Source organism: Sphingomonas sp. PvP018 (genome assembly GCF_017876865.1).
Lineage (GTDB): Bacteria > Pseudomonadota > Alphaproteobacteria > Sphingomonadales > Sphingomonadaceae > Sphingomonas > Sphingomonas aerolata.
On the sequence record NZ_JAGIOU010000001.1, the window covers coordinates 2,619,742 to 2,674,641 of the forward strand.

Consider the following 54,900-nt stretch of genomic DNA (forward strand, 5'->3'; position numbering starts at 1 on the left):
TCGATCACCAAGAACCCGATCGCCTGCCCGGTCATCGCCTGCGCATGCCCCATCACCAGCCCGGCGATCATCCAGGCACGGATGCGCGGATCGGTATAGCCGACCTGTTCGACATGCGACTGGGTCGCGGCGGTGACCGACGCCCCGCTCGGCGCGCCGCCGATCGACGGATAGGCCAAACTCGCCCCGTGCGTATCGTCATGCGGCGCGACGATCCGGTCGTCGGGCAGCATCCGCCGCACCGTGATCCACACCGCCACGCCGAACAGCGCGAACAGGAAGGCGGGGCCCGCCAGCCCCACCTCGAGTCCGCCGACCGACCCGAGAATCAGATAGGGCGCAATCGCCGGCCCCAGGATCGTGCCGAGCCCGAAGGCGGAAGCGAGCAGGGTCAGCGCGCGGGTCCGTTCCGCGCGCGTCGTCTCGCCCGCGACCAGCGCCTGCACCGCGGGCGGGGCGGCGGCCCCGAACGCGCCATAGATCAGCCGCCCGGCGATGAAGCAGCCGAACGCCGCGGTCCCGCCGATCCAGTGGTTGATCCCAGCCATCAGGAACAGCCCGCACAATGTCAGCGACATGCTGAACCCGCCGATGCCGAGCAGGATCATTGCGCGGCGGCCATGCCGGTCGGACCGGTTCGCCCAGAACGGCGCGGCGATCACCCACAGCAGCGCGGACACCGAAAACGCGCCGGCCACCGCGCTGTCGGCGACGCCCAGCGACCGGCCGAGCGCGGGCAGCACCGATTGCAGCGCGGTATTGCCCGCCGCGATCGTCAGCATGACGAGGAACATCAGCGCGAAGCGACGATCGATCCGCGCATCGTCGCGATCGATGCCGGTCATGGCCGCGCCCAGTCATAGTCGCGCTCGACCCGTGCGACGGTGACGCGGTAGCGGTCATACCAGAGCGCCCGCCCGCGCTCGCGAATCGCGCTATGGTCGGGATCGTCGCGCCACGCGATCGCCGCGGCATCGTCCGCCCAATAGCTGATCGTGATCCCCAGCCCGGCTTCGTCGCGCACGCTGTCGATCCCGCGATAGCCGGGCTGCGTCGCGGCCAGCGCCTCCATTGCGGCGGCGGCCGCGGCATAGCCGGCGGGGTCGGTGCCGTTACGGTTCGACATGAAAATGACCGCCGTTTGGCCCGTCCGATCGTCGTGCATGCCCAATGCTTAAGCCAAGCCCGGGGGTTGGCAAGCGCGGGTTGCGGCACCGGGCACTGGTCGCGTTCGGCGCGGTTCGTCGCGTGATGCAACCCGCAGGCCTTGAAACACGTTTGGAATCCGTGCGACGGGGGGCTCAAAGCCTCGCGTGCGCGCGGGATCCCTGATCGTAAGGAACACGATGCCCAGTCCGACCACAGCCGCCCGGCGCGCGCGCACCCGCCCCGCCGGCGTGCCCTCCCCGTGGCAGATGTTCTTCACCGAATTCCTGAAACACCCTGTCATGGTCGGCTCGATCGTGCCGTCCTCGGACAAGCTGATCCGCAAGATGCTCGGCCGGGTCGACTGGGACAACACCAAGGTGTTCGTCGAATACGGACCTGGCGTCGGCACTTTCTGCCGCCCGATTCTCGACCGCATGGCGCCCGACGCGACGCTGATCGTGATCGATACCAACCCCGATTTCATCCGCTATCTGCGCCACACGATCACCGATCCGCGGTTCTCGGCGGTGCTCGGATCGGCGGCCGATGTCGAAAAGATCGTCGCCGATCACGGCTTCGAATCGGCCGACTATGTCCTTTCGGGCCTGCCCTTTTCGACGCTGCCCCCCGGCGTCGGTCCGGCGATCGCCGCCGGCACGCATTCGGTGCTGCGCAGCGGCGGCGCGTTCCTGGTCTATCAGTTCAGCCCGAAGGTGAAGGACTTCCTCACCCCGCATTTCGAATCGATCGATCACGACATGGAATGGTGGAACGTGCCCCCGGCACAGCTCTACTGGGCCTGGAAGGACTGATCCGTCAGCCGCGCGCGCAGCGCGGCGAGTTCGTCGGGCGAGGCATCGGGTCTCGCCGATGCGGGCTTGCCGGCCCGTAACCGCGCGCGGTCCTTGGCGTCGGGCTCGACGCGGCGGACGCGGACCGCGGCCCGGCCAAGGCGCTCGATACCGAGCAGCCGGGCGGCGCCGCGTGACAGGTCGATCAGCCGCGAGGGCGTGAACGGCCCGCGGTCGTTGATCCGCAGCAGGATCGTCCGGCCGGTGTCGAGCGCAGTGACCTCGACATAGCTTGGCAGCGGCAGGACGGTATGCGCGGCAGAAATGCCCTTCACGCGAAACCGTTCGCCGTTCGCGGTCTGGTTGCCCGATTCCCGGCCATACCAGCTCGCCATGCCGACCGCGTCATAGGCCGGCAGATCGGCGGGGCGGTAGGTCGTGCCGCGCACGCTGTAGGGGCGGCCGATCTTGACCGGATAGTCGCTGACCGGGCGATAGCGCGTCGTGCCGCAGCCGGCGAGCATGGCGCACAGCGCAAGGGCGGCCAGCAGGCCAGGCGTATCGGAACGCGGTGCGATTGGGATCATTATCCCTGCTAGCGGACACCCGGTCGAAGCTGAACCCCATTGCGGCGAACCGCCCGCGCGCGGGATCGTAGCGTTTGCTTAACCGCTTTACCCTACGGTTACAGTCTGTTCGAAGGTGCCATGACGCATTTCATTACCCGGTTGAGGCAGCTTCGCCACTCGGATCACGCGGTCGCCGCGGACGTCCGGGCGACTCTGGTCACCTCGCTCTATGCCTCACCCAAGTCGCTGGTGATCGGTGCGCTGACGAGCACGGGTATCGCCACGGTCGTGGCCGTCACCAGTGGCGATCGCTGGCTTGCCGGCTTCGCGGTGCTGATCGGGCTGGTCGCTGCACTCCGGATCATCGGCATCGTCCAGCGCGTGCCCGATCAACAGGCCGCTGACGTATTTGCTGTCGATCGGGGTTCCGCCGAGCGCCCGCGGGCAGGACAATGGGAGTTTTACTACCGCATCGGCGCCTTCGCCTTTTCCGCGCTGCTTGGCATGTTCGGGCTGCTGACGCTGACCCGGACCGCGGACGGCGTGCTTCATCTCCTCTCGGTGACGACGGCGATCGGCTATGCGGCGGGGATTGCCGGACGCAATGCGGGCCGGCCCACGATCGCGCTCGCGCAGCTCTGCCTCGCGTCGCTGCCGCTCGCGGCGGGGCTCTTTCTGTCGGGCGAGCCGCTCAACGCAATGCTCGCGGTCGTCATCATCCTGTTCGTGCTGGCGATGATCGACATCACGCTGCAGACCTATGAGGCCATCCTCGGCGCGACCATCGCGGCGAGTGAAAAGACCGCGCTCGCCGAACATCACGCCGCATTCGCGCGGCGCGACGACCTCACCGGGGTCGCCAACCGCACCGCATTTCGCGAATGGTTCGAGCGGCGGCTGCATCGGCTGGAATCGACCGGTGAGCTCCTGTCGATCCACTGGATCGATCTCGACCGGTTCAAGGAGATCAACGATTCGCTCGGTCACCTGGCGGGCAACGTGCTGTTGACCGAGGTTGCGCAGCGGCTCCAGACCGCGTTCGTCACCGATGGCGGCACCATCGGGGCGGCCGGCGACGCGATCGTCGCGCGGCTGGGCGGCGACGAGTTCGCGGTCGTCTGCGCGATCGGCGCGCGCGACGATGCCCGCACGATCGCCGATCACATCCTCGACCTCGTCGCACAGCCCGTGGCCTATGCCGGACGCCGGCTGACGGTCGGCGCCTCGCTCGGCGTGGCGATCGCACCGATCGACGGGGGCGACGCGGACACGCTGCTCAAACACGCCGATCTCGCGCTCTACCGCGCCAAGGAAAGCGGCCGGGGCGCCTTCTGCTTCTACGAACCGGTGATGGACGAGAAGATCGAACGGACGCGCGCGCTGACCAGCGACCTGCACGGCGCGATCGCGCGCGGCGAGCTGTGGCTCGCCTTCCAGCCGATCTTCGATCTGGCCACGCATCGCATCCTGTCGTGCGAGACGCTGCTGCGCTGGGACAGCCCGTGCCACGGCAGCGTGTCGCCCGCCGAATTCATCCCGATCGCCGAGCAGAGCGGGCTGATCGTCGAGATCGGCGCCTGGGTGCTGCGCGAGGCCTGCCGTCACGCGCTGGACTGGCCGGACACGGTGCGCGTCGCGGTCAACCTGTCGCCGATCCAGCTCCTGTCGCCCGGGCTCGCCAAGGTGCTGAAGGACGCGCTCGACGCCAGCGGGCTCGCGCCGGGACGGCTCGATCTCGAAGTGACCGAATCGGTGTTGCTCGACGATATCGACGCATCGCTGGCGGCGCTGTCGGCGATCAACCGGATGGCGGTCGGCACCACGCTCGACGATTTCGGCACCGGCTATTCGTCGCTCGGCTATCTCACCAAATTCCCGTTCCAGACTCTCAAGATCGACCGGTCGTTCATCACCGCGCTCGACGACAATCCCGCGTCGATGGCGATCATCCAGACGGTGGTCGATCTGGCCGCAACGCTCGGCATGCAGACCGTCGCCGAGGGTATCGAGACGCCGACCCAGCTCGCGCAGCTGCGTCGCACCCGCTGCACCGCGGTGCAGGGTTTCCTGCTCGCGCGCCCGATGTCGGCAAGCCAGGTGGCGAACCTGCTTGCCGACGAAACCCCCAGGATGCGTGCGCTGTCCTGAGGGCCGGGGGCGATGTCCGTCAGCCTTTCGGCTTGTCGAGCAGACGGGTCTGCGCCGCGACGAGCCGCCGCATCAGCTTGAGATCCCCCTCGCTGAGGCGCAGCGCGGCGTCCGCCCACAGGTCGACCACCGCCTCGAGCTCGTCGAGCGTCAGCGGATTGACCGCGCGCGACGCCTCGTAGATCGCGCAATGCCCGCTGTGGCGACGCCGGTTCTGGCGAATATAGTCCTCGACCACCCGGCGGCCCTGGCCGGGGTCGGCGAGTGCGTGGACGATACCCAGATCATAGAGCTCCTCCGCGCTGTAGTTGCGCCCGCTGAGGATCATCTGCTCGGCCCGCGCCGCGCCGAGACGCCGCGACAGGAAGCAGTGCGCCCCCATGCCGGGGAACAGCCCGAACACGGTCTCGGGAAGCCCGAAGCTCGCGCCGCGTTCGGCGACGACGACGTTGAACGACAGCAGCGCCTCGAACCCGCCGCCCAGCGCATCGCCCTCGACCAGCCCGATCGTGACGATCGGCAGGTCGAGGCCGCGCAGGTTGCGATGCAGGATCCGCACGCAGGCACGGCCATATTGGACCAGCGCCTCGCGGTGACCGGCACGGATATGCTGTGCGAACAGGTCGAGATCACCGCCGAGCGAGAAGACGCCGGGGAACCGCGAGCCGAGCACGAGATAGCGAATTGGCATCGCCCCGGAAGTGTGGGCGCTGTGGATATCGGCCTGCCACTGACCAAAGTCCGCGAGCAGCGCGGGGTTGAAGCTCGGCCGCGTCCTTGGCCGCATATAGGTCCACAGCGTGTCGGCCTGCGGGTCGAACGTCACCTCGAGCTGGTCGAGCGCGAATAGCGGCGGGGTGGGGGCGGGGGCCGCGATCCCGGCTGTGGTCGCGGTTGCGGGCCGCGGGGCCGGCGAGAAATGTCGGGCGGGTAAAGCAAGAGTCACTGTGGCATTCCTTTGTAATCGCAGCGCAGTGCTGCACCGCCGAACCTAGGGCACAATGGCGGCGATCCCGCGCGGGCGTGCGCGCGACGCGCGTTAAAATCCGTCTCGCGCGACACCGCGCCGGTGCGCTAGGCGGGGTCGGGGTCAGGGGCGGTCGTGGCGCACGGTCCGCGACCCGGTGCTGGCCCCGGAAACTGGACGTTTGCCGATCATGACAGCGAAATGGATGCAGGCGGGGCTGGCCGGAATGCTGGCTGCGGGATTGGGGTTCGCGACGCCGGCTGGCGCGGCACAGACCAGTGTCGCACCTTCCGTGCCATCACCGATCGCGTCAGTGTCGACGCCGGTCCCGGTCCCGGTCGATGCCCCCCAGCTCCAGCTCCCCGTCGATGCGGCGATGCAGGACGCGGCGGAATATGCGCGGCGGTTCGGCGTGCCGCTCGATGTCGCGCTCCACCGGATGCGGGCGCAGGCGGCGACGATACCCGTCACCGACGCGCTGCGCCGCGAATTCGCGGATCGACTCGCGGGCATCGCGGTCGAGCATGACCCGGCCTACCGGATCGTGGTGCTTCTGACCGGCACCGACCCGGTCGCGGACCGCGTCGTCGAGGCGGGGGGGATGAGCGTCCCGCTGGTGTTCCGGACCGGCGCGGCGGCGACGCTCGACCGGATCCTCGGCCAGATCCGCACCTTCCAGGCGGCGATCCGCGCCGCGCTTCCGCATCCCCCCGGCATCGGTGCGGATCAGCGGACCGGCACGCTCGTCGTGATGGTCGCGACCGCGGACCTTGCGCTCGACCGGGATGGCGCACTTACCGCGAAGTTCGCCGATATGACCGGCGTTCCCGTGCGGATCGAAGCCAGTGACCGCCCGATGCTGCCGATGGCGCTTCAGACGAGCGTAACGGCCACGCCGGGCGCCACGGCGCCCGGGATCCTCGCCGCAACGACCGCGCTTGCCGACGTCGTGACCGTGATGCCGGACGTCGCGGGCGGGGGGCGGGTGGTCGGGACGGTCGACGGCCGGCGCTATGTCTGCACGACGGGATTCGTCGTCACCGATGGCGTCGCGGATGCGATCGCCACCGCCGCGCATTGTCCCGACACGCTCGATTATGTCGGGCGGCCGCCGGCGGGCACGGAGCGGCGGGCGATCGCGCTGCCCTATGTCGGCCAATGGGGCTGGGGGTATCAGGACGTCCAGATCAATCGGGCGCCCGCGCTGCCGGGGACCGCGCCACGGCTGCCCGCCTTCTTTGCCGATACCGCCAAGACCAAGCTCAGGACCGTCGCGACATGGCGTAACCGGACCAGCACGCGCGCGGGTGACTTCGTCTGTCACCGCGGCGAGCGTACCGGCTATAGCTGCGCGCCGGTCGCGATGGTCGATTTCGCCCCCGCCGGTGATCTGTGCGGCGGCGCATGCCTGCCGACCTGGGTCGCGGTCGAGGGGCCGACGTGCAAGTCGGGTGACAGCGGTGCGCCGGTTTTCGAAGGGCAGGTCGCACTCGGCCTCGTCAAGGGCGGCACCTATCGCGCCGATGGCAGCTGCCTCTTCTATTATTACATGTCGACCGACTATCTGCCGCCCGGCTGGACGCTCGCCTATCGCTGAGCGCAGACGCGCAGCCTAGAGCGGCAGGACGAACGCCGCCCCCGGAACCGCGACCCGGGCGACCTGCGGCCCGAGCAGCCCGTCCGCGGTGATCGGCAGCAGCGTCACGCATTCGTCCTTCTCGTTCGCGACGACCATCAGGCCCTCGTCCTCCAGCAGCACGAAGTGTCGCGGATAGGCCGCCCCCGCCGGTGCATGCTGGATCAGCCGCGGGTCGCCTTTCGCGTCGAGCGCGAAGACCGCGATGCTGTCATGCCCGCGGTTGGAGACATAAAGCCGGTCCCCCGCCGCGTTGATCGCCAGATGCGCGACGATGCTCGGACCTTCATACGCCTCCGGCAGCGTCGACACGGTCCTGGCCGCCGAGTACCGACCCTCGCCGCCGACCAAAACGGTCAGCGTGTTCGTAAGTTCGTTGGCAAGATACGCCACCCGCGGCACCTGCGGATGCAGCAGCAGATGGCGTGGCCCCGATCCCGCTGGTGCGTGAAAGGCTGTTCCGGCCGCCCGGACACGGTTGCCGCGCGGCGCCGGCGCCACCGCGAAGGCGCGGATCTCGTCCGTCCCCAGATCGGTTGCATAAAGCCAGCGATCCTCGGCGTCGAACCCGACCCAGTGTGCATGCGGGCTCGTCTGACGCTCGCGGTTCGGACCCGATCCTTCATGGGCAAAGACGTGCGCTGGCGCGATCGGCAGGCCGTCTGAATTGAGATCCAGGACCGACACGCTCCCGCTCGCATAATTGGCGACGGCGAGCAGGGTCTGGTCGTGACTCAGCGCGAGATGACAGGGCGCGTCCCCATCGACCGTCACGCGGGCGATCTGTCGCCATCCGTCGGCGGTCGCGCGATACACGCCGATCGCGCCGTCATCGCGCTCGTCGACGAGATAATGGAGGTCATGGCGCGGCGAATGGACGCCGAAGGACACGTTTATCGCGTCAGGATAGGGCGTGCCGGTCGACCAGCCAACGCCGTGTCGCAGCGGATGGAGCCCGCCGCGATTGGTGCCGATCCAGAGGCCGGCGGGTCGGGTCACAGGGCGTTCGCTCCGCGCCGACACCGCCGGGATCCTCCGACCAGCGGGGCCGCGCGGACGCGGCCCCGGTTGATCACTTGCCGCGCAGCGTGTTGAGCAGCGCGATGCCGACGACACCGACCAGCGCCGCGGTGGCGAACGGACGATCCTTGGCAAACGCACGCGCCTTGTCGGCGAGCGGCGCGACGGTGTCGGTCGCGGTGCCGATCGCCTTGTTCGCAGTGCCTGCGATCTGGTCGGCGACGCCGCCGGCCTGGAGCGAGCTGTCGCCCGTCGCATTGCCTGCTGCCTGCTTTACCGAACCGAGCAGATCCTGGCCTTCACCCTTCAAGGTCGTCGTGTTCATGCTAAACTCCTATGCTGGACGGCATCCGGAACGGATGCGTTCGGACCGCTGAACGGCCGACACGCCAAGATGTGCCATCGACCTGCGCATAAACCGCAGGGTCGAGCGGCCCGTTACCAGCGATACCCGATCGTTGCCTGCACGGTGCGGCGGTTGCCGTACCAGCACCAGGCATAGTTGGCGAAGCAGCTCGTCAGATACTTTTTGTCGAACAGGTTGGTCGCGTTGACGCCGAGATCGACATTGGCGAGCCGCGGGCTGAGCTTGCCCAGATCATAACGCAGCAGCGCGTCGAACACCGTATAGGCGGGTGAATAGCGCGCGACGCCGTCCGAATAGAAATCGGCATACGTCTTGTCGACGTGCCGCACCGCGCCGCCGATCGCAAAGCCCGACGCCGGCCCCTCGGTCGGTGCCCATTCGAGGTTCGCCGAAATCCCGCCGCGCCCGACCGTCGCGAGCGGCAGGCCGATATTTGCGGCAACGACGTCCTCGACCTTCTTCACGCGCTGGCGGCTATAGGCGAGCTTGGCGTTGAAGCCGTAGGGCAGCGGCGCGCTCGCCTCGACCTCGACACCCTGCGACCGGACCTTGCCGATCTGCTCCGCCGTGAAATCGGGATAGGACACGACGACATTGGTCTGCTCGATCCGGAACCAGGCTGCGGTGACGAGGATCGACGTGCCGGTCGGCTGATATTTCACCCCCGCCTCGATCTGCTTGCCGAGAGACGGCTTCGGGGGGCTGCCATCGCGCAGTTCCGCATTCTCCGGCTGGAACGAGGTCGAGTAGCTTGCATAGGGCGCCAGCCCGAACGGCAGCAGGTACAGCGCACCCGCGCGCCAGGTGAACTTCTCGTCTTTCTGCGCCTTGCCGTTGCGTTCCTGGCGGGCCCAGTCCTGGCGGCCGCTCAGCGTCACGCGCAGCCCGCCGACCGCGATCTGGTCCTGCGCATAAATCCCCTGCTGACGCTGGCGGACATTGGCCGAATCGACGCGGGCCAGGCTGCCGTCAAAGGCGTAGCCCGCGACCTCGAACGGCGACTGCGGTGTCGGCATCGTCCCGTAGACCGGGTTGAAGACGTCGATCGGCGACGCGCCGCCAAAGGCCGAGAGTCCGGCCGAATGCGCGACCTGCCGATCGGCGCCGAACAACAGGCTGTGCGTCAGCGGTCCGGTGACGACCTTGCCGGTCAGCTGATTGTCGAACGTCCAGTTGTTCAGCTGTTCGCGCGTCGAATAGGAGTAGCGGCCATAGACGGTCGGCGCCGTCGCAAACGGATCGAGCGCCGGCCCGCCGGTATAGACGATCCCCAGATTGCTTTTCACATATTGATAGCGACCCGACGACCGCAGCGCCCAGCCGCTGCCGAAATCATGGTTGAAGATATAGGTCAGCGCCGCCTGTTCGCGGCTGAAGAAATCCCCCGGCTCGCCGCCGTAGAATTTCGTCGAGATCTTGCCCGCCGGGTTGTCGATCAAAGTGCCGAGCGCGGGGAAGACGCCGTAATTGCCGTTATAGGGATCGTGCGAATAGGCGCCGAGCAGCGTGAAGCTCGTCCTGCTGTTCGCGCCTGCGGTCACCGCGGCGGAGATCGTCTGGCGCTCGCGCTTGCCCTGACCCTGGGTCTGCTGGTCGTCGGCGCCGTTCGCGCTGCCATAGATGCGCCACAGCACGTCGTTCCCTGCGCGCCCGCCGATATCGGCGTCGACGCGGTACAGGTCATAGGTGCCATAGGTGCCGCTGACCGCGCCATAGAGGGCGCGGTCGAGCGGCAACTTGCTCGACTCCGCGACCAGCCCGCCGGGGCTCGACTGGCCGTAGAGCACCGAGGCCGGGCCCTTGATGATCTCGACCCGATCGAGCCGCGACACGTCGACCTGCGGCACCGCATAGCCGGTCGCGCTGCCGAACTGGCGCAGCCCGTCGAGATAGACCGGTGCGTCGAACCCGCGCAGCTTGAACTGGTCGTACACTTCCGCCGATGCGCCGCGCGTCTCGGGGGTCACGCCCGCGACGAAGCGCAGCGCCTGATTGAGGTTCTGCAGCCCCAGCCCGGCAATGTCGGCGGCGCTGATCACGCTGATCGACTGCGGGGTCTCGACGATCGGCGTCGCGCTCTTCGTCCCCGACGACGCGATCGTCGTCGCCTTCTCGCCGGTCACGACGATCACGCCGTGATCCTGCGGCTCGGACGCGTCGGATTCGTCGAGGCTTGTTGCGGCTGCCACAGACGCGTTGGGGGTCGTGTCCTCCGACACGGACCCGGCCCAAGCCGGTGTTGCGGACAGCGCGGCCGTGAGAATGGTGCCGGCGAGCAGCAGGCGGGCGAAGCGACGATCGGACATGAAAAACCCCTTTCCGGCTCGCTACTGTTGTCGCGACTGATTTGCAATAGCGTTGCGACCGATTCGCAAACCGCGTTTTCAGTGGCTTGGAAAAGCGGTTCACCGTTCGCGTCTGAGCGGTGGTCCTGATAGGGTGTTGCCATGGACTTCTTCCCCGCCCTTACCGATGCGCACCGCGCGTTCGTCGAACGCCAGCCCGTGTTCTTCGTCGCGACCGCGGCCGAGGGTGCGCGGATCAACCTCAGCCCCAAGGGCATGGACAGCTTCCGCGTGCTCGACGCTGGCACCGTCGCCTATCTCGACGTCGGCGGCTCTGGGAACGAGACCAATGCACATCTCGCCGCCGACGGACGCATCACGATCATGTTCTGCGCGTTCGACCGTCCCGCGCTCATCTTCCGCATCTATGGGCACGGCACCGCGGTGCTGCCGCAGGACGATCGCTGGGACGCGCTCTATGCGCAGTTCACGCCCTTGCCGGGGACCCGGCAGATCTTCGAGATCGCGGTCGATCAGGTGCAGACGAGCTGCGGTTGGGGCGTGCCCGTCATGACGCTCGATCGCGAACGCCAGACTCTGTCCAAATATCACGCCGGGCAGAGCGACGCCGAACGGCTCGCCGAATGGGCCGAGCATCCGCGCAGCATCGACGGTCTGCCGACGCGCGTGCCGACCGTCGCGCCCGGTGCAGCCCGATGAGTCTCGCCGAGCTTGGCCGCTACAGCCGCAACGAGGCGCTGATCATCGCCGGCCGGCTCGAAAGCGAGGGCATTGCCGCGATCGTGTTCGACGGCGACATGGCGATCGGCGACGGCAGCGATCTGCTGATCCCGGTCCGCGTGATGGTCGACGCCGACGATTTCGATGAGGCACGCGCGATCATTCCCGACCGCTGACCGGAAAATCGTCCGGCGACGCGCTGCCCGTTTTTGAGGCAATCGTCCCGCGCTGCACAGTTTCTAGCGGCCCGGCGCGCCCGACACCCCGTCCTCCACCCCGTCCCCGCCCCGTCCCGCACCCTGCCGGTAAACTGGCACGGTCGTTGCGTTGTGTTCGACGTAACAAGGGGAAGGGGCGCGATGAAACTCGTCATTGCCATCATCAAGCCGTTCAAGCTCGACGAGGTGCGCGAAGCGCTCACCACGCTCGGCGTGGCGGGCATGACGGTCACCGAGGTCAAGGGGTTCGGCCGGCAAAAGGGTCAGACCGAGATTTATCGCGGTGCCGAATACACGACCAACATGGTGCCCAAGATCAAGGTCGAGGTCGTGTGCGCGACGAGCCTGGTGGACCGCGTGGTCGAGGCGATCCAGGCATCGGCCAACACCGGCGCGATCGGCGATGGCAAGATCTTTGTGGTCGACGTCAGCCAGGCGGTGCGCATCCGCACCGGCGAAACCGACGACTCGGCGCTCTGAGGGGAGGGGGACACGATGAAGCATGACATGAAGACAGCCGCCGCGGCGGTTCTGGGGTTCGGTGCCGCGCTGGTCGCCGCCGCGCCCGCCTTTGCGCAGACGGTCGCCGCACCCGCGGCCGCGCCCGTCGTCGCCACCGTCAACAAGGGTGATACCGCCTGGATGATGACCTCGACGATCCTCGTCCTGATGATGATCCTGCCGGGTCTCGCCCTATTCTACGGCGGTCTTACCCGGTCGAAGAACATGCTCTCGACGATGACGCAGATCGGCGCGGTCGCAGCGCTCGCGATGCTCATCTGGGTGATGTGGGGCTATACGCTGGCCTTCGGTCCCGACGTGACCAATCCGCTGCTCAGCAATTTCATCGGCAGCCTCGACAAGGCGTTCCTCAAGGGGATCACCCCGGCTTCGCAGGCGGCGACGTTCACCGCAGGCGTCGAGATTCCCGAATATGTCTTCGTCTGTTTCCAGATGACCTTCGCCGCGATCACGATCGCGCTGGTGCTGGGCTCGGTCGTCGAGCGGATGAAATTCTCCGCGGTGATGGTGTTCGGCCTGGTCTGGCTGACGATCGTCTATTTCCCGATCGCGCACATGGTCTGGGCCGCGTCGGGCTATTTCTTCAAGGCCGGCGCGCTCGATTTCGCCGGCGGGACCGTCGTCCACATCAACGCGGGCGTTTCCGCGCTGGTCGCAGCCCTGATGCTCGGCAAGCGGATCGGCTATCCCAAGGAGCCGATGGCGCCGCATTCGCTGGTGATGACCGGGATCGGCACCGGGCTGCTCTGGGTGGGCTGGTTCGGCTTCAACGCCGGCTCCGCGCTCGAGGCGAACGGGTCGGCGGCACTGGCAATGATCAACACCTTCGTCGCGACCGCGTCGGCCGCGTTGTTCTGGATGCTCGCCGAGCGGCTGTCGGGTCACAAGGGCTCGGCGCTCGGCTTCTGTTCGGGCATCGTCGCGGGGCTGGTCGCGGTGACGCCGGCGGCGGGCAATTCCGGCCCGTTCGGTGCGATCGTGCTGGGCGCGATCGCCTCGCTAATCTGCTTCATGGCGGTGTCGAAGATCAAGCCGCTGCTCGGCTATGACGACTCGCTCGACGCGTTCGGCATCCACGGCATCGGCGGCATGGTCGGCGCGATCGGCACCGCGGTGGTCTATGCGCCGTCGCTGGGTGGCCCGGGTGCGGCCGACTATGCGATCGGTGCCAAGCTGCTGGTGCAGATCCAGGCGGTTCTCGTCACGATCATCTGGGCCTCGGTCGGCACCGTGATCGCGATCCTGATCGCCAAGGCGGTCACCGGCCTGCGTGTCTCGCCCGAAGTCGAGGTCGAGGGCCTCGACATCGGCGAGCATGGCGAGCGTGCCTATAACTGATCCAGTTCGGTAGCGGGCCGCCCGAGCCCGCACCCACGATGTTCCTCCTGCGGACAACCTGGCCCGGTGCGCACAACGCACCGGGTCTTTTTTTGCGTGTCGATCGCGGTGCCGGCAGGGTGGCCGCTAGACGCCGATGTTCCTGGGAGCCAGCCGCCGGATATCGAGCACGTCGACCCGCGAGAGCATCACCGCGCCAAGCGTCCGGTCGCCGGTCTCGACGAGGATTCCCTCCTGCGTCGCGCGCACCGTCCGCCAGGTGACCTCGCGCACCGCGATCCGCTTGCCGACACGCTTGACCGCGGCGACACGGCCATCATCGGCGACCGCGAGCGCGCCGCGCCCATCGGCGCCCACGACCGCGCCCGACACGGCAAAGCCCGGCAGTTGCGCCTGTGCCGCCTCGGCGGCTTCCTCGGCGGTCTCGATCCGTATCACGCGCCGTTTCCGGGCCGTTGCCCAGCCGATACCACCGACCGACGCCACCAATGCCGCGACCGCGGCCCCGATCACCGCGGGGCCGAGCGCGATCGGGATCATCGCGGCCCTGCGAGCGCGTCCAGCGTCGGGCGGATCCCGCGCAGGTCATAGCCCGCGTCCTCGGCCTGCGCGAGCAGCAGGTTGGGATTGCGCCCCGCCTTTGCCGCGGCCAGCGCCCACAGATTGCAGCTCCGCGTGCCCGACCGGCAATAGGCGAGGACGGGGCCTTTCGCCTCGGTCAGCGCCTGGGTCATCGCGTCGATCTGCGGATGCGAAAAGCCCGCATGCGTCACCGGGATCGCGACATAGTTCAGGCCTGCCGCCTCGGCCGCCGCACGGATCGCCTCGCCCGAAGGCTGGCCCGCATCCTCGTCGTCGGGGCGATTGTTGACGATCGTCTTGAACCCCGCCGCGGCGATGTCCGCGACCTGCTCGACCGCGATCTGCGGCGCGACCGAAATGCTTTCGTTGATGTGCCGGATCATGCGGACTCGCGGATAACTGCCAGAAAGGCATCCCCATAGGCGTCGAGCTTGCGCGCGCCAATGCCCGATAGCACCGCGAGCGCCGCGCGCGATGCGGGTCGCTGCGCCGCCATGTCACGCAGCACCGAATCGTGGAAGATCACATAGGGTGGAACGCCCGCGTCCTTCGCCAGATCGCGGCGGCATACGCGCAGCGCCTCGAACAGCGGATCGTCGACCGGGTTCGGCACGGCCCCCGGTGCAGCCTTGCGCCGTCGCTCGCGCTTGGGCGGCACGATCACCGACAGCGCCGCCTCGCCCTTCAGGATCGCCTTGGCCGCCGGCCCGAATTCGAGGCCGCCGTGCGGGTTCGTCCGCAGCGCATCCTTCAGCATCAGCGCGCGCGATACGGGTTTCAACAGCGCCACCTCGTCGCCCTCGACGATCCCGTACACCGACAACGCCTCATGCCCGTTCATCAGGCTGCGCTCGCTCGACACCCCGGTCAGGATCCCCTCGATATAGCCGACGCCGAACATCTGCCCGGTCCGGAACACCGCCGACAGGAATTTCCGCGCGGTCTCGGTCGCGTCGACCGCATCGACATTGCCGAGGCAATTGTCGCAATTGCCGCAATCCTCGAGCCGCTCCTCACCGAAATGCTTGAGCAGGATGCGGCGCCGGCACCCGGCGGTCTCGACCAGCCCGCCCATCGCGGTCAGCCGCTGGCGTTCGCCCGCCTGGCGCTCGGGCTCGACCTCGCCGATCCGCTGGCGCGCGCGCGCGAAATCCTCCGCGCCCCAGAACAGATGCGCGATCGCCGGATCGCCGTCACGGCCGGCGCGGCCCGTCTCCTGGTAATAGGCCTCGATCGATTTCGGCAGCCCGGCATGCGCGACAAAGCGCACGTCGGGCTTGTCGATCCCCATCCCGAACGCGACGGTGGCGCAGATCACCATGTCCTCGCTCGCGACGAAATCTGCCTGGTTCTTCGCGCGCACCTGCGGATCGAGCCCGGCATGATAGGCGCGCGTCGGTCGGCCGCTCCGCCCCAGCGCCTCGGCGAGCTTCTCGGTCGCGGCCCGCGTCTGCGTATAGACGATCCCCGGCCCCGGAATCTTCTCGAGGATGTCGGCAATTTGCCGGTTGACGTTGTCGCGCGCCGAGATCGCATAGCGGATGTTCGGCCGGTCGAACCCCGACACGATCAAGCCGTCCTGCGAGATCCCCAGCTGTTCGAGGATATCCGCGCGCGTGTGTGCGTCCGCGGTCGCGGTCAGCGCGAGCCGCGGCACGTCGGGAAAACTGTCGAGCAACGGGCGCAACAGGCGATAGTCGGGGCGGAAGTCATGCCCCCACTCACTGACGCAGTGCGCCTCGTCGATCGCGAACAGGCTGATCCGCGCCTGCGACAGCAGATTGCGGAAACTCTCGTTCGAGGCCCGCTCGGGCGCGACATACAGCAGATCGAGATCGCCCGCGCGGAACCGCGCGATCGTTTCCTCGCGATTGGTATCCACGCTCGTCAGCGTCGCCGCCTTGATCCCGACCGCGGTCGCGGCACGCAGCTGGTCGTGCATCAGCGCGATCAGCGGCGACACGACCACGCACGTCCCCTCGAGCATCGTCGCCGGCAACTGGTAGCACAGCGACTTGCCAGCCCCGGTCGGCATCACCGCCAGCGTTCGCTGCCCCGCAAGCACGCGGTCGACGACATCGCGCTGCACGCCACGAAAATCAGGAAAGCCGAAGATGCGCTGGAGATCGGGAAGGGGGTCGAGTGCCATCGCCGTCTAGGTAGCGATCCCCGCTGCGATGTCGAGGATAGCGCGGGTCTTATCGCGCCGGTGCATCGGGGTCTGGCATCCCGACCATTTAGAATGCACCTCCCCGGCGGAGGCCGGGGCCCAATTGGAAAGGTGGTCGTAACGACGGGACGTCCTTTGTCAGCAACGTCTCCCAACTGGACCCCGGCCTCCGCCGGGGAGGCATACATTCATACTCGTGGCGAATGCGGTTGCGGTCGTCGAGCGATGTGCAACACCCCTCGCGATCGATTGGTGGAGGTGGCATGAAAGGCTTTGGTTTGCGGAGCGGTGCCACGGCGCTCGTACTGGTCGGGCTCGTCCCGATCGGCAGCGCTGGCTTCGCTGCGGACAAGCCGGCGCCGGTGCGAGACGTGCCGGTCGGTGGCATGATCGCCGCGACGATCGACGGCAGGCCGGTCACGCTCCGCGTCGATCCTGGCGCGCCCGGGCTGGTCCTCATGACCACCGCCGCCGCCGACCGGCTCGGGTTAAAAGGCGGCATGATGGAAATCGGCTATTCGGTGGGCGGGAAGGGCGCCATGCAGGCCACGACCGTGCGGCCGATGACGTTCGGCGCCACCCGCGTGAAACGCCGGGTCGGCTTTCCCAGTCCCAAAAAAGGGTCTGCCGACGGTCGCTGGATCGGGCGTGTCTATGCGACCGTCGGCGATGGCAGCATCGGGCCGGGGTCGCTCCCCGAACCCGTCGTGCGTATCACCCTCCACGCGCCGCGCGCGAGCGAACGGACGGTCGCGCTGCCGATGGTCGATGGCGGCGGCCTGTTCGGACGGCTGTCGGGCGAATTCGCGCAGATCATGATCGGCGGCCAGCCAGTGCGCGTCCGCTTCGATCCCTATCACCCGCGCACCACGGTCACCGCCAACGCCGCGTCGCTGATCGCCGAGGCGCAGCGCGGCACGCTCGTCGGTACATTGGAGCCCGTCGAAATCGCTTTCGGCATCGTGCGGCCGGTGCGCACGATGATACTCGCGACCCCGCTCCCGGTCGGCCCGCTGATGCTATCGACGCTCGGCGTCCGCGCCAGCGACGTCGGCGATGCCGTGTCGATTCCGGAAGCCGACGCCGCACCACCCGACCCCGACGAGATCGTCGTCACCGCCAAGGGCAAGCGCGACCCCAAACACGACCGCCTGACGCTCGGCGCGGACGTGCTCGATCGCTGCTCCGAAATCGTGTTCGACCGGACACAGAAGCAGGTAAGGCTCACGTGCGGGTAACTGGCTAGGCGCGCACAATACACCACCCCGGCGAAGGCCGGGGTCCAGTTGGGGGGCGTCGGTAACGAAAGACCGCGCCCCGTTACTCCGACCTCTCCAACTGGGCCCCGGCCTTCGCCGGGGTGGAAGATGGTGGGACGACCCTACTCCGCCGCGAGCGCCCCCGCGTCATCGCCGGCGCGCTCCTGCGCCTGGCGGTTCCACATCTCCGCATACACGCCGTCTGCGCGCAGCAACTCCGCATGCGTGCCCTTCTCGACGATCCGCCCTGCTTCGAGCACGACGATCTGGTCGGCATGCACCACGGTCGACAGCCGGTGCGCGATCACGATCGTCGTGCGGCCGCGCTCGATCGCCTCGAGCGTGTCGAGGATTTCCGCCTCGGTGCGGCTGTCGAGCGCCGACGTTGCCTCGTCGAGGATCAGGATCGGCGGGTTCTTCAGCAGCGTGCGTGCGATCGCCACGCGCTGCTTCTCGCCGCCCGACAGCTTCAGACCACGCTCGCCGACGCGCGTCGCATAGCCCAGCGGCTGGCGTTCGATGAACCCCGCGATCGCGGCGCCCTTCGCCGCCGTCTCGACCTCGGGCATCTCCGCCCCCTCGCGGCCATAGGCGATATTGTAGCCGATCGTGTCGTTGAACAGCACCGTGTCCTGCGGCACGATGCCGATCGCCGCGCGCAACGATGCCTGGCGGACCTGCGCAATGTCCTGCCCGTCGACGGTGATCCGCCCGCCCGTCAGGTCGTAGAAGCGGTAGAGCAGCCGGGCGAGCGTCGACTTGCCCGCGCCCGACGGTCCGACCACCGCGAGCGTCGATCCCGCGGGCACGTCGAGCTCGAGATCGCGCAGGATTGGCCGGCCCGCATCATAACCGAACGAGACATTCTCGAACCTGACATGCCCCGCGCTCACGGCCAGCGCGGGCGCGTCGGCCACGTCGACGACGGTCGCGGGCGTATCGATCAGGTCGAACATCGCCGCCATGTCAAGTGCGCCCTGGCGGATCGTGCGATACACCATGCCCAGCAGGTCGAGCGGCCGGAACAGCTGCGCCAGCAGCGTCGAGACAAAGACCACGTCGCCCGCCGACGCCTCGCCCCGGCTCCACCGCCACACGACGAAGCCCATGCCACCCGCGAGCATCAGATTGGTGATCAGCGCCTGGCCGAGGTTCAGCCATGCGAGCGAATTCTCGCTTTTCACCGCGGCTTCGGAATAGGCGGTGATCGCGCTGTCATAGCGCTTCGCCTCGCGCTCCTCCGCGCCGAAATATTTGACCGTCTCGAAGTTCAGCAGCGAATCCACCGCATGCGCGACGGCACCGGTATCCAGGTCGTTCATGCGTGCGCGCAGCGCGTTGCGCCAGTCGGTGACTATCCGCGTGAACGCGATATAGCCGACCACCATCACGACCGTCGCGACGACCAGCGGCCAGCCGAACTTAGTCCAGAACAGGCCCAGCACCAGCACGAGTTCGAACAGCGTCGGCGCAATGTTGAACAGCAGGAAATAGAGCATCGTATCGATACTCTTCGTCCCGCGCTCGACCACCTTGGTCACTGCGCCCGTTCGGCGCGACAGATGGAAATCGAGGCTCAGCGCATGGAGATGGCGAAACACCTGCGCGGCCAACCGCCGCGACGCGTCCTGTCCGACACGTTCGAACACTGCGTTGCGCAGATTGTCGAACAGCGTCGTCCCGAACCGCGACGCCGCATAGCCGACCACCAGCAGCGCGACGAGCGTCAGCGCGCCGCGGTCGTTCCCCGCCATCCGGTCGACCGCATATTTCAGCGTGAACGCCGCGCCGAATACCTGCACCAGCTTCGACGCGATCACGAGCATCATCGCGACGACGATCCGCACTTTCAGCTTCGGCTGCCCCGCCGGCCACAGGAATGGCAGAAAGCGGCGGAGCGTCGGCAGCAACGGCTGGTCCGCGCGGGTGGAGGTGTAGGTATCAGGGGGCATTGCTGGTGGTGATGTAGGCGTGGTCAAGCCCCGGCGAAAGCGGTTGGCGGAACAATCCTGCCGCTTCGTCGCTTTTCATACCGTGTCCAACGCCGGGCATAGCGATCCACTGGAGAATGAAATGGAACCGCTGTTCTACGTCATGGCCATCATGGGTTGCAGTGACGGCAATATGAACTGCACCGAGGCACGGGTCGTGCCGGCGCGGTACGAAACGATGGCGCAGTGCCGCGCGGCGCTTCCCGATCAGCTCGCGCAGAACACCGACGTCCCCTATCCGATGATCGGCGCCAACTGCCGCACCGCGGGCGCGCAGATCGCCGTGACAGGCAAGGCCAAAACCAGGGGCTAATATGCCGGTTCACGCGGGTTCGAGTTCGCCTCTTCCCCGTTCGTGCTGAGCGAAGTCGAAGCACAGACCCCGAACGGAGGCCCTTCGACTTCGCTCAGGGCGAACGGATGAGGGGTGAGGCGTGAAAGACGAAGCTACCGCGGCCGTGTCCACAGCCTCGGATCGCGCGGCGTACGCGGATACAGCCGCTCCCGCGCCGCTGCTTCCCGGGCGGCTCTCGCGATAAATCCCAGCTTCTGCGCCCCCGACGTCGTAACGCGGTGATCCCACGCATGCTCGCCGCGCGCCGCGACGGCCCGCCCGATTGCGCCGTAGATGCCGGCCGCCGACAGCACGGCCCAGGCCGACCGGAACGACAGCGCGGGCGTGCCCTCCCGTGCGCTTGCCTCGAACGCCGCCGCGCGGTCCGCCATCCGCTTGGTGAGCACCGCGAGGCGCGCGCGGAACGGCGGCTTCATGTGCTGGCCGGGCGGAAAGTCCATCTCGACCAGCCAGTCCTCGGGCAGGTAGCAGCGCCCGACCCGGTCATCCTCCTCGACATCGCGCATGATGTTGGCGAGCTGGAACGCCATTCCCAGGTCACAGGCGCGGTCGAGTGTGTCCTCGTCATCGGGATCGACGCCCATCGCGATCGCCATCATGCAACCGACGACACCTGCGACATGGTAGCAATATTTGTACAGGTCGTTTTCGGAGCGCGGTCGCCACTCGCGCGCATCCAGCGCGAAGCCCTCGACCAGATCGCGCGCGAACCGCTTGGGCATCCGCGTCTCGGCCGCGACGATCCGCAGCGCGTCGAATGCGGGTTCGCCGACGACCTCGCCCGCCAGCGCCTGCTCGGTCATCGCCGACAGCGTGACGAGCCGCGCCGGGGCATCGTCGACCACGGTCATGCCGTGCCCGTGATCCTGCCCGTCGGCGATGTCGTCGCACCGCCGGCACCAGGCGTAGAGCAGCCACGCACGCTCGCGCGTCGGCTTGTCGAACAACAGGCTGGCGGCCGCGAAACTCTTCGATCCGCGCGCGATCGATTCCTTCGCCGTCGCGACGATCGCTTCGCGGGTGGGGGAGGGGGAGGTCATGCCGCCACCTTTACTACCACCCCGGAGATGGCCGGGGTCCAGGTGGAAAAGCGAGTGTAACGACGCGTAGCGCGAGCCAATCCCCGTCCCCCAACTGGGCCCCGGCCTTCGCCGGGGTGGAGCAGGATAGTATGCGGCGCGAAGACGGTCACAGATCCGACGCGTTCATCCGGACGATCGGCTGCGTCGGCACATGCTCCGCCATCCGGTCGAGCAGCAGGTCGAGCGTATCCGCGACGATCAGCAGGTCACGGTGCTGCGGTCGCAGGAAGCCGACCTCGCCCATCTTGTCCCAGAATGCGATCAGATGGTCATAATAGCCCGCGGTGTTGAGCAGCCCGACCGGATCGGCATGATAGCCGAGCTGCGCCCAGCTCAGTGCCTCCCACAGCTCGTCCATCGTGCCCGTGCCGCCGGGGATCGTCACGAATCCGTCCGACAGGTCGGTGAACATCTGCTTGCGCTGATGCATGCCCTGCACGACGTGGAGCTCGGTCAGCCCGCGATGCGCGACTTCGGCATCGACCAGCGCCTGCGGGATCACGCCGATCACCTCGCCGCCACCCTCGAGCGCACCATCGGCGATCGCGCCCATCAGGCCGGTGCGGCCACCGCCATAGACGAGGCCGATTCCGCGCTCGGCAAAGGTCCGTCCCAGCGCGCGCGCGCCTTCGATATACAGGGGATCAGCCGGCGTCGCCGACCCGCAATACACAGCAAGTCTTTTCATGTGGCCTCGCTAGGGGAAGCGCGCGTGGTGCCGCAAGAAAAGAATGGGTTCGCGCGGAGACGCGGAGGCGCGGAGTTGCAGCAAGGGTCGCGGAGCGACCTTATACCATGATGACGTACAGCCGAGAGGTCTTCCGACCGATAGGCTGGACGCACCATCTCCGCGCCTCCGCGTCTCCGCGTGAACAAACCCTTACTGCTCGCCCTCAAGCATCAACCGCGCCGTCGCCTTAGCGCTCCCGACGACGCCCGGGATCCCCGCCCCCGGATGCGTCCCCGCGCCGACGAAGTACAGGTTCGGGATATGATCGTCGCGGTTGTGCACGCGGAAATAGGCGCTCTGCGTCAGCACCGGCTCGAGCGAGAAGGCCGAGCCCAGATGCGCGTTCAGATCCTGTGCGAAATCCTTCGGCGCATAGCTGAACTTGGTCACGATCCGGTCGTGGATGTCCGGGATCAACCGCCGGCCGATCTCGTCAAGGATCCGCTTCTCCAGGATCGGGCCGATCTCGTCCCAGTCGACCGGGAACTTGCCGAGATGCGGCACCGGCGCGAGCGCGTAGAAGGTCGAATGCCCCTCCGGCGCCAGGCTGGGGTCGGTGACAGTCGGGTGGTGGAGATAAAGCGAGAAATCTTCCGCCAGCACGCCGTGATCGTAAATGTCCGACAGCAGCCCCTTATAGCGCGGCCCGAACAGGATCATGTGGTGCGGAATGCCGGGCCACGTGCCCTTGATCCCGAAATGCACGACGAACAGCGACGGGCTGTACTTCTTGCGTTCGAGCGACGCCTTGGTCCGCTGTCCGCTGCGCGACGTCGCCAGCAGGTCGCGATAGGTGTGCATGATGTCGCTGTTCGCCGCCACCGCATCCGCCTGGCCCGACCAGCCGCTCGCCGTCGTGACCCCGGTCGCGCGGTCGCCCAGCGTCTCGATCGAGGTGACCGGGTCGTCGAGCCGCAGCACGCCGCCCAGTCGCTCGAACTGGGTCACCAGCGCCGCGACCAGCCGGTTGGTGCCGCCGCGCGCGAACCACACGCCGCCGTCGCGCTCCAGCTTGTGGATCAGGGCATAGATCGCGCTGGTCGTCATCGGATTGCCGCCGACCAGCAGCGTGTGGAACGAGAGCGCCTCGCGCAGCTTCTCGGACTTCACGAAGCTCGACACGATTGAATAGACCGAGCGCCAGGCCTGGTATTTCGCCAGTGCCGGCGCCGCCTTGATCATCGATCCGAAGTCGAGAAACGCGACATGGCCGAGCTTCTCATAGCCTTCGTGAAACACGCCGGCGGAATAGGCGAGGAACTTCTCATAGCCCGCCCAGTCGCCCGGGTGCAGCTTCTCGATCTCCGCCCGCATCTGCGTATCGTCGTTGGTATAATCGAAATTCGTCCCGTCTGCCCAGTTCAGCCGGTAGAAGGGCAGCACCGGGTCGAGCGTCACGTCCGCGCTCATGTCGTGCCCGCTCAGCGCCCATAGTTCGCGCAGGCAATCGGGATCGGTGATGACGGTCGGGCCGGCATCGAAGGTGAAGCCGTCGCGCTCCCAGTAATAGCCACGCCCGCCCGGCTTGTCGCGGCTCTCGACGATGGTCGTCTGGACGCCTGCGGATTGCAGCCGGATCGCGAGCGCCAGCCCGCCAAACCCTGCGCCGATGACGATAGCTGTCTTCATGATCTCATACTGCCTGCGATGGCGCGGACGGCGCGCACGATGGGGACGGGGGGCTTGCCGGTCAGGATCCGCGCCTTGTCGGTCATGGTCGAACGTCCGGCATAGAAACGGCCTATCAGCGAAGGGGAGAGGCGATAGAAGCGCTCGAGGATCCGGTAGCGTTCCTCGGGCTCCGCCGCGCGGAACAGCATCGTGTCGAGCATCCGGTAGAAACCGCGGCTCTTCCACGTCGCCTGCGCCATCGCATAGGTCGCGTCGTGCAGCCGCGCGCCCGAGAAATCCCCCAGCGCCGCGATCATCGACGCGGTCCGCACCGCATCGGGCAGCGAATAGCCGGTGGTCGGGTGGAACATCCCCGCGCGCATCCCCGCCTTGGCGACACGCGCCCCGGTCGAGCGCCAATAGGCCTCGAAATCGCCACCCATCGCGACCGGCAGGACGCCCGATTCCTCGCGTTCGATCCGCTTCACCGACCAGCCGCGCTCGGCGACATAGGCGTCGATCCGGTCGCGCAGCACGGGCAGATCGAGATCGGGCGTGTCGCTGTAATAGGTGTCTTCGACGAACATCCGCCGCGCCTTGAACGGCAGGCAATAGACGAAACGATAGCCGTCGAGCTGTTCGACGCCCGCATCCATCACCATCGGCCGCGGCGCCTTGTGCATCGCGTCGAGCAGCAGTTCGCGTCCGAGGAATTTCTGCCACGCCAGATCGAGCAGCGTAAGGTCGCCCGGCCCGCGCGCGTCGATCACCCCGGTCGCTTCGATCCGGTCGCCGTCGCTCAGCACCACCGCGGTCGCGCTCGCGCCGCTGACTTTGCGGTCGAGCATGAGCGCGTGCGGCGGCAGGACGCGGCGTACTTCGCGGTCGAGCTGGACGCTCTCGATCGAATTGTAACGCGCGTCGATGGTCCGCGCATGCCCTGGAAAGCGCACGTCATAGCCCTGCCAGCCATGCACCACGAGCGGCGCGACGATCCAGCGGTCCGCCGCCGCGACGTCGCTGTCGAAGAACGACCAGAGGTGATTGCCGCCGACCGTCGGGGCGGCATCGACCAGCCGCACGTCGAGCGCCGGATGCTTCGCTTTGAGCGCCAGCGCGATCATCCCGCCGGCCAGGCCCGCGCCAACGATCGCGACGTCGCAGGAGATCGTCGATGCCATGGCTCCGACTAGCGCAAACCGGCGCCTGCGAAAACAGCCTTTCCCGCCCAATCGCGCGCGAAGACAACCTGCATTGCCGGCCCGGCCGCCTCTTCCGCCACCGCCGCGATCCGCCGCGCGCCAGTCGTCCGCTGCCATCGCGCACCCGACACGGAGGGACGGGGGGCGTCAGGTCGGGCATGGCGCGCCGCCGCCATCTCCGCCACTATGTCCATGCCAGATCCGGAGCCGCCATGCCCCCCACACATCCGACCGACGCTTCGCCAGCACCGCACGCCGGCGATCCCGACCCCCGCCACCCCCAGGCGCCGACGCTGGCAACGGCGCGCCTGACGCTGAGCGGCCATGTCCCTGCCGATCTCGACGACTGCGCCGCGATGTGGGCCGACGCCCGCGTCTATGCGATGATCGGCGGCACGCCGCGTAGTCGCGAGGAGGTGTGGATCCGGTTGCTCCGCTCGATCGGGCAGTGGACCGTGTTCGGCTATGGCAGCTGGATCGTGCGCGAGACTGTGACCGGCCGGCTGATCGGCGAGATGGGTCTGATCGAAGCGCGGCGCGCGATCCTGCCGCCGATCGACGGTCCCGGTGCGATCGGCCCCGAAATGGGCTGGACGCTGACCGGCGACGCGCAGGGACAGGGTTATGCGTCGGAGGCGATGGCGGCGGTCCTGGCCTGGGCCGACCCGCGCATCGCCGCGACGACCTGCATCATCGACCCCCGCAACGCGCCCTCGCTCCGCCTCGCCGAGCGCCTCGGCTACCGCCTGCGCATCGAGGGTCGTTATCGTGACGCGCCGATCCTGATCCTCGACCGGCGCGCCTGACCTCGGTTCCGGACGCTCGGCGGACAGGTCGAGCGATGCTGGCCGAGGAACTGCGCGGGTTTTTACGGTACCGGGCAGCCGCAAGTCGTCGCTGCTGCCCGGCACCATGTGCGGCGCGCGCTCATTTCCGGATCAGCCGGGAGCGCACATGCCCATGTTTACGCGCTGGCGATCAGTTCGCCGGGACCTTGATGAACGGGTCATAGCTGTAAGTCTTGCCCGACATCGAGAAGACGACGCTGTACTGGTAGGACCCCGTTGCTGTGCCGTTGTTGATCACACAGGTCCAATAGATAACGCCCGCGGGCGTCGTCTGTTTTTCAAGCTTCTGGAATACACTATTCGGCGGGTTCTGCGTGCATTGACCGGTAAACCCGGTGATTGCGATATTATCGGCGGGATTGATGGGATAGACGGTCCACACCAAGACGTCACCGGCGTTGCACGGCGTCGTCAACTCGTTGCCACCCTCGGACGTGCCTTCATAGCCCGTCGTGTCGATCATATACAGACCTTGGGTGATGGTCTGGCCACTGGCCGTCGACTGAGCTGTTTCCACATCCACAGCAATCATGATGTTGATGGTTGCCATATCCTCATCTCCTAAATTTATAGTATCGAGATGGCCTGTCTCTGACATGACGTCGGACTTTCAAACAGGCGATATCGTCGTAATGGAGCAATGTTCTGCTATCAGGGTCTCAAATCTGTTGACCTGAAAAAAAATATCACATTGGGAGGCGTCAAATAAAGTTCGATAGATGAATTCGTGGCGATGAATTCTGTAAAATCGATAAAGATATGATGAGGATCCGGTGTTCCGACATAGAATGGGGCGGCGTTAGGTTTGCAGGCGCACAGGCCGTCATGCTTTGCAGCCGCGTACCCGGATGCCGCCGGTTTCGATCATTTTGCGGGGGCGATAGACTAGAGTCAGTGCAAACAGGTGGAGCACCGGCCGGGCGTGGTCGACCGAGGGTCTGAATGGCAACGGCGTTCGATCCGGTCCCGGCGCTGTGATAATTCCGCTACGGGTCATTGCGATTCCGACCCTGGCGGTGCGCTCGGTTTGGCTCTGACGGTCATGACCGTTATGGAGGGGGCCAATCCGATGGGCCGGGAGGTTTTTCCCCGGTTCATGTGGAGGGGAGCATTGGGGACATGGCTGATCACGGCCAGCCACCATCAGCCACATCATGAACGATACAGGTGCAATTATGAGCTCACTTTCCGGTTCTGGGATCGGCTCTGCGGCACCGACCGGGAGCACGGCGATGCGGGCAGCTCGCATGCCAAGGCTGCCGCGCGTGCTGGCGGCGGCCGCCGTCTGGGCCGTTCTGGCGGCAGCGAGCCCGGTCACGCGGCTCGACGTCGAGGTCGACAATCTTCGCTCGGCCAAGGGCTTGATCCGTATCTGCCTGACCGCCGACCCCGATAATTTCCCCGCCTGTGTCGACGATGCCAAGGCGTTGACCCGGACCCTGCCCGCCGCGGTCCGGACGACGAGCTTTCCGGGCCTGCCGCAGCGTGGCTATGCGCTGGCGATCATCCATGACGAGAACAGCAACTCCAAGCTCGACACGATCGCGGGTATCCCGCGCGAGGGCTATGGCTTCTCGAACAACGCCGCGGTACGCTTCGGACCGCCGCGCTTTTCCGCGGCACGGTTCATGCTCGCCGGTGATGCTGAAATGCAACAGGTCAGGATGCGTTACATCTTCTGACGGATTGCAACGGACCGAATGGGGTTGCCCCGCGTTGCGCGGTGGAACCTTTTTGTCCGGAGCCCGTCCTTGCGCGCATTCTCACTCGTTCTGACTGCCGCAACCGCGGCAGTCGCCCTCGCCACGCCGGCACTTGCGCAGACGGATCCCAATCCGACCCCGCCAATCACCGATCCCGCCGACAACAACCGCATCACACTCGGTCTGGGTGTCGCGTCGCTTCCCGATTACGAGGGTGCGGACAGCAACAGCTTCACCCCCGGCGCGGTCGCGATCGGCACGATCCGCGGGCATGATTTCTTCACGCGCGGTACGCAGCTCTATGTGAACCTGATCCCCAATACCGGGTCGGTCGGGATCAACTACGAAGTCGGCGTCATCGCCGCGGTCCGCACCGATCGCACGGGCCGGGTCGACAACCGCCAGGTCCGCGCGCTGGGCAAGATCGACACGGCCTATGAAGTCGGCGGCTTTGTCGGCATCGGCAAGACCGGCGTCATCACCAGCGATTACGACACGCTGACCGCGCGCGTCGCCTATATCCACGACGTGTCGGGCACGCACGACAGCTATGTCATCACCCCGCAGGTCAACTACACCACGCCGCTGTCGGTCCGGACCCTGGTCGCGTTCGGCCTGTCGGCAGATTATGCGGGCAAGGGCTTTGGCCGGACCTATGCCGCGGTCACGCCGATCGGCACGATCAACAGCGGTCTGCGCACCTATGACATCAACGACAGCGGCTTTCGCCGGGTCAACGTCTCGGCGTTCGCGTTGCAGAGCCTGTCGGGCGATCTGCGCCGCGGGTTCGGCGTCGGCGCGGGCGTGCTCTACGGCCGCATGCTCGGCAAGTACAAGGACAGCCCCATCGTCGCGGACGTCGGCGATGCCGACCAGTGGCTCGGCGCGGTGGGCCTGACCTACACCTTTTGATCGCAACCCGCCGATCGATCCGAAACCCCGTGCGGTCCGACCGCGCGGGGTTTTTCCGTTTGCGCCCCCGTCCGTTGCGCCTATGCTCGCCCTACCCCGGGGGAGCGCCGATCCGCGCTTGAGAGGAAGGCAGGAGCCTTCGACCCGCTGAACCTGATCCGGTTGATACCGGCGGAGGGAGGGAGCGGTCGCCACAGAACCGCATGCCTTGCTCCGAGACCTTTAGGAGCAAGCGCATGGCTGATTACGATCCCCGCATCCCGACCGCCGACATCGGCGTCACCACCGGCCCGATCCGCGGCTCGCGGAAGATCCATGTCGCGGTGCCCTCCAGCCCCGACGTCCGCGTCGCGATGCGCGAGATCGTGCTCGACCCCAGCTGCTCGGAGCCGCCCTTGCGCGTCTACGACACCAGCGGCCCGTACACCGACCCGCGCGCCACGATCGACATCAACGCCGGCCTGCCGCAACTCCGCCGCCAGTGGATCGAGGCGCGCGGCGACGTCGAAAGTTACGACGCGCGCGAGATCCGGCCCGAGGATAATGGCCAGCTCGGCCCCGACCGCTCGGGCGGCGTGCCGCAATTCCCCGGCAGCATCGCACGCCCGTTGCGCGCCAGGGCCGGCGCCAATGTCAGCCAGATGCACTATGCCCGCCGCGGCATCATCACCCCCGAGATGGAATATGTCGCGACGCGCGAGAATCTCGGCCGCGCGATGCTGAAAGAGTATAAGCGGGACGGCGAGAGCTTCGGTGCGTCGATCCCCGACTTCGTCACCCCCGAATTCGTCCGCGACGAGGTCGCACGCGGCCGCGCGATCATCCCCAACAACGTCAACCACCCCGAGTCCGAGCCGATGGCGATCGGTCGCAACTTCCTGGTCAAGATCAACGCCAATATCGGCAACTCCGCGGTCGCGTCGAACGTCGCCGCCGAGGTCGACAAGCTTGTCTGGTCGATCCGCTGGGGCGCGGACACGGTGATGGACCTCAGCACCGGCCGCAACATCCACGACACGCGCGAATGGATCCTGCGCAACAGCCCCGTGCCGATCGGCACCGTGCCGATCTACCAGGCGCTTGAGAAGGTCGGCGGCGTCGCCGAGGATCTGACCTGGGAAATCTTCCGCGACACGCTGATCGAACAGGCGGAGCAGGGCGTGGATTACTTCACGATCCACGCGGGCGTGCGCCTCGCCTATATCCCGATGACCGCCAAGCGCGTCACCGGCATCGTCTCGCGCGGTGGCTCGATCATGGCAAAATGGTGCCTCAGCCACCACAAGGAGAGCTTCCTCTACGAGCGCTTCGACGAGATCACCGAGATCATGAAGGCGTATGACATCGCCTATTCGCTCGGCGACGGGCTGCGCCCCGGCAGCATCGCCGACGCCAACGACGAGGCGCAGTTCAGCGAGCTCTACACGCTTGGCGAACTCACTCACCGCGCGTGGCAGAGCGACGTCCAGGTGATGATCGAGGGCCCCGGCCATGTGCCGATGCACAAGATCAAGGAAAACATGGAAAAGCAGCTCGAGGTCTGCGGCGAGGCGCCCTTCTACACACTCGGGCCGCTCACCACCGACATCGCGCCGGGTTATGACCATATCACCAGCGGCATCGGCGCGGCGCAGATCGGCTGGTACGGCACCGCAATGCTTTGCTACGTGACGCCCAAGGAGCATCTCGGCCTTCCCGACCGCGACGACGTGAAGGTCGGCGTCGTCACCTACAAGCTCGCCGCGCACGCCGCCGACCTCGCCAAGGGTCACCCTGCCGCGCAGATGCGCGACGATGCGCTGTCCCGCGCGCGCTTCGAATTCCGCTGGCGCGATCAGTTCAACCTGAGCCTCGACCCCGATACGGCCGAGCAATATCACGACCAGACGCTCCCCGCAGAAGGCGCCAAGACCGCGCATTTCTGCTCGATGTGCGGCCCCAAATTCTGTTCGATGAAGATCACGCAGGAGGTGCGCGACTTTGCCGCGAAACAGAATGGCCCGGCCGACACGTTCCTAGCGGCCGATGTCGATCATACCGACGCCAGCCGCGCGATCTTCGCCAAGGGTGCGCATGCCGACGCGGAAAAGGGCATGGCGGAGATGAGCGAGAGGTTCCGCGAGAAGGGCAGCGAGATCTACCTCCCCGCGGACGTCTGATCCGCCACACCCCGAACTCCTCCCCCGCCAGGGGGAGGATCAGGGAGTACGTCCGTTACCGCTTGCGCACGAACTCCGCGCGCAGCACCAGACCCTTGATCCCCTCGTAGCGACAGTCGATCTCCTGCGCGTCACCGGTCAGGCGGATCGCCTTGATCAGCGTGCCGCGCTTGAGCGTCTGGCCCGCGCCCTTGACGGTCAGGTCCTTGATCAGCGTCACCTGGTCGCCGTCCGCCAGCACGTTGCCGACCGAGTCGCGGACCACGACCGTGTCGTCGTCCGCCGCGCGGGTCGTGGATGCGGCGTCGGCGGCGACCCATTCGCCGCTGGCCTCGTCATAGACGTAATCGTCGTCCGCCATCGTCATCGTCCTGTTTCGTGCCGGATCACTTGAGCGTCGTCATCTCGACGGGCTTGCCCTTGGTCGTCGGGTTCGACGCGTTCGCCTTGGGCTCCTTCTCGGCCTTGGGCTTGCGGACTTCCTTGTTCGATTTCTTCTGGCTCTTGGCCATGATGCTGCCCTTCCGGCGGGGCGGAGCGCCCCGGGACGGCGACGATACACGCTTGCACTCGCGCATACCCGTAGATTCGGATCGCCAGATCGCCCCGGCAGTGCGGGCATCGCGGGCAACCTCGGCCCGGTCGGCGCGTTGGGATGAAAAGAGCATGAGGGGGCTGCGATGCATATCGGATCCGGGGCTGCGCCGATCACCCTGTCGCTGCGCGCTGGGATAGCAATGCTTGCCATGGCCGTGTCAGGCTGCAGTGCGGGCGACGATTCCCAGCAGACCGCTGCGGTCACCAATTTCACGCCGCCTGCCACGCGGACGCCGACCCCCGTGGCGGGGCAGGCGCAGACCACGCCGCTCACCGCCTATGTCGGCAAATATCCGCATGACGCAGTCGATGGCGTCGATTTCTTCGATCGCACCGAGGTGGCCGGCGGGTTGCTCGCGGTGGTCGACGATGCCCGGCTGCGGTCGCTGATCCGCGGGCGTTCGGGGCCGCAGACGCCGATCTTCCGGCGGGGCCGGCGCATCGCCTCCTGGGGGTGCGAGGCGCATAACTGCGGCGATCACAACTGGATGGTCGCGATCGATCCGGCGGGTGGGACAGCGCAGGCCTGTTATCACGATGCCGGTACGATGCGCGATCAGAGCCGCTGGTATGCCGATGGCGAACCGGTCCTGCGCCCTGGCGCCTGTCCTTCGGAGGGTGGAAACGATGCTTGAACACATGCCTGCCTGGCTCGGCCACGCACTTAAAGGATTGCGCGCTGGTGCCGACGCGTTGGTGATCGCCCGCTCCGGTCTCGGGTCGGGCGCGCAGGCCGGCACCGGGTTCGCGACGCTCGACCTGACCAGCCCCGCCTTTGCGCATGAGGGGCGGTTGCCGCCCCGGTTTACCGCCGATGGTGGCGGGGTGTCGCCGCCGCTGCTCTGGAGTGCGCCGCCCGCGGGCACCGCCGCGCTCGCGCTGATCGTCGAGGATGCGGATGCGCCGACGCCGCAACCGCTGGTCCACGCGATCGTCTGGCATATCGCCGCCGATCGGCTGCGACTGGCCGAAGGTGCGATCGCGGCCGACGGCGCAGGGACGCCCGACGGCGATGTCGGGCGCAATTCATATCTGCGCGAAGGCTGGCTGCCGCCCGATCCGCCGACCGGACATGGCGAACATCGCTACGCCTTCCAGCTTTTCGCGCTCGATGCGGCGCTCGGCGATCCAGGCGTGTCACCGGGCCGCACCGCGCTGGTCGAGGCGATGTCGGGACATGTGCTCGCGGCGGGGTTGCTGATCGGGACCTATTCGCGCGAGGAGGCCGCGCCCGTCGGCCCCGCTTCATCGGCCATGCCGGCCTGACCGCGACCCGCACGTGGCGGGCAGGGATCCGCCGTGCTGCCGGTCAGGCGAACGCTGCGGCGTGGGTCGCGATCAGCAGGACGGTGGTCGAGAAGGCGACGATGCCGACGAGCAGGCTGCTGTCCCGCAGGCGGTCGGGCCGCGATTGGCCGCGATGGAGGTGATGAAGCATGATGCAGTCTCCGCAGTCAGGCCGGATCACGCGATCGGGATGATCGGCGTCGCGGCGCTGATCGCGATGCCGGCGAAGACCAGCGCCCCGGCGAACGAGAGGAGGATGCGCTTGGCGGATTCGAAATGGATCGAGGACATGGTGGCTTCCCTTCGGTGATGGCGACGTCCGGACCATCCGGCTGCCGATATCCCCTGCTTTGCACACCCCGTGCCAGTTCCGTATCCAGCTGAATCACCGCGATTTTTCGCAGCAGGCACGCAGCAGTTGGGATTTTGCGCCACACGAATCCGGTGAACGGCGCCAAGGATCGGTGCCGCGGACCGCCGCGCGGATCAGGCGGCGCAGATCCGGTCGCGCCCGTCGCCCTTGGCGGTGTAGAGGAGCCGGTCGGCACGGGCGAACGCGCTCTCGGCGGCTTCGTCCGCATGGATCGCGGTGACGCCTGCCGAAAAGGTGATCTGGCCGAGCGGCGAATCGGTCTCGCGGTTGCGGAAGCGTTTTGCGGCGACGATCGCGCGGACCGAATCGAGCAGGCGCGCGGCGTCGCTCAGGCTGACGCCGCACAACAGCACTGCAAACTCCTCGCCGCCGTGCCGCACGACGAGATGCCCCTCGCACCCCGCCGCGATCATCTGGCCGATCGCAGTCAGCACCCGGTCGCCGACGCCGTGGCCGAACGCGTCATTGACTCGCTTGAACCGGTCGACGTCGCATACCGCCAGGCAATAGGGACCCTTGTCCGCGTCACGTGCGCCGAACGCCTCGTCGAACGCGCGGCGGTTGGGCAGGCCGGTCAGCGTGTCGCGCCGTGCGCTGTCGCGCGCCTCGATCAGCTTGGCCCGCAGGACGTCGGTCTCGTGCTTCGCCTTGGCCAGCCGCACCTCCGACTCACGGATCCGGCCGATCATCGCGGTGGTGATCCGCGTGATCTCGTCGATCTCGGCTAGTCCCGGCGAGGTCGTGATCGCTGCCGCGCTTTCCGCCAGGTCATGGCCGAAGCCGCGGGTCTCGGCGTGGATGCTGTGCATGATCGTCGCGAACCCGTCGACATACTCCTGCGTCTCGGCGACCAGCCGGTCCGCCTGCCCTTCGCGTTGCGCGGGATCGCACGGGCCGTCGTGATCGACCACCGCAGAGGGCTCGGTGACCTGTCCGCCAAGCGCCTCGATATCCCTACGCAGCAGCCGGACGCCGCCCTCGGTCAATTGCGCAACCTGCGCCGCGAGCGGGCCGTCGGGTGCCGACAGCACGGCATGCGCGAACGCATAATGCGACGGATCCGGACGCAACCGGTGCTTACGGAGGAATCGGCCGATCTGGTCGAACAGGTCCTCCGTGCTCACCTGTTGTGCGCCCTGCGCGTCCCGCATGTCATTTGCCCCCGTTTCGCCCCCGGAATAGAACAACAAAGGTTAGCAACGCGTGACGATTTGCGGATCTATCGGCGGTTAAGGGTCTCGACTGCGGCCAGCGTCGAGCTGACATGCTCGGCCGGGTTCATGTCGTCGTGAACAAAGGCGACCCGGCCGTCGCGGCCGATCACGTAACTGGTGCGCTTCGTGACGTCGCGTCCCATCACTTGCTTGCCGAGCGCGACGTCATAGCCCGCGACGACCTTCGGCCCTGCGCTGGCGACCGCGAACTTGCCCGCGCATTTTTCTGCCGAGAATTTGCTCAGCGTCTCGACGTTGTCCGCCGACATACCGATCACGGTCGCGCCGGCCTTCTTGAACGCGGGGACCGCCTCGGCAAAGGCATGCGCCTCGGCATTGCAGCCGCCGGTATAGGCCGCGGGGAAGAAGTAGAGCACGACGGGGCCCTTCTTCAGCTGTTCGGCGAGGTGGACCGTGAACACCTTGCCGGCGATCGCGCCGCGCGTGGTGAAGTCGGGCGCCTTCGCACCGGGCGCGAGCGCCGCGACTGCGGGGGTGGCGAGGAGGAGGGCGGCAAGGGTCGGGACGAGGCGCATGGGGCTATACTCCGGTATGATCGCAGTGACGTACGCCCGCTCGCGGCATCCGTCCATTGCCCGCGCCGTACAGGCTCGATAGGCAGGGCACATGCCAGTGACCCAAGCCGATATCGACCTCGCGCATCGCCTCGCGGATGCCGCGGGCCACGTCATCCGACCCTATTTCCGCCACGAGCATGGCGTCGAGATCAAGGACGACCAGTCCCCCGTCACCCGCGCCGACCGCGAGGCCGAATCGGCGATGCGCCGGCTGCTCGACGCCGAACGCTCGGGCGACGGCATCGTCGGCGAGGAATTTGGCGAGAAGACCGGTGTCACCAACCGCAAATGGGTGCTCGACCCGATCGACGGCACGCGCAGCTTCACCGTCGGCCGCGCGATCTTCGGCACGCTGATCGCGCTGGTCGAGGATGGCTGGCCGGTGCTCGGGATCATCGACCAGCCGGTCCAGCGCGAACGCTGGGTCGGCGTCGCGGGGCGTCCGACGACGCTGAACGGCGTGCCGGTGCGCACCCGGGTCTGCCGCGAGCTGGCGGGATCGACGATCGCGACGACCAGCCCGCATCTGTTCGGCGAGGCTGACGTCCCGCACTATCTCGCGCTCGTCGCGGCGATCTCGGGCGGCAATCCGCGCCAGGGGCCGGTCTATGGCGGCGACTGCTATAATTACGGGCTGCTCGCGAGCGGTCACCTCGATGTCGTCTGCGAATCGGGTCTCCAGCTCTACGACTTCGCCGCACTGGTCCCGGTCGTCGAAGGCGCCGGCGGGATGATGTGCGACTGGAACGGCGACCCGCTGACCGCGGCGAGCGAAGGCCATGTGCTCGCGATCGGCGATCCGGCGCGGCTGGACGACGTGCTCGAGGCGATGCACCGGATCACGGGTGATGCGCATGACCATGGCGATCACGACCACTGAGACCGTCTTGGCGGGAAGGCGGGCGTTACGCCTCGCACCTAGTCCCATATCCGTCATCCCGGCGAAAGCCGGGACCCATGAACACGGCACGGTCGCTAACCGCGCTGGCCGAAACCATGGGCCCCGGCGTTCGCGGGGGTGACGGGGGCCAGTAAGGTAAGGCGCGCGGCGTGGCCGCGACCAAAGCCGCCGCGCCGTTAGAAGATCCCGAGAAACTTCTTCTTCTGCCCCTTCTTCTCCGCCTCGGACGCCTTGCCGTCCTCGCCCTTGGCAGTCGTCCCGCGGCCGACATCGTCGCGGGTCTCGCCCTCGGTCGTCCGCTGCGCCTTTGCGGTCGCGCCGGCCAGCACCGGGCCGCACGCGGTGGCCTTCGCATCGCCGACATCGACGAACGCAAGCACACCCGCGACCGGCGTCGCCACCAGCGCGAGGCCCAGCCCGGTGCCGACGCGGGCGAGCAGGTCCTTCGAGACCACGCTCATCTTCGGTGCCGCGAACACGCCGCCGAACCCGACCGGCGACTGGCCTGCGAACAGGCTGAACTTCTTCGAATCGGCGCGGAAGGCGAGGTCGACCGCCTCGTTGCGGAAGCTGAACCCGCCGCGGCCGACGATCACGTTCTTCTTCGTGTCGATCAGGATCGGGTCCGCCGCCGCCACGCCGCCGCGCACGGTGAAGCCGATCAGGCCGCAATTGACCTGGACCGGCTCGTCGAGCTTGCCTTGGAACATCCGCTGCGCAAACGTGCCGATGTCGAGCTCGGCGAGCTGGACGTTGCGCACCGACAGCGCGCCCGACGGCATCACGAACGCGATCCGGCCGCGTGACGACGCCAGCGAATCATGGATCGAATCGCCGCGCCCGTCGAGCTTGATCCGCCCCTTGATCGTCCCGGTCGTCCCCGCCTCGGCAAGCCCATAGCCCTTGAGCAACCGCCCCATCGGCGTCGGTGCCAGGCGAATGTCGTAGGACACCGCGCTCGGCCGCGACCGCGTGTCGAAGACCGCGTCGGAGGCGACATTGCCGCGCGCCATCGCAAACGTCAGTGGCGACAGCGCCAGCCGCCCGCGCTCGAGATCGAGCGTCAGGTCGACGTTCGAGATCGGGATGTTCTTCGACCGGACCACGCCGATCGTCCATTTCAGGTCGGCATCGAAGATCTTCATCGTCTCGACGGGGAAATTCCCATCGGGCAACAGGCGTTGCGCGCCCGCGCCGGTCGCAGCGGCGGCCGCCACCGCGCCGCGGCTCTCGACGATGTCGGGATTGTAGCCGATGAATGGCGCGGCATCGACGATATCGAGGCTCTTGGTCGCCAGCACCGAATCGAGGTGGATGCGCTCGCCATTGGTGATCGTCAGCTTGCCCGCCAGATCGGTCTTACCCGCCACGCCGGTGATCCGCGTGAAATGATATTCCTCGCCCTGTTTCACGAGCTGTCCGCGCAGCCGATAGGTGCGTGTGTTCGGGATCGCGACGTCGATCACGCCGAGCAGGGTCGACAAATTGGCGCCGTGCGCGGTCACCGCGAGCGGCACGTTCTCGACGTCCGCTATGCTCGGCAGCGTGCCGGCGACGTCGATCACGTTGCCCGCCGCGCGCATCCGCGCGACCAGCTTGTTCTGTCCCCGATTGGCGGTCGCGTCGGGCGACAGCAGCTGCGCGGTCACGGTGAACGGCGTCTCGCGCAACCGGCCGGTGCCCTTGAGGCCGACCGCGCGGCCGATCGTCGCATCGACCGAGCGGATGTCGGCGACGTCGAGATTGGCGAGCACGCGCATTCGCGGGTCGAGATAGCGCACGCTCGTCCCCGTCACCGTCGCCACGTCGATCCGCGGGAATTCGAGCGGCTCGCCGCCCTTCTTGTCGCTGAACGTCCAGCTATTGGCGGTATGCGCGGCATTCCATTCGAGATCGACCGCGCCGTTGACCAGATCGAGCCAGTAGAGCCGCCGCTTGCCGAAGATCAGCGACAGCGGCGCGATCCGCGTGTCGAGCTTGTCCGCCTGGAAGAGGTTGGGCCGACTCGCCCAGTCAGGGTTGGAGAGCGTGAAGCGCTCGGCATAGAATTTGATTCGGAACGGCGCGAAATAGAGCTGAAAATCGCCGCCGACGGTCACCGTCCGGTGGGTCATCGACCCGACGATCCGCTCGAACGGATGCTTCAGGAAGCGACCCTTGGTGATATAGAGTACCAGCCAGATCGCGGCGATCACCGCGACGATCCCGATCAGAATGTTGCGCAGGATTCGCCGTTTGCGCCTCTTCTGCGCCGCGGCGGGCGGGGGGGCGTCGATCGGCTGCGTCGGGCTGGCGTCCATGATAAGCCTATCGCATGGCGGGCGTAGCGGTTCCACTATGGTCGGATGCCGCATTAATCCGGGAATGCGACTTGAGATTTCGGACCGATGCGGGTATCGGCCCCGCTTCCTCGAAGGGATGCGCGTTCGACGAATCGCCCGGCCAGTGTGGGCTGCCGCGGCGATTTCAGCGTTTCCCTTCGTAACCGAAAGGATAAAAATGCCCAAGCTGAAGACCAAGAGCGGCGTCAAGAAGCGCTTCAAGCTCACCGCCACCGGCCTGCTCAAGCACGGCGTCGCCGGCAAGCGTCACCGTCTGGCGCATCACAACGGCAAGTACATCCGTCAGAACCGCGGCACCAAGCTGCTGTCCAAGGCCGATACCGCAGCAGTGAAGGCCTGGGCGCCTTACGGCCTGCGTTGAGCTGAGAAGGAATTAGACAATGGCACGCGTAAAACGGGGTGTTACCACCCGCGCCAAGCACAAGCGTATTTTGGTTCAGGCGAAGGGCTATTATGGCCGTCGCAAGAACACGATCCGCATCGCCCGTCAGGCCGTCGAAAAGGCCGGACAGTACGCTTACCGGGACCGCAAGGTTAAGAAGCGCACCTTCCGTGGCCTGTGGATCCAGCGCATCAACGCCGGCGTCCGCGCCGAGGGTCTGACCTATTCGCAGTTCATGCACGGCGTGAAGCTGGCGGGTATCGAACTCGACCGGAAGGTCCTGGCCGACATCGCCATGCACGAGGGCGCAGCCTTCAGCGCGATCGTCGCACAGGCGAAGGCAGCACTCCCCCAGGCCGCGTAATTCGCGACTGAGGTTGGGTTTGAAAAGGGCGCCGGTGGGAAACCACCGGTGCCCTTTTTCGCGTTTGGGGAAATCGAAACTCCGCGATGGTGATCATCCGCCCGCCCCAACGGGTCATTCCCGCGCAGGCGGGAACCCATAAACTCCGAACCGTTGTGATTACTGCGAGCGTCAGCCAATATGGTTCCCCGCCTCCGCGGGGATGACGAGATCGGGGATGACGGAACGACGGGATGGCGGATGGACTGGCAGCCTTGCGTCTACATCCTCGCGAGCGGCCGGCACGGCACGCTGTACATCGGCGTCACCTCAAACCTGCTCGGCCGCATCCACCAGCACCGCGAAGGCTTGATCAAGGGCTTCACCTCCCGCTACGGCATCCACCGGCTCGTGCATTACGAAATGGCCGAAACGATGGAAGCGGCGATCACACGCGAGAAGCAGCTGAAGAAGTGGAATCGCGACTGGAAGCTGCGACTGATCGAAGCGACAAACCTCGATTGGGATGATCTCGCGATCGGTCTGGGGTTTGCCCCGCTCCGTCATTCCCGCGAACGCGGGAATCCATAGCGGCAGCGTCGGTGGTAGCCGCGAGGCACGTGCGTAATGCCTTTCGCAGGGGCAACGAAGTTAGGATGTGAGACAGTGACGCAAGACCTGAACCAGATGCGCGAACACATGTTGGCGGCGATCGCCGCGGCATCCGGCCTCGACGCGCTGGAGGCGTGCCGGGTCGAGGCGCTCGGCAAGCAGGGCACGATCACCGCGCTGCTGAAGACGCTCGGCAAGATGACCCCCGATGAGCGCCTCGTGCAGGGACCGATCATCCAGGGGCTGCGCGAAGCCGTCGCCAATGGCATCACAGAGCGCAAAGCGACGCTCGAACGCGCCGCGCTCGACGCCCGGCTCGCCAGCGAAACGCTCGACATGACGCTCCCCGCCGACGCGCCCATGCCCGGCACGATCCACCCGGTCAGCCAGGTCATGGACGAACTCGCCGAGATCTTCGCCGACTTGGGTTTCGCGGTCGCGACCGGGCCCGAGATCGAGACCGACTGGCATAATTTCTCCGCGCTCAACATCCCCGAGACGCATCCGGCGCGCGCGATGCACGACACCTTCTATCTCCAGCAGGGGATCGACGCGAAGGCCGCGGGCACCGCCGACGAGAAGACGACCTTCTCGCTGCTCCGCACGCACACCTCGCCCGTCCAGATCCGCACGATGCTGAGCCAGAAGCCGCCGATCCGCATCATCGCGCCGGGCCGTACCTACCGCTCGGACTCGGACGCCACGCACACGCCGATGTTCCACCAGGTCGAGGGCCTCGTGATCGACAAGGGCATCACGCTCGGCCATCTCAAATGGACGCTCGAGACGTTCGTGAAGGCGTTCTTCGAGCGCGACGATATCGTGCTGCGGATGCGCCCGAGCTATTTCCCGTTCACCGAACCCTCGGTCGAGATCGACGTCGGCTACACGCTCGTGAAGGGCAAGCGCGTCGTCGGCGGCGCCGAGCCAGACGGCTGGCTCGAGATCCTTGGCTCGGGCATGGTCCACCGCAAGGTGATCGAGGCGTGCGGGCTCGATCCGGACGAGTGGCAGGGCTTTGCGTTCGGCTGCGGGATCGACCGGCTCGCGATGCTCAAATACGGCATGGACGACCTCCGCCCATTCTTCGACGGCGATATCCGCTGGCTGAAACATTATGGTTTCTCCAGCCTCGACGTCCCCACTCTGTCGGCCGGAGTCGGCGCATGAAGTTCACGCTCAGCTGGCTCAAGCAGCACCTCGAAACCACCGCCACGCTCGACCAGATCGTTGACGCGCTGACCCGTATCGGCCTCGAGGTCGAAGGCGTCGAGAACCCCGGCGAGAAGCTTGCCGCGTTCAAGATCGCCAAGGTGCTCAGCGCCGAACGCCATCCGCAGGCCGACAAGCTCCAGATCCTGTCGGTCGACGCGGGGAACGGCCCGCTACAGGTCGTCTGCGGCGCGCCCAACGCGCGCGCCGGGCTGGTCGGCGTGTTCGGGGCGCCGGGTGCGTACGTCCCCGGCCTCGACGTGACGCTCAAGCTCGCGAGCATCCGCGGGGTCGAATCGAACGGCATGATGTGTTCGACGCGCGAGCTCGAGCTCGGCGAGGACCATGACGGCATCATCGAACTGCCCGCGGACGCGCCGATTGGCACGCCGTACCCCGATTATGCCGGGCTGACCGACCCCGTCATCGACGTCGCGATCACCCCCAACCGCCAGGACTGCATGGGCGTGCGCGGCATCGCCCGCGATCTCGCCGCAGCCGGCATGGGCACGCTCACGCCGCTGATCTTCGATCCCATCGTCACCGACGGGGCAGGGCCATCGGTCCGCACCGAGGACGCCGCCGGCTGCCCCGCCTTCTTCGCGCAGACCGTCACCGGCGTGACCAACGGCGAGTCGCCCGACTGGATGCGCCGCAGCCTGCTCGCGATCGGCCAGAAGCCGATCTCCGCGCTGGTCGACATCACCAATTACCTGATGATTGACCTCGGCCGCCCGCTGCACGTCTATGACCGCGCCAAGCTGTCGGGCGGCCTCGTCGCGCGGAAAGCGAAGGACGGCGAACAGGTCGTCGCACTCAACGGCAAGACCTACACGCTCGACGAAACCATGACCGTCATCGCCGACGACGTGGCCGTGCACGACATCGGCGGCATCATGGGCGGCGAGCATTCGGGCGTCTCGGCGGACACCACCGACGTGCTGATCGAGTGCGCCTATTTCGATCCCGACCATATCGCGCGCACCGGCCAGAAGCTCACGCTCACCTCCGACGCGCGCAGCCGCTTCGAACGCGGCGTTGATCCGGCGTTCCTCGACGACGGCCTCGCAATCGCCACCGCGCTCGTGCTCCACGTCTGCGGCGGTACCGCGAGTGAGGTCACGCGCTCGGGCGAAGTGCCGTCGGAGCCCCGCGTGATCCATTACGACCCGCGCCTCAGCGCGGATCTCGGGGGGCTGCACGTCGCGCCCGAACGCCAGGCGCGCACGCTGCTGTCGCTCGGCTTCACGATCGGTGCGATCAAGTCTGCGGATGCGTTCAGCGACGCGCTGTTCTCGACGATCGAGGGTAAATGGCCGGTCACGGTCCCGAGCTGGCGCCGCGATGTCGACGGCCCCGCCGATCTCGTCGAGGAAGTCGTCCGGATCGAGGGCATCGACAATATCCCCTCGACCCCGCTGCCACGCATGCCCGGCGTCGCCAAGCCGACCGCCACGCCCGAGCAGAAGCTCGAACGCCGCGCGCGCCGCGCCGCCGCCGCCCGCGGACTCGACGAGGCGGTGACGTGGAGCTTCCTCTCGGAGGCCGAGGCCGCACCGTTCGGCGGCGGCGCCTGGACGCTCGCCAACCCGATCAGCGAAGACCTCAAGGTCATGCGCCCCTCGCTGCTCCCCGGCCTGCTCGCCGCAACGGGGCGCAACCTCAAGCGCGGCCAGCAGAGTGTCCGCCTGTTCGAGATCGGTCGCCGCTATCTCGCCGACGCCGAACGCGCGACGCTCGGCGTGGTGCTGGCGGGCGACCGCCGCCCGCGCGGCTGGCGCGACGGCAAGGCCGCGAGCTTCGACGCCTATGATGCGAAGGCCGAAGCGCTGGCACTGCTTGCTGCTGCCGGCGCACCGGTCGACAATCTCCAGGTCATGGGGGAGGCGGGCGATGCCTGGCATCCGGGCCAGTCGGGCACGCTTCGGCTCGGACCGAAGACGGTGCTGGCAAGCTTCGGCATGCTGCATCCGCTGGTCGTGAAGGCGTTCGACCTCGACGGCGCGGTCGCCGCGGTAGAGATCTATCTCGACGCGATCCCGCCCAAGCGGGCTTCGGGCTTCGCCCGCCCGGCCTACACGCCGCCGGCGTTGCAGGCGGTCCGCCGCGACTTCGCGTTCCTCGTGCCGGCGGCGCTTGCAACCGACGCGCTGGTCCGTGCGGTCAAGGGCGCCGACAAGGCCGCGATCGTCTCGGCGCGCGTGTTCGACGTGTTCACCGGGCAGGGCGTCGAGGACGGTCACAAGTCGGTCGCGGTCGAGATCGTCCTGCAACCCACCGCCAAGAGCTTCACCGACGAGGAGCTGAAGGCGGTGGCGGACAAGGTCGTCGCGGCGGCGGCCAAGCAGGGCGCGAGCCTGCGCGTCTGAGCGTCTCCTCACCCTCCAGCGCCACCCCGGCGAAGGCCGGGGCCCAGTTGAGGAACGGGTGTAACGGCGGACAGTCCCTCGTTACTTCCACCTTTCCAACTGGACCCCGGCCTTCGCCGGGGTGGGGCCGCCGGGTTGTCCGATGAGCGTTTTGAAGACCCGCGCGTTCGACCACGAGGGAAGGACCCCAATGACCGACCTGATCACGATCGCCAACGACCACCTCACTGCGCAGATCAACCCGCTCGGCGCCGAGCTCACCTCGCTGAAGGACGCCGACGGGCGCGAGCTGATGACCAATGCCGACCCGGCCTATTGGACCGGTCACGCACCGATCCTCTTCCCCGTCGTCGGCCGCCCCTACCGCGACACGATCCGCGTCGACGGCACCGAATATTCGATGAAGCAGCACGGCTTCGCCCGCCGCATGGTGTTCGCGGTGTCCGAGCAGCAGCCCGGATCGGTCGCCTTCACGCTCGAGGCGACGCCCGAGACGCGCGCGGTCTATCCGTTCGATTTCCGGCTGACGGTGACGTTCGCGCTGGTCGGCGCGACGCTGAGCGTCGACGTCGCGATCACGAACCCCGCCGCGCAGCCGCTTCCGGCGAGCTTCGGTTTCCACCCCGCCTTCGCCTGGCCGCTGCCTTACGGGGAGGATCGCGCCGACCACCGCATCGTCTTCTCGGCCGACGAGCCCGACACGCTGCGCATGATCGCCGACGACGGCACGATCGCGGAGGGGGAGCGGCCCTCGCCGCTGGAGGGACGGACGCTGCCTCTGCACGATGCGCTGTTCGCCAAGGATGCGCTGGTCTGGGATTCGGTCCGGTCCGACTCGGTCACCTACGGCGCCGAGACCGGCCCGCAGCTGCGGATCGACTTCCCCGACACGCCGATGCTCGGCCTCTGGACCAAGCCGGGCGCGGCCTATGTCTGTGTCGAGCCGTGGCACGGCATCGCCGACCCCGAAGGCTATGACGGCGACTTCCGCGCCAAGCCCGGCGTGTTCGAGATCGCTGCAGGCGCCACAAAGAGCATCGCACTCCGCGTAACGCTGCTCCCCTGAAAGCCCCTTCCATTCAGGGGAGGGGTTGGGGTGGGGGGCCCCGCAAGCACCACGCTTATGATGACACCCCACCCCCAGCCCCTCCCCTGAAGGGGCGGGGAGCAGCTATCGCTCGACGGCCCCCCTGTCCTCCGGCCCCCGCATCTGCCAAGAGCGGCAGCATGACCGCCGGACTCCCGGCCCAACCTTCTTTGCGAGCCGCGACAGGCTCCCCGGACCCACGCCATGACCCAATTTCCCCGCCGCACCTTCGCGATCATCTCGCATCCCGACGCCGGCAAGACCACGCTGACCGAAAAGCTGCTCTATTTCGGCGGCGCGATCCATCTCGCCGGCGAGGTGAAGGCGCGCGGCCAGAACCGGCGCGCGCGCTCGGACTGGATGAAGATCGAGCAGCAGCGCGGCATCTCGGTCACCTCGTCCGTCATGACGTTCGAGCGCCAGGGAATCACCTTCAACCTGCTCGATACGCCGGGCCATGAAGACTTCTCCGAGGACACCTACCGCACGCTGACCGCAGTCGATTCGGCGGTCATGGTGATCGACGCCGCCAAGGGCATCGAGCCGCAGACGCGCAAGCTGTTCGAGGTCTGCCGCCTGCGCAATGTGCCGATCATCACCTTCGTCAACAAGGTCGACCGCGAGGGGCGCGACCCGTTCTCGCTGCTCGACGAGGTGGCCGAGATGCTTCAGCTCGACGTCTGCCCGATGAGCTGGCCGGTCGGCATGGGCGGCGAGTTCGAGGGGGTGTACGATCTCTACGCCAACACATTGAGCCGCCCTGAAGGCGACAGCCGCGAATTCATGGGCAAGGCGATTCCGTTCGCTGGTATTGACGACCCCAAACTTGCCGAGATCCTCAGCCCCGAAGGGATCGTCCGCCTCTCCGACGAGGCCGAACTCGCACAGGGCGGCTATTCGAGCTTCGACGCCGACGCCTATCGCGCAGGCAATCTGACGCCGGTCTATTTCGGCTCGGCACTCAAGGATTTCGGTGTCGCCGAGCTGATCGCCGCGCTCGCCGACTATGCGCCGCCCCCGCGCGCGCAGCCCGCCGAGCCCGCCCCCATCTCCCCCGACGAAAGCGAAGTCACCGGCTTCGTGTTCAAGGTGCAGGCGAACATGGATCCCAACCACCGCGACCGGATCGCGTTCATGCGGCTGTGCTCGGGCGTGTTCAAGCGCGGCATGAAGCTGACGCCCACGGGCCACGGCAAGCCGATCGCGGTCCACTCGCCGATCCTTTTCTTCGCACAGAATCGCGAGCTGGCGGACGAGGCGTTTCCGGGCGACATCATCGGCATCCCCAACCACGGCACGCTGCGCGTCGGCGATACGCTGAGCGAACGCGCCGCGATCCGCTTCACCGGATTGCCGAACTTCGCGCCCGAAATCCTGCGCCGCGTCGTGCTGAAGGATTTCACCAAGACCAAGCAGTTGCGGAAAGCGCTCGACGACATGGCAGAGGAAGGGGTGACTCAGGTCTTCTACCCCGACATCGGCTCGAACTGGATCATCGGCGTCGTCGGGCAGCTCCAGCTCGAGGTGCTGCTGTCGCGGCTCGATGCAGAGTACAAGGTCGCGGCCGGGCTCGAGCCTGCGCCGTACGAGACCGCCCGCTGGATATCGGCGGAGGACCCGCAGGAGCTCAAGACCTTCGCCGAGATCAACCGCGGCGCAATGGCGAAGGATCGCGACGGGAACCCGGTGTTCCTCGCCAAGAGCGCGTGGGAGGTGAACTACATCGCCGACCGCTATTCGAAGATCCGCTTCGCCGCGACCCGCGAACGGTAAGGGACCGCCATCGATCGTCATCCCCGCCCGCGCGAGGATGACGAACCGGCAGGCATGCGGATCAATCCGCGGCCAGGGCCTCGGCGAGCATGTCGCGGATCGCGCGCAGTGCCGTGATCGGCGTCTCGGCGGGCGCCGCGACCTCGGCAGCGACCGCGGCCGGTGCGCCCTTTTCCGCGGCCAGCAGCTGCTGGACGCCGCGCACGGTATAGCCGTCGCGATTGAGCAGCTGGTCGATCCGGCGCACCAGCGCGACGTCCTCGACGCGGTAATAGCGACGATTCCCGGCACGCTGGAGCGGTCGGAGCTGGGGGAAACGCGTTTCCCAATAGCGCAGAATATGCTGTGGCAAGCCGGTATCGTTCGACAGTTCGCCGATGGTCCGGAATGCGGTACTGGCCTTGCCGGAACTGTCCGGCATCGCGTGCCTCAGCCTGCGCCGACGATGCGTTCGCGCATCATCTGGCTTGCGCGGAACGTCAGCACGCGGCGCGGTGCGATCGGCACCTCGACGCCCGTCTTGGGGTTACGACCGATGCGCTCGCCCTTGTCGCGCAGGACGAACGTACCGAAGCCCGAAATCTTGACATTCTGCCCGCTGGTCAGCGCTTCGCACATCTCGGTCAGGATCTGTTCGACGACTTTTGAAGCATCCGATCTCGAAAGTCCGATTTCGCGATGAAGCGATTCGGCTAGATCGGCTCGTGTCAGCGTACCCGTCATTGTCATTCCGAAACTCCCACACCCATTGCGGTACCTACACAAGCAGCGTGATCATCGGAAGAGCTTTATCGGACAAATTGCAACTGGCTTTCAGTTGCGTTTAGAAGCGGATGACCGCCGCACCCCAAGTAAAGCCGCCACCCATCGCCTCGAGCACGACGATCTGGCCCTGCTGGATCCGTCCGTCACGGACCGCCACGTCGAGCGCGAGCGGTACCGACGCCGCGGAGGTGTTGGCATGCTGGTCGACGGTGACGACGACGCGCTCGGGGGCAAGGCCCAGCTTGCGCGCGGTCGCGTCGAGGATCCGGGCATTCGCCTGGTGCGGCACGACCCAGTCGACCTGGTCCGCGGACACGCCCGCCATCGCCAGCGATTCGGTCATGACGGCGGCGAGGTTGGTCACCGCGTGACGAAACACCTCGCGGCCCTTCATCCTGAGCTTGCCGACCGTCCCGGTGGTCGAGACGCCGCCATCGACATAGAGAAGCTGGTTGTGCCGCCCGTCGGCGTGCAGTTTGGTGGTCAGGATCCCGCGTCCGCCCTCATCGGCGCTATCCTGCGCCTCCAGCACGATCGCGCCCGCACCGTCGCCGAACAGGACGCAGGTCGTGCGATCCTCCCAGTCGAGGATCCGGCTGAACGTCTCGGCGCCGATCACCAGCGCGCGCTTGGCGACGCCGCTGCGGATCATGCTGTCGACGACCTGGACCGCGTAGAGAAAGCCCGAGCAGACCGCAGCGACGTCGAACGCGACGCAGTCGTCGATCCCGAGCATCGCCTGCACCTTGGTCGCGCTGGCGGGGAAGGTCTGGTCGGGCGTCGCGGTGGCGAGCACGATCAGGTCGATGTCCTGCGCGTCTACGCCTGCTGCAGCGAGAGCCGCGCGGCAGGCATCCGCCGCCAGAGTAGCGGTCGTCTCGCCTTCGCCGGCGATATGGCGGAACCGGATGCCGGTTCGCTCGACGATCCATTCGTCGCTGGTGTCGACCTGTTCCGCCAGCTGCGCATTCGAGACGCGACGGACCGGCAGGGCCGATCCGGTGCCGGTAATGACCGAACGGATCATGCGGCTTCCTTGACGTTGCCCAGATCGTCGCTGATCCGGCGGACGAGGTCGTTTCTCACCATCTTGGCGGCATTGCCGATCGCCGTCGCCACGCCGCGCTCATTGGCGCCGCCATGGCTTTTGACGACGATGCCGTTGAGCCCGAGAAACACCGCGCCGTTGTGATTATTGGGATCGAGATGATCGCGCAGCAGTTCGGTCGCGGGCTTCGAAATCAGGAAGCCGAGCTTCGACCGGACCGAGCTGCGGAAGGCGCGCTTGAGCAGGTCCGCGACGAATCGCGCGGTGCCCTCGGCGGTCTTGAGCGCGATATTGCCCGAAAAGCCGTCGCACACGACGACGTCGACATCGCCGCGCGACAGCCGGTCGCCTTCGATGAAGCCGGTGAAATCCATGTCGAGCTTGGGCGTCGCGCGCAGCATGGCGGCGGCCTCGCGAATCTCGTCGGTGCCCTTCATGTCCTCGCTGCCGATATTGAGCAGCGCGACACGCGGATGCGCAATGTCGAGCGCGGTCCGTGCATAGGCGCCGCCCATGATCGCGAACTGTACGAGGTTGCGCGCATCGCACTCGGTATTCGCACCAAGGTCGAGCATCACCATGTCGGTATCGCCAAGCGTCGGAAGGCGCGCGGCGAGCGCCGGGCGATCGATGCCCGGCAGGGTCCTGAGCGACAGCTTCGCCATCGCCATCAGCGCGCCGGTGTTGCCGCTCGAGACCGCGGCTGCGGCACGCCCCTTTTTGACGAGATCGATGGCGATGCCCATCGATGTCGTCTTGGCGCGACGAATCGCTTGGCTCGGCTTGTCGCTCGAGCCAACCACCTCGGGGGCGTGGACGATCTCGGAGTTGAGTTCGAGATTCGGATGGGCTTTCAGCCCGTCGCGAATCGCGGTTTCGTCACCGACCAGCAGGAAATGCATGCCGTCAAACTGGCGTCGCGCACGCGCGACACCCGCCAGCATTACCGCCAGCCCGTCATCGCCACCCATCGCATCGACGGCGATCCAGGCGCTGTCGGGCATGCTCACGTCCTTCGCTCAGGTGAGGGCTCAGCCCTCGACCGAAAGGATTTCGCGACCGTTGTAATGGCCGCAAGACGTGCAGAGGTTGTGCGGGCGCTTGAGTTCGCCACAGTTCGGGCACTCCTGAAATGCCGCGATCGTCAGCGAATCGTGGCCACGGCGCATGCCGCGCTTGGAGGGCGAGGTTTTTCTCTTGGGGACGGCCATTTCGGCACCTTGTTCTTTATAAAGGTCGGGGCTCCGATAGGCCCGGACGAAGGAGTCGGCAACCGACTGTTAAGGTCGGCCGCGTGAGCTACCATACGGCCTGACGCATCGCGAAGCGTGGCGCTATAGCGATAATCGCCTGCGTTGCAAGCATGGTGGCACAGTGGCACGACCCGCGCGCACCGGAAACATCGAGGAATAAGCTGCATGATCCTGCCCGTAACCCTGACGATCGCCGCCGCGGCCGCGGTCATCAATCTCTGGCTGGCCTTCCGGATCGTGCCGACTCGCCTCAAGGACAATGTCCTGCTGGGCGACAATGGCAATCCGGTCCTCCAGGGGCGGATGCGGGCGCAGGCGAACTTCGTCGAATATGCGCCCTTCATCCTGATCCTGTTCGCGCTGATCGAACTGGGTGGCGGATCGCCCCGCTGGTTGTGGATCGCCGGAGTCGTTTTCGTCGTCGCGCGAATCGCGCACGCCTTCGGCATGGACAAGACGACGTCGAACCTGCCGCGCGCGGGTGGCGCACTCGCAACCTGGGCGCTGATGGCGCTGCTCGCGGGCTGGGCGCTCGCGATCGCCTATCAGGCCGGTGCCACGCCGTCGGTCACGACGTTCCAGACCGCACCGATCGAGGGTCGCGCATGAGCATCGTCCGGAATGTCGCCGCCCTCCTCGCCACGCCGATGCTGCTCGCGGTCGCGACGCCCGGCCTTGCGAAGGACGGCCAGGCGCAGGACGCCATCTCGCCCGAGCATCTGTCCGCCGATGTCAGGACGCTGGCGTCAGACGCATTCGAGGGGCGGGCACCGGGAACCGCAGGCGAAACCAGGACGGTCGACTGGCTCATCGCGCAGTTCAAGGCGATGAAGCTGTCGCCGGGCGGGCCGGACGGCAGCTGGACGCAGGCGGTGCCGCTGGTCCACACGCGCCTGGGGCAGGGCAGCGTGCGCGCCGGGGCCACGCCGCTGGTCCAGGGCCGCGACGTCTATCTCAGCACGGTGCGCGGGGTCGACCGCGTCGCGATCGCCGACGCGCCGATGGTCTTTGTCGGCTACGGCGTCACCGCCCCCGAACGCGGCTGGGACGACTTCAAGGGTCTCGACCTCAAGGGCAAGGTCGCGGTCTTCCTGGTCAACGACCCCGATTTCGAGGCGGTGGCGGGCGACGATGCGAAGGGCCGGTTCGGCGATCGGCGCATGACCTACTACGGACGCTGGACCTACAAGTTCGAGGAGGCCGCGCGACGTGGCGCGGTGGCGGCGCTGATCGTCCACGACACGCCGGGTGCCGGTTATGGCTGGGCGACGGTCACCGCACCCGCGGGCGAGAATTACGACATCGTACGCGAGGATCCGACCTCGCGCGTGCTGCTGCAAGGCTGGATCGAAGGGGCCGCCGCGACCCGGCTCTTTGCCGCCTCCGGTCTGGACCTCGCCACCTTGCGCAAGGCCGCGCGGCACAGCGATTTCCGCCCCGTCGCGCTGAAGCAGCGGTTCACGACCGACCTTCCCGTCCGTCATGACACGGCGGAGAGCCGCAACGTGCTGGCGATGCTGCCCGGCAAGACCCGTCCCGACGAAGTGGTGATGTTCGGGGCGCATTGGGATGCGTATGGCGTCGGCGCGCCCGATGCGCAGGGGCGCACGATCCGCCCGGGTGCCAATGACGACGCGCTCGGCGTCGCGGGCGTGCTCGGCCTTGCCCGCAGCTTTGCCGCCGCGCCGCGCACCGATCGCAGCCTCGTCTTCGCGCTGTGGAGCGGGGAGGAGCGGGGGCTGCTCGGGTCGGAAACCTATGCGGTGAAACCGGTCTATCCCGCGGCGAAGACGGTCGCCAACCTGACGCTCGACATTCTCCAGACGGCAGGGCCGGCGCGCGACGTCCTGCTGGTCGGCGCGGGCCAGAACAGCCTCGAGGACATGCTGGGCGATGCCGCGAAGGCGCAGGGCCGTGTCGTAACCCCCGAAGCCCTGCCCGAACGGGGGCTGTTCTACCGCGCGGATCATTTCTCGGTCGCACGGCGCGGTGTGCCGACGCTGTTGCTGATGGCGATCAGCGGTGCGTCCGACCTCGTGACGGGTGGCAGGCCTGCGGGGCAGGCGTGGCTCGACGGCTATATGAAATGCTATCACCAGACGTGTGACGCGTGGAGTGCGGACTGGGATCTGCGCGGCGCGGCGCAGGATGTCGGTCTGTTCCAGACGATCGGCACGAAGCTGGCGAACAGCCGGCTCTGGCCGGAGTGGCGCGACGAATCGGAGTTCAAGTCGGTTCGGGCTGAAAGCGGGGGGGAGCGAAAGTAGGACTCAACCCACATTCGCTACCACCCCGGCGAAGGCCGGGGTCCAGTTGGGAAGGTTGCAGTAACGGCGCGCTACCTCCGCCAGTCTTGGTCCCCCAACTGGGCCCCGGCCTTCGCCGGGGTGGGGTGATTGGCGCGTTGGACATCTGCTTCCCGATGTCCTCCCGCCTCCGCGGGGGACCAGGGACCTACGCCGCCAGTGCCCGATCGCTCACGAACAGGTTGGTCGCGCGCTCATGTGCGAACGTGCTCGCCGGGCCGTGGCCCGGGATGAAGCTCGTGTCGCTGCCCAGCGGCCACAGCTTCTCGACGATCGACGACAGCAGCACGCGGTGATTGCCGCCGGGCATGTCCGATCGTCCGACCGACCCCTGAAACAGCACGTCGCCGACCTGCGCGAATTTCGATGGCGCGTGATGGAAGATCACATGGCCTTCGGTGTGCCCCGGCGTTTCGTAGACATCGAGAACGAGATCGCCGACCGACACCCGGTCACCCTCGACCAGCCACCGATCGGGTTCGAAATTGACGCCCGCGATCCCGTATTTCGGCCCGTCCTGGTCGAGCCGCTGGAGCCAGAAGCGGTCGGCCTCGTGTGGCCCCTCGATCGGCACCGCCAGATCGTCGGCCAGCGCCTTCGCCTCGCCGGCATGGTCGATATGCCCGTGCGTCAGCAGGATCTTCTCGACGGTCACGCCCGCCTCCGCGATCGCCGCCTTGATTCGCGGCAGGTCGCCGCCGGGATCGACCACCGCCGCCTTCATCGTCGCGGTGCACCACAGCAACGTGCAGTTCTGCTGGATCGGCGTGACGGGGATGATCGCGGCACGCAGCGGCGGCAGGGAGGTCTTTGTCATTCCGGCAAAATAGGGCGGCGGGCGGTTTCGGGCAATCGCCGCTTGCGGTTTGCCTGCCGCCCCGTGCATCAGTCGGCACGATGTGGACTGCGCCCTTCGTGCTGCTTGATGATGCCCGGGAGGCGGGGGCCCCCGCGCGCCTGTACGACCGGCCTGTCCGGGTCGTTCGCGCGGACACCCCCGATGCCGTGCAACCGGCGCTTGCGGAGATCCGCCGGGGGCTGGCCGAGGGGCTGCACGCCGCGGGGATGCTGGCCTATGAGGCGGGGATGACGTTCGCGTCGCGTGCGGTCGATGCCGGCCCGCCGGACGGCCCGTTGCTGTGGTTCGGCCTGTTCGAGCGCTACGAGACGATCCCCGCGGCGGCGCTGCCCGCGCTGTTGCCCGATCCTGCCGGGATCTGGGTCGGGCCGCCGCAGCCGCAGATCGACCGCGAGGCCTATGATGCGCGAATCGCACGGCTGCTCGCGCTGATCGCGGCGGGCGACATCTATCAGGCCAATCTGACCTTTGCCGCGACCGTGCCGTTTATCGGCGATCCCCGCGCGCTCTATGCCCGCCTCAGACGCCAGGCGCGTGCAGGCTATGGCGCGCTGATCGACACGGGCGACGAGACCTGCCTGTCGCTGTCGCCCGAACTGTTCTTCACGCTCGAGGGCGATCGGCTGACCTGTCGGCCGATGAAGGGCACCGCGCCGCGCGGCGCGACGCCCGACGTCGATCGCCGCCTCGCCCAGGATCTGGCCGCCGATCCGAAGCAGCGCGCGGAAAATCTGATGATCGTCGACCTGATGCGCAACGACCTGTCGCAGGTCGCGCAGGGTGTCTCGGTCCCGGACCTGTTCACGGTGGAGACCTATCCGACCGTTCACCAGATGACGTCGACGGTGTCCGCGCGGCTGAACCCCGGTCGCGATGCGATCGATGTGCTCGCCGCGCTGTTCCCCTGCGGCTCGATCACCGGCGCACCCAAGCAGCGCGCGATGGAGGTCATCGCAGAGGTCGAGCAGGCCCGCCCTCGCGGCCTCTATACCGGCGCGATCGGCCGGTTCGATCCGGGTGGCGACGCCGCGCTCAACGTCGCGATCCGCACGCTGACGGTGCGCGACGGTGACGCGGTGATGGGACTCGGCTCGGGGATCGTCGCGGACAGCGTCGCCGACCAGGAATGGCAGGAATGCGCGGACAAGGCGGCCTTCGTCACCGCCGGACAGCGCAAGCTGGACCTGATCGAGACGATGGCATTCGATCCCGAACACGGGGTGATGCGGCTCGAACTTCATCTCGCCCGGCTGACCGCGAGCGCGGCGGCGCTGGGGTTCAGCTTCGATCGTCACGCGGTTCGGAACGAGCTGCAGGCGGCGACCTTCCGGCTGCGCGGTCCGCGGCGGATCCGGCTGGTCGTCGCGGCATCGGGCGCGGTCGCGATCCAGGTCGGTCCGATGCCCGTCACCCCCGCGCAGATGACGGTCGCTATCGTCCCGCTGCCCGTCGCGCCCGCCGATATCCGGCTGCGCCACAAGACCAGCGACCGCGCCTTTTACGACGACGCGCGCCGCGCCGCGGGCACCACCGAAGTGGTGTTCGAGGCGCCCGACGGCTTCCTGACGGAGGGGAGCTTCACCTCGCTGTTCGTGCCGCGCGACGGGGTGCTGGTGACCCCGCCTGCGGGCGCGCTGATCCCCGGCGTGTTGCGCGCCGATCTGCTCGCCAGCGGCCAGGCGGTCGAGGGACGGTTGACGCGCGCCGACCTCGCCAACGGGTTCCGTATGGGAAATGCAGTACGTGGGCTCGTTCCGGCCGTTGTTGCGGTTGCGAAATCAGGCGATCGCGGCGTATAGCCCGCGCGAATTCCGCAGGCGCCGCTGCGGTCAACCGCAGAGGTTTCACCATGCACGCATCCGCCGCCCTTGGCCGCATCAGCCCTTCGCCGACCCTCGCGATCACGTCGCGTGTGCTCGAACTGAAGCGCGCCGGCGTCGACGTGATCGGGCTGGGGGCGGGCGAGCCTGATTTCGACACGCCCGATTTCGTCAAGGAGGCCGCGATCCAGGCGATTCGCGACGGCAAGACGAAATACACCAATGTCGACGGTACGATCGAGCTGAAGCAGGCGATCGCCGCCAAGTTCGCGCGCGACAACGGCCTGACCTATGCGACCGACCAGATCAGCGTGAACGTCGGCGGTAAGCACACTCTGTTCAACGCGATGGTCGCGACGATCGACCCAGGTGACGAGGTCGTGATCCCCGCACCCTATTGGGTCAGCTATCCCGACGTCGTGCAGTTCGCGGGCGGCGTGCCGGTGATCGTCAAGGCCGGCCCCGAGGTCGGCTACAAGCTCGCACCCGAGGCGCTCGACGCGGCGATCACGCCGAAGACCAAGTGGGTGATCCTCAACTCGCCGTCGAACCCGACCGGTGCCGGCTACACGATCGACGAGCTGAAGGCTCTGGGCGCGGTGCTCGCGAAGCACCCGCATGTCTGGATCTTCGCCGACGATATGTACGAGCATATCGTCTATGACGGCTTCAGGTTCGCGACGATCGCCGAGGCGTGCCCCGAGCTGTTCGAGCGCACGCTGACCGTCAATGGCTGTTCCAAGGCCTATGCGATGACCGGCTGGCGGATCGGCTATGCGGGCGGCGCGAGCTGGCTGATCAAAGCGATGGCTAAGCTCCAGTCGCAGTCGACCTCGAACCCGTGCTCGATCGCGCAGGCCGCCGCCGTCGCCGCACTGAACGGCGACCAGTCGTTCCTCGCCGAGCGCAACACTGCCTTTCAGGGCCGCCGCGACCTGGTCGTGTCGATGCTGAACGAAATCGACGGCATGGAATGCCCGACGCCCGAGGGTGCGTTCTATGTCTATCCGTCGTTCGCCGCGCTGATCGGCAAGTCGACGCCGAACGGTCGGCTGATCGACACCGACGAGGCGATGGTCGGCTATCTGCTTGACGATGCCAAGGTCGCGGTCGTTCAGGGCGCGGCGTTCGGCCTCAGCCCCGCGTTCCGGATCAGCTATGCCACGTCGGACACGCTGCTGCGCGAGGCCTGCACGCGGATCCAGACCGCCTGCGCCGCGCTGCGCTGATCCAGCACGCCCGGCAACATCGCGGACATGCCCGGACATCCGCCAGCAACCCTGCTGGCGGATGAACGGATTGGCCACATCGCGTTAATCGACCGTTTCATAAAACGGCATTGTGAAGACGCGGCATCCCCACGACATGCTGGGTCGTAGCTGACGTGATCCACCGGGATCACGCCAAGTCTGATTTCAACAGGA

General features: G+C 67.2%; 55 protein-coding genes, 1 pseudogene and 1 riboswitch (1 of these 57 only partly in view). Of the genes and pseudogenes, 28 read left to right on the top strand and 28 right to left on the bottom strand.

What is annotated here, in order from left to right; genetic code table 11:
* Both J3A66_RS11520 and J3A66_RS11525 read right to left on the bottom strand, forming a co-directional pair.
* Positions 1 to 845: the 5' portion of an MFS transporter gene (locus J3A66_RS11520; RefSeq protein ID WP_209569004.1), read on the bottom strand. It extends 478 nt beyond the left edge of the window; 845 of the gene's 1,323 nt are visible here — the first part of the coding sequence; it begins with the start codon at positions 843 to 845; its stop codon lies beyond the left edge, outside the window.
* Complete coding sequence (locus tag J3A66_RS11525) at positions 842 to 1,165, bottom strand: antibiotic biosynthesis monooxygenase (protein ID WP_031441002.1); 324 nt, start codon at positions 1,163 to 1,165, stop codon at positions 842 to 844. The genes J3A66_RS11520 and J3A66_RS11525 overlap by 4 nt, the downstream gene beginning before the upstream one ends.
* Positions 1,166 to 1,346: 181 nt before the next feature.
* Here J3A66_RS11525 and J3A66_RS11530 point away from each other — a divergent pair, with 181 nt between their 5' ends.
* Positions 1,347 to 1,961 carry a methyltransferase gene (locus J3A66_RS11530; protein ID WP_031394390.1) on the top strand — a complete coding sequence of 205 codons (615 nt, stop codon included), beginning with the start codon at positions 1,347 to 1,349 and terminating at the stop codon, positions 1,959 to 1,961.
* Here J3A66_RS11530 and J3A66_RS11535 read toward each other — a convergent pair.
* Complete coding sequence (locus tag J3A66_RS11535) at positions 1,940 to 2,464, bottom strand: septal ring lytic transglycosylase RlpA family protein (protein WP_244650092.1); 525 nt, start codon at positions 2,462 to 2,464, stop codon at positions 1,940 to 1,942. The genes J3A66_RS11530 and J3A66_RS11535 overlap by 22 nt on opposite strands.
* A gap of 183 nt (positions 2,465 to 2,647) precedes the next feature.
* Between J3A66_RS11535 and J3A66_RS11540 the strand changes: the two genes are divergently transcribed.
* Positions 2,648 to 4,657 (top strand): EAL domain-containing protein, encoded by a 2,010-nt coding sequence (locus J3A66_RS11540; protein WP_209569006.1) that lies wholly within the window; start codon positions 2,648 to 2,650, stop codon positions 4,655 to 4,657.
* A 19-nt stretch (positions 4,658 to 4,676) separates the two neighbouring features.
* Here the strand turns inward: J3A66_RS11540 and J3A66_RS11545 are convergent, their stop codons facing one another.
* On the bottom strand, positions 4,677 to 5,603 hold the full coding sequence (locus J3A66_RS11545) for a crotonase/enoyl-CoA hydratase family protein (RefSeq protein ID WP_348634042.1): 927 nt from the start codon (positions 5,601 to 5,603) through the stop codon (positions 4,677 to 4,679).
* Between the two features lie 211 nt (positions 5,604 to 5,814).
* Between J3A66_RS11545 and J3A66_RS11550 the strand changes: the two genes are divergently transcribed.
* Positions 5,815 to 7,221 carry a hypothetical protein gene (locus J3A66_RS11550; protein ID WP_209569008.1) on the top strand — a complete coding sequence of 469 codons (1,407 nt, stop codon included), beginning with the start codon at positions 5,815 to 5,817 and terminating at the stop codon, positions 7,219 to 7,221.
* 15 nt (positions 7,222 to 7,236) lie between these two features.
* Here the strand turns inward: J3A66_RS11550 and J3A66_RS11555 are convergent, their stop codons facing one another.
* The 3 genes from J3A66_RS11555 to J3A66_RS11565 all read right to left on the bottom strand — a co-directional run bounded on the left by J3A66_RS11555 (position 7,237) and on the right by J3A66_RS11565 (position 10,953).
* Positions 7,237 to 8,259 carry a lactonase family protein gene (locus J3A66_RS11555; protein ID WP_209569010.1) on the bottom strand — a complete coding sequence of 341 codons (1,023 nt, stop codon included), beginning with the start codon at positions 8,257 to 8,259 and terminating at the stop codon, positions 7,237 to 7,239.
* A gap of 73 nt (positions 8,260 to 8,332) precedes the next feature.
* Positions 8,333 to 8,605 (bottom strand): CsbD family protein, encoded by a 273-nt coding sequence (locus J3A66_RS11560; RefSeq protein WP_031396253.1) that lies wholly within the window; start codon positions 8,603 to 8,605, stop codon positions 8,333 to 8,335.
* A gap of 113 nt (positions 8,606 to 8,718) precedes the next feature.
* Positions 8,719 to 10,953, bottom strand: a complete 2,235-nt coding sequence (locus tag J3A66_RS11565) for a TonB-dependent siderophore receptor (RefSeq protein WP_209569012.1) — start codon at positions 10,951 to 10,953, stop codon at positions 8,719 to 8,721.
* A gap of 141 nt (positions 10,954 to 11,094) precedes the next feature.
* Between J3A66_RS11565 and J3A66_RS11570 the strand changes: the two genes are divergently transcribed.
* From J3A66_RS11570 to J3A66_RS11585, 4 genes are all read left to right on the top strand, one after another.
* Positions 11,095 to 11,652 (top strand): pyridoxamine 5'-phosphate oxidase family protein, encoded by a 558-nt coding sequence (locus tag J3A66_RS11570; protein ID WP_031439289.1) that lies wholly within the window; start codon positions 11,095 to 11,097, stop codon positions 11,650 to 11,652.
* On the top strand, positions 11,649 to 11,849 hold the full coding sequence (locus tag J3A66_RS11575) for a DUF2007 domain-containing protein (protein ID WP_056406720.1): 201 nt from the start codon (positions 11,649 to 11,651) through the stop codon (positions 11,847 to 11,849). Before J3A66_RS11570 ends, J3A66_RS11575 begins: the two co-directional genes overlap by 4 nt.
* A 183-nt stretch (positions 11,850 to 12,032) precedes the next feature.
* Positions 12,033 to 12,371, top strand: a complete 339-nt coding sequence (locus J3A66_RS11580; RefSeq protein WP_031439291.1) for a P-II family nitrogen regulator — start codon at positions 12,033 to 12,035, stop codon at positions 12,369 to 12,371.
* A gap of 27 nt (positions 12,372 to 12,398) precedes the next feature.
* Positions 12,399 to 13,751 (top strand): ammonium transporter, encoded by a 1,353-nt coding sequence (locus J3A66_RS11585; protein ID WP_244648458.1) that lies wholly within the window; start codon positions 12,399 to 12,401, stop codon positions 13,749 to 13,751.
* Positions 13,752 to 13,877: 126 nt separating this feature from the next.
* Here J3A66_RS11585 and J3A66_RS11590 read toward each other — a convergent pair whose 3' ends face one another.
* Genes J3A66_RS11590 through recQ form a run of 3 tightly spaced genes read right to left on the bottom strand, consistent with a single transcriptional unit; the run spans position 13,878 to position 16,482 of the window.
* On the bottom strand, positions 13,878 to 14,291 hold the full coding sequence (locus J3A66_RS11590; RefSeq protein WP_056406723.1) for a hypothetical protein: 414 nt from the start codon (positions 14,289 to 14,291) through the stop codon (positions 13,878 to 13,880).
* Positions 14,288 to 14,716, bottom strand: coding sequence for a TIGR01244 family sulfur transferase (locus J3A66_RS11595; RefSeq protein WP_209569014.1), 429 nt, complete (start codon positions 14,714 to 14,716; stop codon positions 14,288 to 14,290). Before J3A66_RS11595 ends, J3A66_RS11590 begins: the two co-directional genes overlap by 4 nt.
* The gene (gene recQ / locus J3A66_RS11600; RefSeq protein ID WP_209569016.1) at positions 14,713 to 16,482 is read right to left on the bottom strand and encodes a DNA helicase RecQ; all 1,770 of its coding nucleotides are present in this window, start codon (positions 16,480 to 16,482) and stop codon (positions 14,713 to 14,715) included. The genes J3A66_RS11595 and recQ overlap by 4 nt, the downstream gene beginning before the upstream one ends.
* A 284-nt stretch (positions 16,483 to 16,766) precedes the next feature.
* Here recQ and J3A66_RS11605 point away from each other — a divergent pair, with 284 nt between their 5' ends.
* Positions 16,767 to 17,741 (top strand): aspartyl protease family protein, encoded by a 975-nt coding sequence (locus J3A66_RS11605; protein ID WP_209569018.1) that lies wholly within the window; start codon positions 16,767 to 16,769, stop codon positions 17,739 to 17,741.
* A gap of 143 nt (positions 17,742 to 17,884) precedes the next feature.
* Here J3A66_RS11605 and J3A66_RS11610 read toward each other — a convergent pair whose 3' ends face one another.
* Complete coding sequence (locus tag J3A66_RS11610; RefSeq protein WP_209569020.1) at positions 17,885 to 19,714, bottom strand: ABC transporter ATP-binding protein/permease; 1,830 nt, start codon at positions 19,712 to 19,714, stop codon at positions 17,885 to 17,887.
* A 121-nt stretch (positions 19,715 to 19,835) separates the two neighbouring features.
* Between J3A66_RS11610 and J3A66_RS11615 the strand changes: the two genes are divergently transcribed.
* Positions 19,836 to 20,066, top strand: a complete 231-nt coding sequence (locus J3A66_RS11615; RefSeq protein WP_056406734.1) for a hypothetical protein — start codon at positions 19,836 to 19,838, stop codon at positions 20,064 to 20,066.
* Positions 20,067 to 20,200: 134 nt separating this feature from the next.
* Here J3A66_RS11615 and J3A66_RS11620 read toward each other — a convergent pair whose 3' ends face one another.
* The 4 genes from J3A66_RS11620 to crtY all read right to left on the bottom strand — a co-directional run bounded on the left by J3A66_RS11620 (position 20,201) and on the right by crtY (position 24,712).
* Positions 20,201 to 21,148, bottom strand: coding sequence for a phytoene/squalene synthase family protein (locus J3A66_RS11620; RefSeq protein WP_159511967.1), 948 nt, complete (start codon positions 21,146 to 21,148; stop codon positions 20,201 to 20,203).
* A gap of 148 nt (positions 21,149 to 21,296) precedes the next feature.
* Positions 21,297 to 21,878: a TIGR00730 family Rossman fold protein gene (locus tag J3A66_RS11625; RefSeq protein WP_031394045.1), complete on the bottom strand. Its 582-nt coding sequence runs from the start codon at positions 21,876 to 21,878 to the stop codon at positions 21,297 to 21,299.
* Positions 21,879 to 22,070: 192 nt separating this feature from the next.
* Entirely contained in the window at positions 22,071 to 23,549 is a 1,479-nt protein-coding gene (locus tag J3A66_RS11630; protein ID WP_031394044.1) for a phytoene desaturase, read from the bottom strand.
* Positions 23,546 to 24,712, bottom strand: coding sequence for a lycopene beta-cyclase CrtY (crtY, locus tag J3A66_RS11635; protein ID WP_031394043.1), 1,167 nt, complete (start codon positions 24,710 to 24,712; stop codon positions 23,546 to 23,548). Before crtY ends, J3A66_RS11630 begins: the two co-directional genes overlap by 4 nt.
* A 233-nt stretch (positions 24,713 to 24,945) precedes the next feature.
* On the opposite strand from crtY, the gene J3A66_RS11640 reads away from it, so the two are divergent.
* On the top strand, positions 24,946 to 25,539 hold the full coding sequence (locus tag J3A66_RS11640; protein ID WP_192069412.1) for a GNAT family N-acetyltransferase: 594 nt from the start codon (positions 24,946 to 24,948) through the stop codon (positions 25,537 to 25,539).
* Between the two features lie 172 nt (positions 25,540 to 25,711).
* Here J3A66_RS11640 and J3A66_RS11645 read toward each other — a convergent pair whose 3' ends face one another.
* A complete protein-coding gene (locus tag J3A66_RS11645) occupies positions 25,712 to 26,131 on the bottom strand; it encodes a hypothetical protein (RefSeq protein ID WP_052380814.1) in 420 nt (139 codons plus the stop codon).
* 418 nt (positions 26,132 to 26,549) lie between these two features.
* On the opposite strand from J3A66_RS11645, the pseudogene J3A66_RS11650 reads away from it, so the two are divergent.
* The 4 genes and pseudogenes from J3A66_RS11650 to thiC all read left to right on the top strand — a co-directional run.
* A pseudogene (locus J3A66_RS11650) lies at positions 26,550 to 26,977 on the top strand (sterol desaturase family protein); the annotation flags it as partial.
* Entirely contained in the window at positions 26,877 to 27,263 is a 387-nt protein-coding gene (locus tag J3A66_RS11655) for a DUF2141 domain-containing protein (protein WP_037529823.1), read from the top strand. The pseudogene J3A66_RS11650 and the gene J3A66_RS11655, both read left to right, overlap by 101 nt.
* A 69-nt stretch (positions 27,264 to 27,332) precedes the next feature.
* Positions 27,333 to 28,196, top strand: a complete 864-nt coding sequence (locus J3A66_RS11660) for a MipA/OmpV family protein (protein WP_236701581.1) — start codon at positions 27,333 to 27,335, stop codon at positions 28,194 to 28,196.
* Between the two features lie 87 nt (positions 28,197 to 28,283).
* Positions 28,284 to 28,393: riboswitch (TPP riboswitch) on the top strand.
* Positions 28,394 to 28,432: 39 nt separating this feature from the next.
* On the top strand, positions 28,433 to 30,355 hold the full coding sequence (gene thiC / locus J3A66_RS11665; RefSeq protein ID WP_209569022.1) for a phosphomethylpyrimidine synthase ThiC: 1,923 nt from the start codon (positions 28,433 to 28,435) through the stop codon (positions 30,353 to 30,355).
* A 55-nt stretch (positions 30,356 to 30,410) separates the two neighbouring features.
* Here thiC and J3A66_RS11670 read toward each other — a convergent pair whose 3' ends face one another.
* Together J3A66_RS11670 and J3A66_RS19450 are read right to left on the bottom strand one after the other, a co-directional pair.
* Complete coding sequence (locus J3A66_RS11670) at positions 30,411 to 30,716, bottom strand: alkylphosphonate utilization protein (RefSeq protein WP_031439303.1); 306 nt, start codon at positions 30,714 to 30,716, stop codon at positions 30,411 to 30,413.
* 25 nt (positions 30,717 to 30,741) lie between these two features.
* A complete protein-coding gene (locus tag J3A66_RS19450; protein ID WP_260171387.1) occupies positions 30,742 to 30,867 on the bottom strand; it encodes a hypothetical protein in 126 nt (41 codons plus the stop codon).
* 168 nt (positions 30,868 to 31,035) lie between these two features.
* On the opposite strand from J3A66_RS19450, the gene J3A66_RS11675 reads away from it, so the two are divergent.
* Both J3A66_RS11675 and J3A66_RS11680 read left to right on the top strand, forming a co-directional pair.
* The gene (locus J3A66_RS11675) at positions 31,036 to 31,587 is read left to right on the top strand and encodes a hypothetical protein (RefSeq protein WP_209569023.1); all 552 of its coding nucleotides are present in this window, start codon (positions 31,036 to 31,038) and stop codon (positions 31,585 to 31,587) included.
* Complete coding sequence (locus J3A66_RS11680; RefSeq protein WP_209569025.1) at positions 31,580 to 32,218, top strand: YbhB/YbcL family Raf kinase inhibitor-like protein; 639 nt, start codon at positions 31,580 to 31,582, stop codon at positions 32,216 to 32,218. The genes J3A66_RS11675 and J3A66_RS11680 overlap by 8 nt, the downstream gene beginning before the upstream one ends.
* 43 nt (positions 32,219 to 32,261) lie before the next feature.
* Here J3A66_RS11680 and J3A66_RS19455 read toward each other — a convergent pair whose 3' ends face one another.
* From J3A66_RS19455 to J3A66_RS11690, 3 genes are all read right to left on the bottom strand, one after another.
* On the bottom strand, positions 32,262 to 32,390 hold the full coding sequence (locus tag J3A66_RS19455; protein ID WP_281064169.1) for a hypothetical protein: 129 nt from the start codon (positions 32,388 to 32,390) through the stop codon (positions 32,262 to 32,264).
* 335 nt (positions 32,391 to 32,725) lie between these two features.
* Entirely contained in the window at positions 32,726 to 33,763 is a 1,038-nt protein-coding gene (locus J3A66_RS11685; protein WP_107930938.1) for a GGDEF domain-containing protein, read from the bottom strand.
* 68 nt (positions 33,764 to 33,831) lie between these two features.
* Positions 33,832 to 34,362, bottom strand: coding sequence for a peroxiredoxin (locus J3A66_RS11690; RefSeq protein WP_031395292.1), 531 nt, complete (start codon positions 34,360 to 34,362; stop codon positions 33,832 to 33,834).
* 91 nt (positions 34,363 to 34,453) lie between these two features.
* Here J3A66_RS11690 and J3A66_RS11695 point away from each other — a divergent pair, with 91 nt between their 5' ends.
* Entirely contained in the window at positions 34,454 to 35,284 is an 831-nt protein-coding gene (locus J3A66_RS11695; RefSeq protein WP_159511958.1) for an inositol monophosphatase family protein, read from the top strand.
* Between the two features lie 197 nt (positions 35,285 to 35,481).
* Here the strand turns inward: J3A66_RS11695 and J3A66_RS11700 are convergent, their stop codons facing one another.
* Complete coding sequence (locus J3A66_RS11700) at positions 35,482 to 37,605, bottom strand: AsmA family protein (protein WP_209569027.1); 2,124 nt, start codon at positions 37,603 to 37,605, stop codon at positions 35,482 to 35,484.
* 199 nt (positions 37,606 to 37,804) lie between these two features.
* Between J3A66_RS11700 and rpmI the strand changes: the two genes are divergently transcribed.
* The 7 genes from rpmI (at position 37,805) to J3A66_RS11735 (ending at position 45,425) form a co-directional block, all read left to right on the top strand.
* Positions 37,805 to 38,008 carry a 50S ribosomal protein L35 gene (gene rpmI, locus J3A66_RS11705; RefSeq protein ID WP_031395289.1) on the top strand — a complete coding sequence of 68 codons (204 nt, stop codon included), beginning with the start codon at positions 37,805 to 37,807 and terminating at the stop codon, positions 38,006 to 38,008.
* A gap of 19 nt (positions 38,009 to 38,027) precedes the next feature.
* Positions 38,028 to 38,393 carry a 50S ribosomal protein L20 gene (gene rplT / locus J3A66_RS11710; RefSeq protein ID WP_031395288.1) on the top strand — a complete coding sequence of 122 codons (366 nt, stop codon included), beginning with the start codon at positions 38,028 to 38,030 and terminating at the stop codon, positions 38,391 to 38,393.
* A 240-nt stretch (positions 38,394 to 38,633) separates the two neighbouring features.
* On the top strand, positions 38,634 to 38,963 hold the full coding sequence (locus J3A66_RS11715; protein WP_159512876.1) for a GIY-YIG nuclease family protein: 330 nt from the start codon (positions 38,634 to 38,636) through the stop codon (positions 38,961 to 38,963).
* A gap of 96 nt (positions 38,964 to 39,059) precedes the next feature.
* Positions 39,060 to 40,154: a phenylalanine--tRNA ligase subunit alpha gene (gene pheS / locus J3A66_RS11720; RefSeq protein ID WP_209570486.1), complete on the top strand. Its 1,095-nt coding sequence runs from the start codon at positions 39,060 to 39,062 to the stop codon at positions 40,152 to 40,154.
* A complete protein-coding gene (gene pheT, locus J3A66_RS11725) occupies positions 40,151 to 42,565 on the top strand; it encodes a phenylalanine--tRNA ligase subunit beta (protein WP_209569028.1) in 2,415 nt (804 codons plus the stop codon). The genes pheS and pheT overlap by 4 nt, the downstream gene beginning before the upstream one ends.
* 190 nt (positions 42,566 to 42,755) lie before the next feature.
* Positions 42,756 to 43,631 (top strand): aldose 1-epimerase family protein, encoded by an 876-nt coding sequence (locus J3A66_RS11730; RefSeq protein ID WP_209569030.1) that lies wholly within the window; start codon positions 42,756 to 42,758, stop codon positions 43,629 to 43,631.
* A 225-nt stretch (positions 43,632 to 43,856) separates the two neighbouring features.
* Complete coding sequence (locus J3A66_RS11735) at positions 43,857 to 45,425, top strand: peptide chain release factor 3 (protein ID WP_192140716.1); 1,569 nt, start codon at positions 43,857 to 43,859, stop codon at positions 45,423 to 45,425.
* Positions 45,426 to 45,486: 61 nt separating this feature from the next.
* On the opposite strand, the gene J3A66_RS11740 is transcribed toward J3A66_RS11735, so the two are convergent.
* The 5 genes from J3A66_RS11740 to rpmF form a co-directional block, all read right to left on the bottom strand.
* Positions 45,487 to 45,846 carry a MerR family transcriptional regulator gene (locus tag J3A66_RS11740; RefSeq protein ID WP_209569032.1) on the bottom strand — a complete coding sequence of 120 codons (360 nt, stop codon included), beginning with the start codon at positions 45,844 to 45,846 and terminating at the stop codon, positions 45,487 to 45,489.
* Positions 45,847 to 45,854: 8 nt separating this feature from the next.
* Positions 45,855 to 46,154, bottom strand: coding sequence for an integration host factor subunit alpha (locus J3A66_RS11745; RefSeq protein WP_031395326.1), 300 nt, complete (start codon positions 46,152 to 46,154; stop codon positions 45,855 to 45,857).
* Between the two features lie 94 nt (positions 46,155 to 46,248).
* Entirely contained in the window at positions 46,249 to 47,217 is a 969-nt protein-coding gene (locus J3A66_RS11750; RefSeq protein ID WP_209569034.1) for a beta-ketoacyl-ACP synthase III, read from the bottom strand.
* Positions 47,214 to 48,242 carry a phosphate acyltransferase PlsX gene (gene plsX / locus J3A66_RS11755; protein ID WP_031395324.1) on the bottom strand — a complete coding sequence of 343 codons (1,029 nt, stop codon included), beginning with the start codon at positions 48,240 to 48,242 and terminating at the stop codon, positions 47,214 to 47,216. The genes J3A66_RS11750 and plsX overlap by 4 nt, the downstream gene beginning before the upstream one ends.
* A 27-nt stretch (positions 48,243 to 48,269) precedes the next feature.
* Entirely contained in the window at positions 48,270 to 48,449 is a 180-nt protein-coding gene (gene rpmF, locus J3A66_RS11760; protein WP_031438822.1) for a 50S ribosomal protein L32, read from the bottom strand.
* Between the two features lie 207 nt (positions 48,450 to 48,656).
* Here rpmF and J3A66_RS11765 point away from each other — a divergent pair, with 207 nt between their 5' ends.
* Together J3A66_RS11765 and J3A66_RS11770 are read left to right on the top strand one after the other, a co-directional pair.
* Positions 48,657 to 49,100 (top strand): MAPEG family protein, encoded by a 444-nt coding sequence (locus tag J3A66_RS11765; protein ID WP_056406758.1) that lies wholly within the window; start codon positions 48,657 to 48,659, stop codon positions 49,098 to 49,100.
* Between the two features lie 38 nt (positions 49,101 to 49,138).
* On the top strand, positions 49,139 to 50,758 hold the full coding sequence (locus J3A66_RS11770; RefSeq protein WP_209570487.1) for a M28 family metallopeptidase: 1,620 nt from the start codon (positions 49,139 to 49,141) through the stop codon (positions 50,756 to 50,758).
* Between the two features lie 187 nt (positions 50,759 to 50,945).
* On the opposite strand, the gene J3A66_RS11775 is transcribed toward J3A66_RS11770, so the two are convergent.
* A complete protein-coding gene (locus J3A66_RS11775) occupies positions 50,946 to 51,614 on the bottom strand; it encodes an MBL fold metallo-hydrolase (RefSeq protein ID WP_031394761.1) in 669 nt (222 codons plus the stop codon).
* An 80-nt stretch (positions 51,615 to 51,694) separates the two neighbouring features.
* Here J3A66_RS11775 and pabB point away from each other — a divergent pair, with 80 nt between their 5' ends.
* Together pabB and J3A66_RS11785 are read left to right on the top strand one after the other, a co-directional pair.
* A complete protein-coding gene (gene pabB / locus J3A66_RS11780) occupies positions 51,695 to 53,455 on the top strand; it encodes an aminodeoxychorismate synthase component I (protein WP_209569036.1) in 1,761 nt (586 codons plus the stop codon).
* 50 nt (positions 53,456 to 53,505) lie between these two features.
* Positions 53,506 to 54,705, top strand: a complete 1,200-nt coding sequence (locus J3A66_RS11785; protein ID WP_037529965.1) for a pyridoxal phosphate-dependent aminotransferase — start codon at positions 53,506 to 53,508, stop codon at positions 54,703 to 54,705.
* Positions 54,706 to 54,900 lie beyond the last annotated feature (195 nt).

Coding starts and splice junctions, on each gene's coding strand:
- J3A66_RS11525 (WP_031441002.1), bottom strand. CDS start 1,165: ATGCACGACGATCGGACGGGCCAAACGGCGGTCATTTTCATGTCGAAC.
- J3A66_RS11530 (WP_031394390.1), top strand. CDS start 1,347: ATGCCCAGTCCGACCACAGCCGCCCGGCGCGCGCGCACCCGCCCCGCC.
- J3A66_RS11535 (WP_244650092.1), bottom strand. CDS start 2,464: ATGCTCGCCGGCTGCGGCACGACGCGCTATCGCCCGGTCAGCGACTAT.
- J3A66_RS11540 (WP_209569006.1), top strand. CDS start 2,648: ATGACGCATTTCATTACCCGGTTGAGGCAGCTTCGCCACTCGGATCAC.
- J3A66_RS11550 (WP_209569008.1), top strand. CDS start 5,815: ATGACAGCGAAATGGATGCAGGCGGGGCTGGCCGGAATGCTGGCTGCG.
- J3A66_RS11560 (WP_031396253.1), bottom strand. CDS start 8,605: ATGAACACGACGACCTTGAAGGGTGAAGGCCAGGATCTGCTCGGTTCG.
- J3A66_RS11565 (WP_209569012.1), bottom strand. CDS start 10,953: ATGTCCGATCGTCGCTTCGCCCGCCTGCTGCTCGCCGGCACCATTCTC.
- J3A66_RS11570 (WP_031439289.1), top strand. CDS start 11,095: ATGGACTTCTTCCCCGCCCTTACCGATGCGCACCGCGCGTTCGTCGAA.
- J3A66_RS11575 (WP_056406720.1), top strand. CDS start 11,649: ATGAGTCTCGCCGAGCTTGGCCGCTACAGCCGCAACGAGGCGCTGATC.
- J3A66_RS11580 (WP_031439291.1), top strand. CDS start 12,033: ATGAAACTCGTCATTGCCATCATCAAGCCGTTCAAGCTCGACGAGGTG.
- J3A66_RS11585 (WP_244648458.1), top strand. CDS start 12,399: ATGAAGACAGCCGCCGCGGCGGTTCTGGGGTTCGGTGCCGCGCTGGTC.
- J3A66_RS11590 (WP_056406723.1), bottom strand. CDS start 14,291: ATGATCCCGATCGCGCTCGGCCCCGCGGTGATCGGGGCCGCGGTCGCG.
- J3A66_RS11595 (WP_209569014.1), bottom strand. CDS start 14,716: ATGATCCGGCACATCAACGAAAGCATTTCGGTCGCGCCGCAGATCGCG.
- recQ (WP_209569016.1), bottom strand. CDS start 16,482: ATGGCACTCGACCCCCTTCCCGATCTCCAGCGCATCTTCGGCTTTCCT.
- J3A66_RS11605 (WP_209569018.1), top strand. CDS start 16,767: ATGAAAGGCTTTGGTTTGCGGAGCGGTGCCACGGCGCTCGTACTGGTC.
- J3A66_RS11610 (WP_209569020.1), bottom strand. CDS start 19,714: ATGCCCCCTGATACCTACACCTCCACCCGCGCGGACCAGCCGTTGCTG.
- J3A66_RS11615 (WP_056406734.1), top strand. CDS start 19,836: ATGGAACCGCTGTTCTACGTCATGGCCATCATGGGTTGCAGTGACGGC.
- J3A66_RS11620 (WP_159511967.1), bottom strand. CDS start 21,148: ATGACCTCCCCCTCCCCCACCCGCGAAGCGATCGTCGCGACGGCGAAG.
- J3A66_RS11625 (WP_031394045.1), bottom strand. CDS start 21,878: ATGAAAAGACTTGCTGTGTATTGCGGGTCGGCGACGCCGGCTGATCCC.
- J3A66_RS11630 (WP_031394044.1), bottom strand. CDS start 23,549: ATGAAGACAGCTATCGTCATCGGCGCAGGGTTTGGCGGGCTGGCGCTC.
- crtY (WP_031394043.1), bottom strand. CDS start 24,712: ATGGCATCGACGATCTCCTGCGACGTCGCGATCGTTGGCGCGGGCCTG.
- J3A66_RS11640 (WP_192069412.1), top strand. CDS start 24,946: ATGCCCCCCACACATCCGACCGACGCTTCGCCAGCACCGCACGCCGGC.
- J3A66_RS11645 (WP_052380814.1), bottom strand. CDS start 26,131: ATGGCAACCATCAACATCATGATTGCTGTGGATGTGGAAACAGCTCAG.
- thiC (WP_209569022.1), top strand. CDS start 28,433: ATGGCTGATTACGATCCCCGCATCCCGACCGCCGACATCGGCGTCACC.
- J3A66_RS11670 (WP_031439303.1), bottom strand. CDS start 30,716: ATGGCGGACGACGATTACGTCTATGACGAGGCCAGCGGCGAATGGGTC.
- J3A66_RS19450 (WP_260171387.1), bottom strand. CDS start 30,867: ATGGCCAAGAGCCAGAAGAAATCGAACAAGGAAGTCCGCAAGCCCAAG.
- J3A66_RS11675 (WP_209569023.1), top strand. CDS start 31,036: ATGCATATCGGATCCGGGGCTGCGCCGATCACCCTGTCGCTGCGCGCT.
- J3A66_RS11680 (WP_209569025.1), top strand. CDS start 31,580: ATGCTTGAACACATGCCTGCCTGGCTCGGCCACGCACTTAAAGGATTG.
- J3A66_RS19455 (WP_281064169.1), bottom strand. CDS start 32,390: ATGCTTCATCACCTCCATCGCGGCCAATCGCGGCCCGACCGCCTGCGG.
- J3A66_RS11685 (WP_107930938.1), bottom strand. CDS start 33,763: ATGCGGGACGCGCAGGGCGCACAACAGGTGAGCACGGAGGACCTGTTC.
- J3A66_RS11690 (WP_031395292.1), bottom strand. CDS start 34,362: ATGCGCCTCGTCCCGACCCTTGCCGCCCTCCTCCTCGCCACCCCCGCA.
- J3A66_RS11695 (WP_159511958.1), top strand. CDS start 34,454: ATGCCAGTGACCCAAGCCGATATCGACCTCGCGCATCGCCTCGCGGAT.
- J3A66_RS11700 (WP_209569027.1), bottom strand. CDS start 37,605: ATGGACGCCAGCCCGACGCAGCCGATCGACGCCCCCCCGCCCGCCGCG.
- rpmI (WP_031395289.1), top strand. CDS start 37,805: ATGCCCAAGCTGAAGACCAAGAGCGGCGTCAAGAAGCGCTTCAAGCTC.
- rplT (WP_031395288.1), top strand. CDS start 38,028: ATGGCACGCGTAAAACGGGGTGTTACCACCCGCGCCAAGCACAAGCGT.
- J3A66_RS11715 (WP_159512876.1), top strand. CDS start 38,634: ATGGACTGGCAGCCTTGCGTCTACATCCTCGCGAGCGGCCGGCACGGC.
- pheS (WP_209570486.1), top strand. CDS start 39,060: ATGCGCGAACACATGTTGGCGGCGATCGCCGCGGCATCCGGCCTCGAC.
- pheT (WP_209569028.1), top strand. CDS start 40,151: ATGAAGTTCACGCTCAGCTGGCTCAAGCAGCACCTCGAAACCACCGCC.
- J3A66_RS11730 (WP_209569030.1), top strand. CDS start 42,756: ATGACCGACCTGATCACGATCGCCAACGACCACCTCACTGCGCAGATC.
- J3A66_RS11735 (WP_192140716.1), top strand. CDS start 43,857: ATGACCCAATTTCCCCGCCGCACCTTCGCGATCATCTCGCATCCCGAC.
- J3A66_RS11740 (WP_209569032.1), bottom strand. CDS start 45,846: ATGCCGGACAGTTCCGGCAAGGCCAGTACCGCATTCCGGACCATCGGC.
- J3A66_RS11745 (WP_031395326.1), bottom strand. CDS start 46,154: ATGACAATGACGGGTACGCTGACACGAGCCGATCTAGCCGAATCGCTT.
- J3A66_RS11750 (WP_209569034.1), bottom strand. CDS start 47,217: ATGATCCGTTCGGTCATTACCGGCACCGGATCGGCCCTGCCGGTCCGT.
- plsX (WP_031395324.1), bottom strand. CDS start 48,242: ATGCCCGACAGCGCCTGGATCGCCGTCGATGCGATGGGTGGCGATGAC.
- rpmF (WP_031438822.1), bottom strand. CDS start 48,449: ATGGCCGTCCCCAAGAGAAAAACCTCGCCCTCCAAGCGCGGCATGCGC.
- J3A66_RS11765 (WP_056406758.1), top strand. CDS start 48,657: ATGATCCTGCCCGTAACCCTGACGATCGCCGCCGCGGCCGCGGTCATC.
- J3A66_RS11770 (WP_209570487.1), top strand. CDS start 49,139: ATGCTGCTCGCGGTCGCGACGCCCGGCCTTGCGAAGGACGGCCAGGCG.
- J3A66_RS11775 (WP_031394761.1), bottom strand. CDS start 51,614: ATGACAAAGACCTCCCTGCCGCCGCTGCGTGCCGCGATCATCCCCGTC.
- pabB (WP_209569036.1), top strand. CDS start 51,695: ATGTGGACTGCGCCCTTCGTGCTGCTTGATGATGCCCGGGAGGCGGGG.
- J3A66_RS11785 (WP_037529965.1), top strand. CDS start 53,506: ATGCACGCATCCGCCGCCCTTGGCCGCATCAGCCCTTCGCCGACCCTC.